Origin of the sequence: Alteromonas sp. CNT1-28, assembly GCF_022348345.1 — a bacterium.
In the GTDB taxonomy this organism is placed as follows: domain Bacteria; phylum Pseudomonadota; class Gammaproteobacteria; order Enterobacterales; family Alteromonadaceae; genus Alteromonas; species Alteromonas macleodii.
In genome coordinates this window covers 1-57,671 of sequence record NZ_JAKREZ010000014.1, presented here as the reverse complement: position 1 = coordinate 57,671, position 57,671 = coordinate 1, and the positions used below count along the sequence as shown (strand labels likewise).

General features: G+C 43.7%; 48 protein-coding genes and 1 pseudogene (1 of these 49 running past the window's edge). 40 read left to right on the top strand and 9 right to left on the bottom strand.

Translation table 11 applies throughout. The features are described from left to right. The 6 genes from MHN02_RS10740 to MHN02_RS10715 form a co-directional block, all read left to right on the top strand. Positions 1-619 carry the final stretch of a hypothetical protein gene (locus MHN02_RS10740; RefSeq protein ID WP_239246010.1) on the top strand. The gene continues 5,225 nt to the left of window position 1, outside the view, so 619 of the gene's 5,844 nt are visible here — the last part of the coding sequence; the start codon falls outside the window, past its left edge; it ends in the stop codon at positions 617-619. A 114-nt stretch (positions 620-733) separates the two neighbouring features. Continuing rightward, positions 734-1,738: a hypothetical protein gene (locus MHN02_RS10735; protein WP_015068614.1), complete on the top strand. Its 1,005-nt coding sequence runs from the start codon at positions 734-736 to the stop codon at positions 1,736-1,738. Positions 1,739-1,740: 2 nt separating this feature from the next. Beyond that, positions 1,741-2,280: a hypothetical protein gene (locus MHN02_RS10730; RefSeq protein WP_101566779.1), complete on the top strand. Its 540-nt coding sequence runs from the start codon at positions 1,741-1,743 to the stop codon at positions 2,278-2,280. Positions 2,281-2,299: 19 nt separating this feature from the next. Next, entirely contained in the window at positions 2,300-2,686 is a 387-nt protein-coding gene (locus tag MHN02_RS10725; protein ID WP_101566781.1) for a hypothetical protein, read from the top strand. A 36-nt stretch (positions 2,687-2,722) separates the two neighbouring features. After that, entirely contained in the window at positions 2,723-3,301 is a 579-nt protein-coding gene (locus MHN02_RS10720) for a hypothetical protein (RefSeq protein ID WP_101566783.1), read from the top strand. A gap of 11 nt (positions 3,302-3,312) precedes the next feature. After that, the gene (locus MHN02_RS10715) at positions 3,313-6,363 is read left to right on the top strand and encodes a hypothetical protein (protein WP_101566785.1); all 3,051 of its coding nucleotides are present in this window, start codon (positions 3,313-3,315) and stop codon (positions 6,361-6,363) included. 20 nt (positions 6,364-6,383) lie between these two features. Here MHN02_RS10715 and MHN02_RS10710 read toward each other — a convergent pair whose 3' ends face one another. Further along, a complete protein-coding gene (locus MHN02_RS10710) occupies positions 6,384-7,277 on the bottom strand; it encodes a DNA replication terminus site-binding protein (protein ID WP_101566787.1) in 894 nt (297 codons plus the stop codon). 219 nt (positions 7,278-7,496) lie between these two features. On the opposite strand from MHN02_RS10710, the pseudogene MHN02_RS10705 reads away from it, so the two are divergent. Both MHN02_RS10705 and MHN02_RS10700 read left to right on the top strand, forming a co-directional pair. Beyond that, positions 7,497-8,243 (top strand): annotated as a pseudogene (locus MHN02_RS10705) (cytochrome-c peroxidase). Positions 8,244-8,314: 71 nt separating this feature from the next. Further along, on the top strand, positions 8,315-8,584 hold the full coding sequence (locus MHN02_RS10700) for a hypothetical protein (protein WP_239246007.1): 270 nt from the start codon (positions 8,315-8,317) through the stop codon (positions 8,582-8,584). Positions 8,585-8,812: 228 nt separating this feature from the next. Here MHN02_RS10700 and MHN02_RS10695 read toward each other — a convergent pair whose 3' ends face one another. From MHN02_RS10695 to MHN02_RS10680, 4 genes are read right to left on the bottom strand one after another with little or no spacing between them, the layout of a single operon-like run. Next, positions 8,813-9,598, bottom strand: a complete 786-nt coding sequence (locus MHN02_RS10695; RefSeq protein ID WP_168476873.1) for an alpha/beta fold hydrolase — start codon at positions 9,596-9,598, stop codon at positions 8,813-8,815. 9 nt (positions 9,599-9,607) lie between these two features. Further along, positions 9,608-10,810, bottom strand: coding sequence for a 3-oxoadipyl-CoA thiolase (gene pcaF / locus MHN02_RS10690; protein WP_168476875.1), 1,203 nt, complete (start codon positions 10,808-10,810; stop codon positions 9,608-9,610). Beyond that, a complete protein-coding gene (locus tag MHN02_RS10685) occupies positions 10,810-11,628 on the bottom strand; it encodes a CoA-transferase subunit beta (protein ID WP_168476877.1) in 819 nt (272 codons plus the stop codon). The genes pcaF and MHN02_RS10685 overlap by 1 nt, the downstream gene beginning before the upstream one ends. 2 nt (positions 11,629-11,630) lie before the next feature. After that, positions 11,631-12,443, bottom strand: coding sequence for a CoA transferase subunit A (locus tag MHN02_RS10680; protein WP_168476879.1), 813 nt, complete (start codon positions 12,441-12,443; stop codon positions 11,631-11,633). 197 nt (positions 12,444-12,640) lie between these two features. Between MHN02_RS10680 and MHN02_RS10675 the strand changes: the two genes are divergently transcribed. Then, positions 12,641-13,420 carry an IclR family transcriptional regulator C-terminal domain-containing protein gene (locus tag MHN02_RS10675; protein ID WP_014977320.1) on the top strand — a complete coding sequence of 260 codons (780 nt, stop codon included), beginning with the start codon at positions 12,641-12,643 and terminating at the stop codon, positions 13,418-13,420. A gap of 6 nt (positions 13,421-13,426) precedes the next feature. Here MHN02_RS10675 and MHN02_RS10670 read toward each other — a convergent pair whose 3' ends face one another. Then, the gene (locus MHN02_RS10670) at positions 13,427-14,335 is read right to left on the bottom strand and encodes a LysR family transcriptional regulator (RefSeq protein WP_220018906.1); all 909 of its coding nucleotides are present in this window, start codon (positions 14,333-14,335) and stop codon (positions 13,427-13,429) included. A 103-nt stretch (positions 14,336-14,438) separates the two neighbouring features. On the opposite strand from MHN02_RS10670, the gene MHN02_RS10665 reads away from it, so the two are divergent. The 30 genes from MHN02_RS10665 (at position 14,439) to MHN02_RS10520 (ending at position 53,060) form a co-directional block, all read left to right on the top strand. Further along, on the top strand, positions 14,439-15,554 hold the full coding sequence (locus MHN02_RS10665; RefSeq protein WP_168476881.1) for a muconate/chloromuconate family cycloisomerase: 1,116 nt from the start codon (positions 14,439-14,441) through the stop codon (positions 15,552-15,554). 9 nt (positions 15,555-15,563) lie between these two features. Beyond that, positions 15,564-15,842, top strand: coding sequence for a muconolactone Delta-isomerase family protein (locus MHN02_RS10660; RefSeq protein WP_014977317.1), 279 nt, complete (start codon positions 15,564-15,566; stop codon positions 15,840-15,842). Positions 15,843-15,891: 49 nt separating this feature from the next. Further along, positions 15,892-16,830 (top strand): catechol 1,2-dioxygenase, encoded by a 939-nt coding sequence (catA, locus tag MHN02_RS10655; RefSeq protein WP_168476883.1) that lies wholly within the window; start codon positions 15,892-15,894, stop codon positions 16,828-16,830. Positions 16,831-16,855: 25 nt separating this feature from the next. Continuing rightward, positions 16,856-18,223: a Rieske 2Fe-2S domain-containing protein gene (locus tag MHN02_RS10650; RefSeq protein WP_168476885.1), complete on the top strand. Its 1,368-nt coding sequence runs from the start codon at positions 16,856-16,858 to the stop codon at positions 18,221-18,223. A gap of 3 nt (positions 18,224-18,226) precedes the next feature. Beyond that, the gene (gene benB / locus MHN02_RS10645; RefSeq protein WP_343212218.1) at positions 18,227-18,718 is read left to right on the top strand and encodes a benzoate 1,2-dioxygenase small subunit; all 492 of its coding nucleotides are present in this window, start codon (positions 18,227-18,229) and stop codon (positions 18,716-18,718) included. A 15-nt stretch (positions 18,719-18,733) separates the two neighbouring features. Further along, positions 18,734-19,756, top strand: a complete 1,023-nt coding sequence (benC, locus tag MHN02_RS10640; protein ID WP_168476887.1) for a benzoate 1,2-dioxygenase electron transfer component BenC — start codon at positions 18,734-18,736, stop codon at positions 19,754-19,756. Next, the gene (locus MHN02_RS10635; RefSeq protein WP_168476889.1) at positions 19,753-20,532 is read left to right on the top strand and encodes a 1,6-dihydroxycyclohexa-2,4-diene-1-carboxylate dehydrogenase; all 780 of its coding nucleotides are present in this window, start codon (positions 19,753-19,755) and stop codon (positions 20,530-20,532) included. Before benC ends, MHN02_RS10635 begins: the two co-directional genes overlap by 4 nt. Before the next feature lie 54 nt (positions 20,533-20,586). Next, positions 20,587-21,942, top strand: a complete 1,356-nt coding sequence (locus MHN02_RS10630; protein ID WP_168476891.1) for an MFS transporter — start codon at positions 20,587-20,589, stop codon at positions 21,940-21,942. A gap of 154 nt (positions 21,943-22,096) precedes the next feature. Continuing rightward, positions 22,097-23,290, top strand: coding sequence for a benzoate/H(+) symporter BenE family transporter (locus tag MHN02_RS10625; protein ID WP_168476893.1), 1,194 nt, complete (start codon positions 22,097-22,099; stop codon positions 23,288-23,290). A 425-nt stretch (positions 23,291-23,715) separates the two neighbouring features. After that, a complete protein-coding gene (locus MHN02_RS10620) occupies positions 23,716-24,885 on the top strand; it encodes a DcaP family trimeric outer membrane transporter (protein WP_168476895.1) in 1,170 nt (389 codons plus the stop codon). A 31-nt stretch (positions 24,886-24,916) separates the two neighbouring features. Then, positions 24,917-26,101 (top strand): ABC transporter substrate-binding protein, encoded by a 1,185-nt coding sequence (locus MHN02_RS10615; protein ID WP_110288150.1) that lies wholly within the window; start codon positions 24,917-24,919, stop codon positions 26,099-26,101. A gap of 48 nt (positions 26,102-26,149) precedes the next feature. Next, complete coding sequence (locus tag MHN02_RS10610) at positions 26,150-27,013, top strand: branched-chain amino acid ABC transporter permease (RefSeq protein ID WP_014977307.1); 864 nt, start codon at positions 26,150-26,152, stop codon at positions 27,011-27,013. A 9-nt stretch (positions 27,014-27,022) separates the two neighbouring features. Then, entirely contained in the window at positions 27,023-27,991 is a 969-nt protein-coding gene (locus tag MHN02_RS10605) for a branched-chain amino acid ABC transporter permease (protein WP_168476897.1), read from the top strand. Continuing rightward, the gene (locus tag MHN02_RS10600; RefSeq protein ID WP_168476899.1) at positions 27,988-28,746 is read left to right on the top strand and encodes an ABC transporter ATP-binding protein; all 759 of its coding nucleotides are present in this window, start codon (positions 27,988-27,990) and stop codon (positions 28,744-28,746) included. The genes MHN02_RS10605 and MHN02_RS10600 overlap by 4 nt, the downstream gene beginning before the upstream one ends. A gap of 1 nt (position 28,747) precedes the next feature. After that, positions 28,748-29,461 (top strand): ABC transporter ATP-binding protein, encoded by a 714-nt coding sequence (locus tag MHN02_RS10595; RefSeq protein ID WP_168476901.1) that lies wholly within the window; start codon positions 28,748-28,750, stop codon positions 29,459-29,461. Between the two features lie 67 nt (positions 29,462-29,528). Next, on the top strand, positions 29,529-30,350 hold the full coding sequence (locus MHN02_RS10590) for a helix-turn-helix domain-containing protein (protein ID WP_168476903.1): 822 nt from the start codon (positions 29,529-29,531) through the stop codon (positions 30,348-30,350). Between the two features lie 1,226 nt (positions 30,351-31,576). Next, entirely contained in the window at positions 31,577-34,474 is a 2,898-nt protein-coding gene (locus tag MHN02_RS10585; RefSeq protein ID WP_168476905.1) for a TonB-dependent receptor, read from the top strand. Between the two features lie 64 nt (positions 34,475-34,538). Then, the gene (locus MHN02_RS10580) at positions 34,539-35,726 is read left to right on the top strand and encodes a hypothetical protein (RefSeq protein WP_239246002.1); all 1,188 of its coding nucleotides are present in this window, start codon (positions 34,539-34,541) and stop codon (positions 35,724-35,726) included. A 124-nt stretch (positions 35,727-35,850) separates the two neighbouring features. Beyond that, positions 35,851-36,561: a transcriptional regulator NanR gene (locus MHN02_RS10575; protein WP_239246000.1), complete on the top strand. Its 711-nt coding sequence runs from the start codon at positions 35,851-35,853 to the stop codon at positions 36,559-36,561. Between the two features lie 169 nt (positions 36,562-36,730). Then, positions 36,731-39,010: a sodium:solute symporter gene (locus MHN02_RS10570; RefSeq protein WP_239245998.1), complete on the top strand. Its 2,280-nt coding sequence runs from the start codon at positions 36,731-36,733 to the stop codon at positions 39,008-39,010. Positions 39,011-39,014: 4 nt separating this feature from the next. Beyond that, a complete protein-coding gene (locus MHN02_RS10565) occupies positions 39,015-39,734 on the top strand; it encodes an N-acetylmannosamine-6-phosphate 2-epimerase (protein ID WP_168476911.1) in 720 nt (239 codons plus the stop codon). After that, on the top strand, positions 39,731-40,615 hold the full coding sequence (locus MHN02_RS10560) for an ROK family protein (protein ID WP_168476913.1): 885 nt from the start codon (positions 39,731-39,733) through the stop codon (positions 40,613-40,615). The genes MHN02_RS10565 and MHN02_RS10560 overlap by 4 nt, the downstream gene beginning before the upstream one ends. A gap of 3 nt (positions 40,616-40,618) precedes the next feature. Then, positions 40,619-41,395 carry a glucosamine-6-phosphate deaminase gene (gene nagB / locus MHN02_RS10555; RefSeq protein WP_168476915.1) on the top strand — a complete coding sequence of 259 codons (777 nt, stop codon included), beginning with the start codon at positions 40,619-40,621 and terminating at the stop codon, positions 41,393-41,395. 241 nt (positions 41,396-41,636) lie between these two features. Next, positions 41,637-44,474: a TonB-dependent receptor gene (locus MHN02_RS10550; protein ID WP_168476917.1), complete on the top strand. Its 2,838-nt coding sequence runs from the start codon at positions 41,637-41,639 to the stop codon at positions 44,472-44,474. A gap of 52 nt (positions 44,475-44,526) precedes the next feature. Beyond that, positions 44,527-45,660: an N-acetylglucosamine-6-phosphate deacetylase gene (gene nagA / locus MHN02_RS10545; protein WP_168479679.1), complete on the top strand. Its 1,134-nt coding sequence runs from the start codon at positions 44,527-44,529 to the stop codon at positions 45,658-45,660. A 10-nt stretch (positions 45,661-45,670) separates the two neighbouring features. After that, on the top strand, positions 45,671-46,591 hold the full coding sequence (locus MHN02_RS10540; protein ID WP_168479677.1) for a dihydrodipicolinate synthase family protein: 921 nt from the start codon (positions 45,671-45,673) through the stop codon (positions 46,589-46,591). Between the two features lie 14 nt (positions 46,592-46,605). Then, the gene (locus MHN02_RS10535) at positions 46,606-47,409 is read left to right on the top strand and encodes an alpha/beta hydrolase (protein ID WP_168479675.1); all 804 of its coding nucleotides are present in this window, start codon (positions 46,606-46,608) and stop codon (positions 47,407-47,409) included. A gap of 268 nt (positions 47,410-47,677) precedes the next feature. Further along, on the top strand, positions 47,678-50,506 hold the full coding sequence (locus MHN02_RS10530; RefSeq protein WP_168531129.1) for an exo-alpha-sialidase: 2,829 nt from the start codon (positions 47,678-47,680) through the stop codon (positions 50,504-50,506). Between the two features lie 111 nt (positions 50,507-50,617). After that, positions 50,618-52,183 carry a sialate O-acetylesterase gene (locus MHN02_RS21805; RefSeq protein WP_168479671.1) on the top strand — a complete coding sequence of 522 codons (1,566 nt, stop codon included), beginning with the start codon at positions 50,618-50,620 and terminating at the stop codon, positions 52,181-52,183. Positions 52,184-52,256: 73 nt separating this feature from the next. Further along, a complete protein-coding gene (locus MHN02_RS10520; RefSeq protein WP_101566789.1) occupies positions 52,257-53,060 on the top strand; it encodes a GIY-YIG nuclease family protein in 804 nt (267 codons plus the stop codon). Positions 53,061-53,271: 211 nt separating this feature from the next. Here the strand turns inward: MHN02_RS10520 and MHN02_RS10515 are convergent, their stop codons facing one another. From MHN02_RS10515 to MHN02_RS10505, 3 genes are all read right to left on the bottom strand, one after another. After that, on the bottom strand, positions 53,272-54,252 hold the full coding sequence (locus tag MHN02_RS10515; RefSeq protein ID WP_049587382.1) for a hypothetical protein: 981 nt from the start codon (positions 54,250-54,252) through the stop codon (positions 53,272-53,274). A 186-nt stretch (positions 54,253-54,438) separates the two neighbouring features. Beyond that, positions 54,439-55,155, bottom strand: a complete 717-nt coding sequence (locus MHN02_RS10510; RefSeq protein ID WP_049587381.1) for a hypothetical protein — start codon at positions 55,153-55,155, stop codon at positions 54,439-54,441. After that, positions 55,145-55,768, bottom strand: coding sequence for a hypothetical protein (locus MHN02_RS10505; protein ID WP_049587380.1), 624 nt, complete (start codon positions 55,766-55,768; stop codon positions 55,145-55,147). Before MHN02_RS10505 ends, MHN02_RS10510 begins: the two co-directional genes overlap by 11 nt. A gap of 161 nt (positions 55,769-55,929) precedes the next feature. On the opposite strand from MHN02_RS10505, the gene MHN02_RS10500 reads away from it, so the two are divergent. Further along, complete coding sequence (locus MHN02_RS10500; protein ID WP_049587378.1) at positions 55,930-56,901, top strand: tyrosine-type recombinase/integrase; 972 nt, start codon at positions 55,930-55,932, stop codon at positions 56,899-56,901. Positions 56,902-57,671: the final 770 nt, after the last annotated feature.

The window sequence follows — 57,671 nt, the reverse complement described above, 5'->3', positions numbered from 1 at the left end:
CAAGGACTCTGCCAATGCTGATGGTGGCAATATTGCAATCAACTCTGGCGATACCGCATATGCTATTGTTCAGCACATGATGGATACCGACTTTAATGATGAGCTTGAAGTGGAACTACATATGGCCGATCCTGATAATCCACTTCACCTCGCTAAAGCTTATGCCCAGGTCGAACTGCGTTACGACAATGCCGTTCTAGCTTTTAAGAGATTTTGCCCTGTGGATATTCCTTGCTTTACGTCAAATGCGATAGGTCTAGATCCAGTGACTGCTTCTGCTGGATTAGGTGTCGAAGTAGATACCCATTTTTGGTATCGCTTTGGAGGAGTTTTTCTCGCTTCCTTTGCCAAAGGAATTGGCGAAGGTGTTGAAAATAGCCAAGACAGAACTGAACAAACAGATATCGTTGCTGGCTCAACCGAGTCGACGACTATCATATCAGGCTTGAGTACAACGGATGTGTTACTACAGGGAGTAGGTGCTGCAGGTGAAGTACTCATCCCAACTTTAGCTCAAAGAGTTAATCGTCCAACTACAGTAAGAATACCAACTAATACTGAGATCTTGGTGAAGTTCTTCGAACATATCCCTGCTTCGAAATTGAATAAAAAACCTTAAAGAAAAGGGGGCAATACGCCCCCTTTTTATCTTTCCCGACTTATCTTACATTTGTGATTGTTACACAAGCGCCTGATAGTTAACTTGTCCTCAATTAAAGTTTGGGGGCTGAACATGAACCACGATTTACAACCTGATTTTGCAAGTGACGAAGACGATTTATTCACAAAAGGAGCGCCGTCAACTTCTTCAGTTGTTCCTATCAAAAATCAACCTGAGGAAACTGACAGCGAAACACCGAAATCAGAGAGTAGTAATGAAAACTCTACGAATAAAAGTCGAGCAAAGAAAAAAGCGCATCCTAAACCTCCTCGCTGGTTAACAAATAAATACACCATTTCACTTGTCGGGTTGATGACTCTACTGACTGCAACAGTCACCTATGTTGGGCCGAATAAATTTGTTCAGCAACTTGACGCAATAACTTTGCCCTCATTGAGTGATGGGGATATCCAAGATGAAATGTGGCAACAAAAAATAAGTGAATTGAGTACGCAATTTGAAGCTTCACAAGAAAAAGTTGCAGAAATACAGAGTAACCTCGGTCGCAATGCTTCATATCAAGAACAAATTTCTGAGCTAAGAACTAATCAGCGGGAGTTGATCAGCAGAATGGAAGGAATTCATCAAAATCTTAATGCTACGCTCAGTAAATTAGACTCGCTAGAGTCTGACATGCTTACGTTTGCAACAACTGATAGGGATTTTGGTAACTTGTTGTCACAAGTACAGTCAGCAAATTCAGCAGTTCAAAAGTTAACTTCGCAGACCGAACGAAATACCAAGAACTTTGGTTGGTTGGCCAACAGAACAGAAGCTCTGGAAGATTGGAAAGAGTCAAACATGGAGCCGAATAGAATCGTAAGCGAGCAATCGTCCTCTCAATCTAAAGAACTTGTTCAATCGCGTATTGTTAAAGGTAGCCCCGTAAAGCGGGTTGTTCAGTGGGAAATTAAGCTAGCTAGCTTTGAACGTTCAATAGCTTTCCTTAAAAACAAATCTTCAAACCAAAAACTAAGAGTGACTATAGGAACCAACGTTCCAAACTGTGGAAAGGTTTCCTCAATGAATGCAGTTGACCGAACTATTACAGCAGGCACATGTGTTATTAGGTCTTAGTAGTGGATTATTCAAATTTTATTAATGTATTTCACTCAATTGCTGAGCAGATACCAGGCTTATACAGAGCGTTGATTGTTATATCCGCGATTACAGGTGTTCTTTTAACTAACAGTGGAATTCAAGCGATTTCGAGTAGCAATAAAGCGCATCAACAACCAAAAGCGGGAAGCTATTTCAAAGTATTCTTCGGGCCGTTGATGTTCTCGCTGGGTGCTTTACTCGAAATGGGTACATATACAATTTTTCGTACCCAGACAAACCCCATTGTGCTGATGAGTTACACGCCACAATCGGGTGACGATACTACAGTCGTCTTATATGCAGTTAGGTTTTATATCACTTTTATTGGTTTTTTACTTATGGCAAGAGCCACATATGTTGGTGCGATAGGAGCCGACACTAAACGGGAGAATTGGCAATTTGAAGCTTTAGCTTTATACGGATTAGCAATCTTGTGTTACGCATTTGACCTCGGCGTGGACATGATTTCAAACAGTGTGGGTCAGGGTGCTTTAGGCACAGAGTATTTTTCTTTTTAATGAAACTACAGGAATAAAGATGAAAAGAAACCTTAAAACAATTCTAGCACTTGCTGTTAGTGGATTAATTTCAACTAGTGCGGTCGCGCAGAGCATTGGCACAGGTGCTGACAACCTAGCAGGTGGTGGAAATAGTGTACTCAACATGTTACTAACCTTCCTCGCTATCGTTGGTGTGTTATTTGTTGCTAGTGGCATTATGGGGCTTATGCAAGGTAGAAATGGCGGTGGCGGGGAAAGCAACGGCACTCACTGGGGGAAAATTGGTGGTGGCGCCGCATTAGCTTCAATTATGGTAGTTATCTTGATGGTCACAAATCAGGTCTTTGGTGACGCAAATGAGTACGAACAAACTCGCACCTTAATTCAAGGCGGGGCTGGTTCGGGTAGCGGTTCCTCAGACTAGTAACCAATGATAAGCAATCTCAAAGAGCGCAATAACATGCCTAGTGACCTGAACTATCAGGTTACTAGGCGAGAATGGTCTGCTTTAAATGAAAGTAATTTTGAATGTAGCTGCTGTGGGTTTCAATCAGCCCCCACACAAGAAGTTCCCTCCGGCTACATGGAAGTATTTGTTAACTCAAAAGACGAGCATTTTGTATTATGTTCAATATGTGCTACTTCGAAGAAATTAGGGAGACAGGTTAGTGGAAGCAATAATCATGGATTAATTCTGCATGTTACCAATCTCGAGCAATCCCATGTAAGCAATGTTGCTCGTATTACCTGTACTAGTTTAATTTCATCACTTCCATATGCTAAAGCTGCACAAAATTTAATTAGCCAATTTCAACACATGCAGGCTACAAAAAAAGACTATCTCTTTTTAACTGATACCGGTTCTGTAATACAAACAGTAACTGCTTTAACAAGCATTAGGGCTAATAAAATGGAAGAGGCTTCTTCCATTTTTAAGCACCTAAAATACTTTCCATCAAAAGCTGAATACCGGCATATTTTTAAATACTGGCATCAGATTAACCCAGACTACTTCACACCACCTCCCTCACTGACTTAGGGTGTAAATAAATGATATATAACCATCCACAAACGTTAGCTGAGCGATTTTTGTCAAACTTTGAATCCTTAGCACAAATTGTCTCTTCTAAGCTGTTAAAACAAAGCCCAAAAGATTTTGTAAGCCTTGATACAGTGCACGGTAATTTTTGTTTAGTGCAAAATGATGGAACCCTTGTTTCGGGTATTCGTATTGATGGAAATCGCAGCACTGTTTCACAAGAAGAATACGACGACTTGATTGAAACTATTGAGGAAGACTATAAAGCCCACCTGCAAGAGGGGACGCATAGGTTTATTCATTATTTTTCTTCAGATAGCGACAAAACAAAAGATGAGCTCAACCGGGTCTTCGGTGACGCAGCAAGAGCGACAGCTAATAAAATTGGCTTTATCGACACAAGTGTAATTGATGAAGAAGTAGAGGCACTTGCAAAGTATTGTCACAGTGAGCGCAATTATCTAGTTGTTTATACCTATGTTAGGAATTTAACCCCGACTGAACGAAAGGAATTGCAACGCCTAAAGGAAAAACAAGCTAAGGGTATGCCATTTATGACGGGTGCTCAGTCACTTTCGAAGGGTGTGTCCTTTTATGTTGACAAACATGTCAGCTTATTGAACTCATTACGCGAGATGTTTAGCAACTCTAATATTTTTTGCAGAACCATGGATATCCATGAATTAACTTACGATATACGGTTGGCTTACGATAGTGCATGGACAGCTCCCGATTGGAAGGCTGTATTATCTGGTGATAAACATAGCCTCCAAATACCCGAAAAGAGAAAGGGTGACTATTCTCATTTGGGTTATCCAAGACTTGCTGATCAGCTAATGACACGAGAACTTAGTCCAGTCGACAGCTCTACTGCGAGGATAGGTGACACCATATATGCTCCACTGTCTGTAGCATTTACCCCACAAAACCCAAAGCCATTTAATGCGTTGTACAAAGAGCTGCAGAAGGCAAATATCCCATTTAGAATTCACTACGATATTACAAATGGTGGTATGGGGTTAATTAGTTTTCAAGACACTTTGGCTACCTTCCTGCGCGTAACGGGAGGCAGCGACAATAAAGATGTACTGTCAGTATCAAAAGCACTGCGAGACTTAAGGGATGGTGGGCACGAAATAGTAAGCCTAAAAATTAATATTTGCACATGGGCTTATAACGATGACATCCAGCTTGCTAAAAAAAGACGAGAGTTAATAGCACGTATTTGCCAGTCTTGGGGAAACACACAAGTTGCTTCTGTAGAAGGAGACGTAGTCGAATCTACTCTATCTAGTATTCCAGGCTTAACTAGTGGTAACTCTGCGAAGCCTTTACCGTTTGATTTACACAGCACTGCCAGACTTCTTCCAATTACGCAGCCAGCGTCAGTTTGGGAGACAGGTTCTAGGGTTTACCGGACAGTAAGAGGGAAAATTATCCCCTGCCAACCCTATTCTCAGAAACAGTCACATTGGACAAAGTTAGTTGTTGGCCCAATGGGCTTCGGTAAGACCGTTGAGCTTGCATCTGATAATTGGTCGCTAGTTTTGCACCCTGACGCACAAGAGCTTCCATACATTAGACAAATTGACATCGGCCCAGGCTCTAAAGGGCTCGTAGACTTGGTCAGATCGTGTCTGCCCGAATCTAAGCAGTATCTAGCTCAATATTATAGAATTCAAAACACGAAAGACTTTTGTGTTAACCCCATGGATACGCAGTTAGGTCTAAGGAATCCCCTTTCAGGGCACATGTCCACTTTGATCAACATAGTAAGTACGCTTTGCCTTCCTGATGACAATACTGCTCCCCCTGAAGGTACACTTGACGTTATTCAGGCTTTACTAAAGTTAGCGTATAGGGTTTGCTCTGAAAGGAAGTCCTCAAAAGATTACCATTCAGGCTACATTGAGCAAGTAGATGCGAAGCTTGCTGAGCTAGATTTCAACCCGCCGACAAAAATCCCAAGGTGGTGGGATGTTGTAGACTTCTTAGCTATCAACAAGGAATATCGACTAGCTTCTCTAGCCCAACGTTATGCTGTGCCAACTTTTTCTGACCTAATAGCATTATGTTCGGACGGTAGGATAGTTGACGATTTCGCCGAGTCTAAAACGCCTACGTTCGAACCAATCGTTAAATATGTTTCTAGGAAACTTCGAGCTGCCATGTCAATGTTTCCGATTTTAAGTGGCGTAACTGTTTTCGACATAGCTCATTCAAGAATAGTGTCTTTAGACCTAGATGATGTTACAAAAGGTAAAGGCCCGGAAGCGGAAAAAAGAACAGCGCTCATGTATACGCTGGCTTACCACATCTTGACCAATGATATTTATAAAGGGCCCGACCAACTGAAGGAAATGGAAGGTCCAGTGGGGATCTTCGAACACGATTACTATTCTTTCCACGAACAGGAAATTGCCAGACTTCAGAGAACTGTTAAACGATTCGTTGGCGACGAAGTTCATCGTGGTAGGAAAGTAACTCAATTTCTTGAGCAGCTTGTGACAATGGTGCTTGAGGGACGGAAGTGGGGGGTTGATGTTGTGCTAGCAAGTCAATTAGGTAACGCGTTCCCTGAGGAAATCAAAGAGCTGGCTACTACAATTATAATACTTGGTGCGGGTGGTAAGAAAAATATCGACTCTTTGGTTAACGAGTTTGGCCTCAATGATTCAATGGCGAATTTGTTGAGAAACTCAATTCGCAAACCTGGCAAAGGTGGTTCAACAATGATTGGTCTTTTCGACACCAAAGATGGTTGGTTAGAGCAATTGTTGATGAGTACGAAAGGGCCAATTTTTCTATGGACTGTAAACTCTACAAGAACTGACACATACATAGTAGAAAGATTAGCGAAACAAATAGGGCTTTGGGAAACGAGAAAGTTATTGGTCCACCGATATCCGCAAGGCTCGTTTGAAGAAGAAATAGAAACAAGAAGAAAGCAGTTGGGCGCTGATGATGAAAAGGCGTCAGGTATCCTAGACTCGATAGTCGAAGACAACATTAAGTATTACAACAACTATTTCTATTCCCAGATCGATAAGTCAGTGGCTTAATTAAACTAGAAATACCGCCATTAGGCGGTATTTCTTTTATACAGGTTCATCCTTTCATTAATCAAAATCCAATCGCTTCCAATTCTGCTTTTGTTTTTTACCTCTGCCGGCGCAATAAAACTGCTAAGGTGGGTATGGTATTTGGGGGGGGAGAAAAGAACATAAGGCAAACTCGCAGCATATCCCTTTGCTTTTTCTGCATCCTCTAATCGAATGGATGATTCAGGCCGCAGCTTTATCCGGCGTTTAACCGCAAATTCAGCGCTTTGATGTGCATCTAGTAACGACTTGTCGTGTTCAAGCTTCTCTAGCCAACTCTGACGAGAATAAGACAAGGGAACGGTATGAACCCCTTTATCTATTTTTTGTTTCAATTCTTCGAGCGTATAAGCTTTATGAAGTGGGCGTGAAACCCAATTGAAATTTACGCGGTGAACATCCTCTTTAAATGCATAGATGGTGCGATAAGCTGACGTTGTGATTAAATAATTGAACCGATCGTGCACGTTCTGCCACTTTTCGTAAGCATCATCACTGCTTTTTACTACTGCCGCTCTAAATGCCTTCTTCTCATTATTGATCTTTTCAATGCAAGCGATAATCTCTCGTTTGTTTTTGGTTGCTACTACGAAGCCAGGGTGTTTTTGTACGAACCGGCGTGACTTTTGTGGCGTTTCATCGAATACGTACATGTCCTTGTAAGCATCAATAATTTTCAAAATCGCTTCTTGGCCAGTAAACATATCAACATTAATGCTTGAGTAGCCGTGCTCAATAAGCTCCTCTTCTTGTTCTTTAAGTACAGGCTCAATGGCGTAGTAATATGTTGAAGCCGGGCAGGCGCTATTGAGGAGCAGTTCTTCTAGCTCTTTCAGAAACGCTTCAATATTACTCATGTGGAATTGTAGAAACATTTATTAACCATAGTGCTGTTTACTTATACAGCAATTTTAAGCCTATTTACCCACCAGCTCAAATCTATTCCGGTTTATGGGGTAGTGGCAGTGTGTTATAAGGATGGCTGAATTGTAGTATTAAATAATAGGTAAATTAGGAACATGGATGTACTCAAGATTTCATCGATGAGCTACCCATTGCCGACGTGGCTTGGATGAAGGATTGATAGCCGAGCTATGGCAATTCGACATATTTTAAAAGTGACGCTGCTGTTATGTACTTCCGTGAGTATAAGTGCGGCAACTGATACGGATTTGCGAAAGATCTATGCTCAGCATCCTGATAAATGGCCTGCCGTTGTGACGTCTGATGGTCGAGATGCTCCGGAGCTTGCACCTTTACCAGCAGCCAAACCGACTCCAAAGCCCACAAAAGTAGCGCTAGGGGAACGGCTGTTTAACGATACACGGCTCTCTCGTGATAGCACGGTGAGCTGTGCATCCTGTTACGAAGCACGATTGGCGTTTACTGATAAACGAAGGATAGCTGTGGGAATAGACGGTCAAGCTTGAAAGCGTAATACACCAGCTATTTTCGGTATAGATTTATGGCAATCTTTCTTTTGGGATGGTCAAGCAGAAACTGCTGAGCAGCAGGAGCTCATGCCAATTGTTGATCACAAAGAGATGGATGCGTCGCTGCCTCAAGTGCTGGAACGTATTAGTGCCGATCCAGACTATCAGAAGCTGTTTAAAGCGGCCTACGATGAGGAGTCGCCAATTTCCTTGTCAAATTTGGCTAGCGCCATAGTAGCTTTTGAAAGAACTTTACGACCACCAGAAGGTAAATTTGAACAATTCATCAATAAAGCATATCAGAACCCCGTTGAAGCAACGTCGTTGCTCAGTGATGATGAATTGCGTGGGTTGCACCTTTTTCGAACCAAAGCTAGGTGCATGACCTGTCATAATGGCCCCTGCTGAGTGATAACAAGTTTCACATTACTGGATTCCATTACTACGGACGAAAATACCATGATATTGGACGTTACAATGTGAGCGGTGATCCTGAAGATTCTGGCGCATTCCGTACCCCTAGCTTGTGGGGTATTAGTAAGACGGCGCCGTTTTTTCATAATGAATTGGGCGGAGACGGGGACTTCACAGGCTTAATTAATCAGTACAATTTCGGCGGGCCGCGACCTAAGCCTAAAGCCCACCAAGTAGATGACCCTCTGTTCCCAGAAACAACGCCACTGTTAGTTAAACTCAACTTAACTGAGTCGGAACGAGAAGCGCTCGCGGCTTTTCTAAAAACACTTTAATAGCTTGTTATCTTAGCTAAATGTTTTTAAGCCATGTTATTTTGTTAGTCATTCGCTTTTAAAGTAAGTAGAAAGTTCAACATGCGAGGGATATAGGCACTGCATCGACCTACAGTGACTATTAGCCAAGTAACATGTTTTCAACTTGAACCTTCACTTATCTTTTTTAGAAGACACGCTCTTATGTTGACTATTACTAGGGTGACTTTCGGTGTAAATAATATGTTATTAATTCGTTCCTAAGTGCTCCTTTATCAAAGAAGTAAACTCGCGACAAGCTTCAACAGAAGGTACATGTCCAGTTTGTTTTAATTCAGTCACAGGTGCACTTAGGGTTTCTCCCAATGCTTGTAATGATGAAGTGGGTGTAGCGACATCATCTTCACCTGCAATAAGCAAAATAGGTGCACCATTAGGTTTAAGCTGTGTATGTGTGTCTCTTTCGCCTAACCACGCACACAATAAACCGTAAGAGTGATCGTCAACGTTCGCGAGTGATCCTTCCCATTGAGACAGTAACGTGGGGAAACGTTTAGTACTAACCGGGCTAAACCATCTTGGAACTAAGCTGGCTGCGAGGGTTTCAAGCCCTTGCTGAGTCACATTTTTCTGGCGCTCCAGCCATGCTTCAGTGGAACCTATTTTCATGCCAGTATTAGTTAACGCTGTGCTTAACAAGCGTTCTGGATGGGAAATTAATAGCTGTTGCCCCAACATTCCGCCAATTGATGTACCCACGAAATGAAACTTATCGATACCTAACGAGTTACATAGGGTTAATAAGTCGTCAACTAACTGTGATTCACCAAGGTTTTTCGTGTTTGCGGGGAACGCTACACTGTCACCGTGTCCAGGTAGGTCATAACGCAAAATGCTGAAGTTCACCATTAAGTCTGGTACCAAGTAGTCCCAAACACGCATATTCATACCCAACGGGTGAGCTAGCAGTACAACAGGTTTGTGCTTAGTCTCAATGAACTGGTAGTGAATACCTTGCTCTGATATTGTCGCCATGTTGAGTTCCTAAATGCGTTTTAGCAGTGTCGCTATACCTTGGCCAACACCAATACACATACTGCATAGTGCATAATTGGCCGAGGTTTGTTCAAATTGTAATGCGGCGGTATGCAGCAGGCGTGCCCCCGACATACCGAGTGGATGGCCAAGTGCAATGGCGCCGCCATTGGGGTTCACTCTTGGATCATCTGCACTAAGTCCAAGTTCCTGCATACAGGCTAATGCTTGCGCTGCAAATGCTTCATTAAGTTCAATTGTGCCAATATCGTCTAGGGTCAACTTTTGTATTGCAAGCAATTTATTAATTGCAGGTACTGGGCCTATACCCATGATAGTGGGTTCAACGCCAGCGGTAGCCATCCCTTTAATTTGAGCAACAGGCGTTAAGTTATAGCGTTCAACGGCTGCTTCACTTGCTACAAGCATGGCAGATGCGCCATCGTTAATGCCCGATGCATTACCTGCGGTAACCGAGCCATTTTCACGAAACGGAGCTTTTAGTTTTGCCAATGCCTCTAATGTAGTTTGAGGGCGTATGTGCTCGTCTTTGTCGATGACGATGGCATCGCCTCTTCTAGGCTGAAAGGTCACAGGAATTATTTCTTTAGCAAAACGGCCAGACGCTTGGGCTGCAGCCGCTTTTTGCTGAGATTGATACGCAAAGTTGTCTTGTGCTTCTCGGCTAATCGAGAATTTCGCTGCTACATTTTCTGCAGTCTCAGGCATGGTTTCAGTGCCGTACTGCTGCTTTAACGCAGGGTTAATGAAGCGCCAACCCATGGTGGTATCTTCAAGTATTTGTGAGCGGTCAAATCTGCTTTGTGCTTTGCCCATCACAAATGGAGCTCGCGACATAGACTCAACGCCGCCAGCAAGAATAAGGTCTGCTTCACCTGCTGCAATTGAACGGTAAGCAAGGCCAATGGCATCCATACCAGAGCCACACAAACGATTAATTGTGGTGGCTGGTACCGAAAATGGCACGCCTGCAAGCAAAGTGGCCATTCTAGCAACGTTGCGATTGTCTTCACCAGCTTGGTTCGCACAGCCGAAAAACGCATCATCAATACTTTCTGCTGGTAACTGAGGGCACTGTGTTAGTACTGCACGAATAACTTGCGCGAGCAAATCATCAGGGCGAATGCTGGCTAGCCCACCTGCATACCGGCCAATGGCAGAGCGGTTAGGGTTACATAAATAAACGTTCATTACGCAGTCTCCGTTTGGCTGTGCGCCGCTTCAGTAACGCGCTTTAGTTCTCTTAATACTTCTATTTCGCTGCTGGTGGGTTCGTCAGTGGTTTGAAGTGTGTCAGCAAAGCGAATGTCCCAGCCAGTGGCATCAATTACCTGGTGCTTTGTAACGCCTGGATGCAAACTCACTACAATAAGTTCGTTGGTTTCTTCTTCTGGCTTTAATATACAAAGGTCAGAAATCACCAAAGTTGGGCCTTTACCCAGCGTAGATTTGCCTTTGCGGCTTTGACCGTCTCGACCAAAACCCAAAGTAGTAATGAAGTCGACATCTTTAACAAAAGTACGCTTTGAATGCCTTACGGTAATGATCACTTCTTTGGCATTGGTTGAAATTTCTGGTGCACCGCCACCGCCAGGAAGACGAACTTTAGGATTGGCATAACTGTGAGCGCCATCGGGGCCACTGTCTTTGTGTGATGCAGCGATGACTGTTGTGTTAATGTTGCCGTATCGGTCTACTTGTGCGGTGCCAAGGAAACCCACATCAATATGACCACCTTGCAGCCAATAACGAAACATTTCGGGAACTGAAACGGTGGTGAGTGCAGACTCGCAAAGTTCGCCATCACCAATAGATAAGGGTAGAACCTGCGGTTTGGTTTCTATAGTACCTGACTCGTAAATAAGTGTTATGTCAGGGGCATGAGTAAGGCGTGCTAAGTTCGCTGCAGCACTTGGTAAGCCAATGCCCACAAAACAAGTCGAATTGTTATTCAAAGCACGGGCCGCGGTAATCGTCATCATTTCATCTGAAGTATATTGTTCGGTCATAATTATTCTCCTGCTTGAAATACTTCTTCATCTAACCACTTTAAAAATGGCTCGCGCTCTCGGCTTATGCTGTCCCACCTCTTGTAGTAACTGTTGTCGCGCGGGTAGTAACCATGTGTATAAGACGGCTTAGCGCCAAACGGCACGGTGGCAATGGCGTTGATAGTCCAAGCGGGAAGCACACAACTATTTGGACCTGCTTCTAAGTCGTCCACAATTTCTTCAACGGTGACAATGCTGTAGCGCGAAGAGAGCACAACTTCCTTTTGAACCCCTAAAATACCTTCAATGAGTACGTTTCCTGCGCGGTCTGCTTTTTGCGCATGGACTATGCCAACATCGGGTTTAATTGATGGCACCGCTGCCAGCGCTTCGCCGGTAAACGGGCAAGTAACGGTTTTGATGTTGGGGTTTACGTGCTGCAGATCACTACCTACATAACCTCTGAATACCGCCATGGGCAGGCCTGATGCGCCCGCTTCATAAGCATTCGCCATTGCTGCGTGACTGTGCTCTTCAATTTCAAGTGGGGCGGGGTAGCCGTGTTCAATGGCATCACGTACGCGGTGTAAAGAACCTACACCTGGGTTTCCTCCCCATGAAAATACAAGTTTTCTTACACATCCTGCACCGACTAGCTGATCGTAAATAAGATCAGGGGTCATTCTTACCAATGTGAGGTTACGGCGTCCTTGGCGAATAATTTCATGCCCTGCGGCGAAAGGAATGAGGTGAGTAAATCCCTCTAATGCAACGATGTCGCCGTCCTTAACGCCATCTTCAATAGCTTTTGAAAGTGTTGTGAATAGTGTCATAATAAAAGTTCGCAATACGAATGTTGATTCATAATGCGAACAAATTAATAACTTTGATTGTTTAGGTCAAGTAATAAATGTTAAAAAATTGCTGGGGCGATCAGTCAAACCAATTTATGTTGCTGAATTCATAAGAGAACTGGCACTTCGTTAAACAATAAGAAATAATTCGCAAGAACCAACAAGAGACATAGTGCATGAGTGAAGAAAAAATACCGTCAACCCATCGCGATTACATAAGCGCGCTTGCTACCGGACTAGAGGTGTTAGGGGCGTTTGATGGTCAAAACAAAGAAATGACCTTATCGCAAGTAGCTGAAAAAATGGGAATTGATAGGGCTAAAGCCCGTCGGTTTTTACTTACATTGCACTCTCTTGGCTATATCCGTCGCGAGGGACGACTCTTCGCCTTGGCACCTAAAGTGCTGTCGTTAGGGCAAGCTTATACTAGCAGCAATGGTTATATAGCAGTGGTCGAGCATTACCTTAAATCAATTACCGCAGAATTAGGGGAGTCGGCGTCTCTTGGGAAGTTAGATGGACAGTCAGTGGTGTACGTGGCGCGTTCTCCGGCATCACATCGTCTTATGTCGATTAACATAACAACGGGCACTCGACTGCCTGCACCGTATACGTCAATGGGGCGAGTACTTGCAGCACATCTTGACGCTTCAGAATTAACAGCATGGGTGAATGAAGCACAGTTACACCCACACACCGAGAAGAGTATTACCACTGCACAGGCGTTAGAACAGGAACTGATTAAGGTTAAGCAACAAGGTTTTAGTATTGTTGATCAAGAGCTTGAAGCGGGGTTGCGCTCGGTTGCTGTACCTGTATTTAGTGGCAAAGGTGAATTGCTGGGGGCGATGAACTTAAGTACCAATGCATTAAGGGTGAGCTTAGAGACCATCACCGAGCATTGTATTCCAGTACTTAAGCATGCTGCTGAACAAATAAAACAAGATCTGCGCTAACCCCTTTTAGGGGTAGCGACCTTCTATTCGGTTTTGCACCAACTCATCTAATATCACCATGGCCGCAGCCATAATGTCATCTTCGGCTTCCTCACGTTTACTGAGAAACACCGGGCTATTTATGCCGTCGTCTTTAAGCCGAACAAACGCTACACCATCTCTATTCATGCGCATCACTTGTTCAGGCACAAGGGTGAAGCCCATATCTGAGGCAACAAGACCCAGTGCAGTACCTATATCATTAACTTGTTGGGCAACTCTGACTCTCAACCCGCGACTGGCAAACAGATCCAAACAGATGTTAGCGAACGTTGGAGGCTTACCACCTGGGTAAGTAATTAATGGCAGTGTTGCGAGCTCTGCCATATCAACATCGTCATTAGCAAGTGGATGATGGATAGGTAGAGCGGCAAGGATAGGCTCGCTGAACAACAACTTCTGAGTCACATCGGCTTCTAGTGATGGCATCACAACCCGACCAAAACCCATATCAATTTTACCTGACTTGAGGGCTTCTATTTGTTCACCAGTTTTCATTTCGTGCAGTTCAACATCCACTTTGTGCTGCTGTCTTAAGCGCCTAACAAGCTGAGGAAGTTGCCCGTAAAAAATGGATGGAACAAAGCCAATTCTGAAAATTCGCTTTTTTCCTGCATCAATTCGCCGACTTTCTTCAACACATGAAGCTAACTTTTCAAGTATGAGTTGAGCCTGTTTCCAGAAGTATTCGCCAGCGGGGGTTAGGGTAATGCCACGGGCTTCTCGCTGAATGAGTTGAACGCCAACTTCTTCCTCTAACTGTTTGATTTGTCTTGTTAAAGGTGGCTGGGCCATGAATATCTTTTCGGCCGCTCTGGTCATGTTCTTTTCTTCTGCTACCGCGCAAAAGTAGCGTAAATGCCTTAACTCCACCATACCTCCTAGGTATCGATACTAACTAAATCAATATTGGTTGTTAACAAATAATATTTGTAGGTTACTCGCAGACATTTACTGGCAACACAAAATTAACATTTACATGATATCACAAATTCAAACTTACATTGTCGATATTCCTACGATACGACCACACAAATTGTCCATGACATCTATGGCGGTTCAGTCGATGGTTATCGTAAGAATTACCGACGACAACGGCCTTGAAGGTATTGGCGAAGGTACAACAATAGGTGGCCTTGCGTACGGCGCTGAGAGCCCAGAAAGTATCAAAACCAACATTGATACTTATTTAGCACCTTATTTGATTGGACAGTCAGTTGCCAGCCCTAAAGCATTAATTAACAAGTTACAACTTGCTTTTAGAGGTAACCCTATTGCCAAGTCTGCGGTGCAAACGGCCCTGCTTGATTTGCTTGGTAAACAACTTGGTGTGCCAGTTTCAACCTTACTCGGTGGTTCTTGCAATAATCATTTGTCTTGTCTTTGGGTATTGGCCTCAGGCAATACCGAAAAAGACATTGAAGAAGCGAAAGGCCTGGTAGCCGAAAAGCGCCATAACATTTTCAAACTGAAAATTGGCTCTCGTTCAGTACGTGATGATGTAGCGCATGTGGGCAAGATCAAAGCAGCGATAGGCGATGACGTAAGTATTCGCGTTGATGTTAATCAAGCGTGGAGCGAGTCTCAAGCTACTTATGGTATGGCTGCACTACAAGAAGCCGGTATTGATTTAGTAGAGCAACCGACTCCTGCAAAAGATTTTGCCAGCCTTGTACGTCTGTCTAAGAAATTTAACATCGGCATTTTGGCTGATGAATCTATTGCTGATAGCACAGATACCCTTTTGTTGGCTCAGCAAGGCTTCACAGGCTCAGTGGCCCTTAAGATAGGCAAAGCAGGCGGACTGTTTGGTGCACTTGATGTGGCTGCTGTGTGCAACGCGGCAGGTATTGGGCTATATGGCGGTACGCTGCTCGAAGGCACTGTGGGTACCACTGCCGCGTTACATGCATGGTCGACTCTACCTGTTATTGAATTTGGCACAGAGATGTTTGGCCCACTTCTGCAGTGCGATGACATCGTTAAATCCCCTCTAAATTATCACAACTTTGGCGTTGAAGTTCCTACGACAGCCGGGCTAGGGCTCGAAATCGATGAGGACAAATTACGTCAATACACCCGCAAGGCGAAGTAAGGAGCAAATATGTTATTCAAAGTTGAAATGACTGTGATACCGCCAGCACATCTGAGCGAAGAAGAATTTAATGCAATTAAGTTGAAAGAAAAAAACTATGCCGAAGGACTGCAGGAAGAAGGCATTTGGGTACACCTTTGGCGAGTGGCTGGTCAATACGCCAATGTGAGCATATTTGAGGTGAAGGATAACCAGCATTTACACGACGTACTAATGGGCTTACCGCTGTACCCCTTTATGACGATGAGTGTGACGCCTTTGTGTCAGCACCCTTCATCAATCAAATAAAAAACTAACAGGCAAAAACTCGCTGCATTGCAGCGCGGAGACTAAGACTATGACTACTATCAATACTTTACAAACTGAACATGTTCAAACGTTACTTAAGCGTGCCGCTGGCCTAGACAACGACAAAGGCAATCCTCGCACTAAAGAAATTATGCACCGCTTGCTAACTGACGTGTTCAAGATGATTGAAGACCTCGACATTACACAAGAAGAGTTTTGGCAAGGCGTTAACTACCTAAATGAATTAGGTGCTAATGGCGAAGCCGTGCTGCTTGCTCCAGGTTTAGGTTTTGATCATTTTCTTGATGTTCGTGAAGACGCCAAAGACGCTGCCATTGGTGAGCTAGGCGGTACACCACGTACTATTGAAGGTCCGTTGTATGTTGAAGGCGCGCCGACAAGTGAAGGCGAAGCAAGAATGGATGATGGTCAGTCACCTGGCCAAGAAATGTGGCTACACGGTCAGGTTGTTGATGAAGAAGGCAACCCAATTGCAGGCGCAGTTGTTGATATCTGGCATGCAGACGTGAAAGGTGCTTACTCGCATTTTGACCCTTCTCAAACTCCGTTTAATTTACGTCGCCGCATCATTGCTGATGAGCAAGGCTGCTATCGCGCACGCAGTATTGTACCTAGCGGCTACGGTTGCCCTCCAGGTGGTTCAACGATGAAAGTGCTACAAAGCCTTGGCCGACATGGTAATCGCCCTGCGCACATTCACTACTTTGTAGCGAAAGACGGCTTTAAGCACCTTACTACGCAAATTAACCTAGCCGGTGATGAATACACCTATGACGATTTCGCTTTCGCAACGCGTGACGAATTGGTTGTTGAAGCAAAAAGTGTATCTGAGCCAGAGCAAATTAAAGCCATGGGCTTCAAAGACAACTACCTTGATGTGGAATTCAACATCACATTAATGGCAACGAAGAACGACGAGAAGCAAGACAAGCATGCTCGTGCCCGCGCAACTGTGGAGCAGGCGTAAGCCTGCTACCTTCGGGAGATAAATTATGTCAGCAACATTGAATCAACTAGAACAGAAGATCCGTGGTGCCGTTGAGGCCGACGAAGAGACGGGGCATTATCGCTGTGACCGTGGGATCTTTACCGACAAAGACTTGTTTGATTTAGAAATTAAACACATCTTTGAAGGCAACTGGGTATTTTTGGCACATGAAAGCCAAATTCCCGAAATCGGTGACTATTACACTACTACAATTGGTCGCCAGCCGGTTGTTATTACGCGTAACAAAGGCGGCGACCTAAATGCCATTTTAAATACGTGCTCGCACCGCGGTGCAACATTATGTCGTCGTAAGCGCGGTAACAAAACGTCTTTTACTTGCCCCTTCCACGGTTGGACATTTAACAACTCGGGCAAACTTTTAAAAGCGCGTGATCAGAAGAAAGGTGGTTACCCTGAGTCGTTTAACACTGATGGCTCTCATGATCTTAAGCACATTGCACGTTTCGAATCGTATCGCGGCTTTTTGTTCGGTAGTTTGAATGCAGATGTATTACCGCTAGAGCAATATTTAGGTGAAACCACGAAGGTTATCGACAACATTGTGGATCAAGATCCGGAAGGTATCGAAGTTATTCGTGGTACTTCAACGTACACCTACGAAGGTAACTGGAAGCTAACTGCTGAAAACGGTGCTGATGGCTATCACGTTGGAACTGTTCACTGGAACTACTTATCAACGATGAGTCACCGCAACTACGAAGAAGGCGGTACAGAAGCGGTTGATGCGAAAAGCTGGTCGGGCGAAGGTGGTTTCTATTCATTTGAAAACGGTCACATGATGTTGTGGACACGTTTAACAAACCCAGCTGCACGTCCTATTTACAGCCAACTAGAACGTCTTCAGCAGGAAGTGGGTGAAGCGCGAGCCGACACCATTGTAAATCAAACGCGTAACTTGTGTTTGTACCCTAACGTTTACGTGATGGACCAATTCTCAACGCAAATTCGTGTACTTCGCCCTATTTCTGTGAATAAGACGGAAGTGTCTATTTACTGCTTTGCACCTAAGAGCGAGTCTGCTGAAAATCGTCAAAAGCGCCTTCGTCAGTACGAAGATTTCTTTAACGTATCTGGCATGGGAACACCAGACGACCTAGAAGAATTCAGAGGTTGTCAGCAAGGCTACGAAGCGCGTGATATGCGTTGGAACGATATGAGCCGAGGTGCAGCGCACTGGATGGAAGGCCCAGACGATTATGCTAAAGGTGTTGGTATGGACACAGTTGCGTCAGGTATCAAACCAGAAGATGAAGGCCTATACGTTCATCACCACAAGCATTGGGTTGACGAAATGCTAAATGCGATTGAGCTAGAAAGAGCCAGTCATATTCCTGTTGTGCAAAAAGATTAAGAGGTGGCAGTGATGACTTATCAGGATATTCAGGCGTTTGTATTTCATGAAGCGCGTTTACTTGACGACCGTCAATGGGATGAGTGGCTTACGTGCTATCACCCAAAATGTGAATACTGGATGCCAGCATGGGATGACGATGATCAGTTAACTAACGATCCTCAAAAAGAAATCTCGCTTATTTATTACCCTAATCGCAATGGCTTGGAAGACAGGGTTTACCGCATCAAGACTGAGCGTTCGGGTGCGAGTATGCCAGAGCCGAGAACCACGCATCAGTGTAGTAATTTAGAAGTACTGAACCAAGACGAGACAACAGCGGAAATCCGCTATAACTTCAATACGCTTAGCCATCGCTATCGCGAGACATCACACTTCTTCGGAACCGTGTTTTGTGCATTGGACATCAGTGGTGAATCGCCAGTTATTACGCGTAAAAAAGTGGTGTTGAATAATGATTACATCAATCAAGTTATTGATGTATATCACCTGTAAAGACGGAGAATTATTATGTCTTTCAAAGTAGCTCTTAATTTCGAAGACGGCGTGACGCGCGTTATCGAATGTAATGATGGTGAAACAGTGCTCGACGCAGCCTATCGCCATCACGTGAAACTGCCAATGGACTGCTCTGATGGTGTTTGTGGAACCTGCAAAGGTAGCTGCAAGCAAGGTACTTACGACTTAGGTGATGAATACATCGATGAAGCGTTAACCGACGATGAAGCTGCTGATGGGTTAATTCTTACCTGTCAGATGCTGCCTCAATCAGACGTGGTGGTTTCTATTCCTGCGGCCTCTTCGCTGTGTGCATCAGGTCCGCAAAGCATTACAAGCACTATTACCAGTGTAAATGCGTTGTCGGACACAACCATTGAATTAAATGTCGCTTTGTCTGAGCCACTTGATTTCTTGCCCGGTCAGTACATTAATTTGGGGCTGCCAAACTCTGATGAGACCCGTGCGTATTCATTTAGCTCTTGCCCGGGAAGCAAAGATGCAAGCTTCCTTATTCGCAATGTGCCTAATGGCTTGATGAGTACTTACTTAAGCAAAAACGCCAATGCAGGTGACGTGCTTCCGGTAACCGGTCCACTCGGTAGTTTTTACTTGCGCGCAGTAGAGCGCCCAGTACTTATGCTAGCAGGCGGAACAGGGCTTGCACCTATTCTTTCTATGCTGGCGTCGCTTGTGCAGAACCCAACCAGTCAACCTGTGTATTTACTCTATGGTGTGACCAATGTAGATGACTTGGTGAAGCTTGAAGCCATACAAGAATATGCCGATGCATTGGACAACTTTAGCTACGCTACAGTCGTCGTTAACCCAGATAGCGCACATGAGAAGTTGGGTTTTGTTACTGATCATATGGAAAGTGTTCCATTTGCACTTGCTGATGCCGATGCATATTTATGTGGACCTCCGCCGATGGTTGATGCCGTGCGTCAATACTTTAAAGATGCGGGTACAAACCCATATTCGTTCCACTACGAAAAATTCAACCCCAGCCAGCCTAAAGAGGAAGCCGCATGAGTTTGCGCTTCGATGGGCAGGTCATTGTAGTTACTGGCGCAGCGCAAGGCATTGGCCTTTGCGTTGCACAACGAGCTGCTGCTGAGGGAGCAAAGTTGGTATTGGTTGACCGCTCAGCACATGTTCAACAGATTGCCCAGTCACTCAATGAAAACGGTGCAGATGTTATTGCTGTAGAGGCTGACTTAGAAACCTATGAAGGTGCGCTTAATGCTATGAATGCGGCATTGGCGCATTTTGGGCGAATCGATAAGCTTATCAACAATGTTGGGGGAACCATTTGGGCTAAACCCTACGAGCATTATCAAGCTGATGAAATTGAAAAAGAAGTTCATCGCTCGTTGTTCCCCACGTTGTGGTGTTGTCGCGCAGTATTACCTGCCATGTTAGACAATGGGAAAGGCGCCATAGTGAACGTATCTTCGGTTGCTACTCGTGGTGTAAACCGCGCGCCTTACGCCGCGGCAAAAGGGGGCGTAAATGCACTGACAGTGTCACTTGCCTTTGAGTATGCACAGCACAATATTCGTGTGAATGCCACGGCACCAGGCGGAACCGACGCGCCTCAGCGCATTATTCCGCGCAACGAGTCTACACAAAGTGAGCAGGAAAAAATTTGGTATCAGCAAATTGTCGATCAGACCATTGATACCAGTTTTATGTCTCGTTACGGCACCCTAGATGAACAAGCATCTGCCATTTTGTATTTAGCTTCAGATGAAGCCAGCTATATTACAGGAACTATTTTACCTGTTGCTGGTGGAGATTGTGGGTAAAAAAACAAGAATAAAAAGCCGCTTTTAAGCGGCTTTCTTTATGAGAAAAGAGTTATGAGTAATGCATTAACCGCATTAATAGACAATGCAAAATTTAATCGCTTTCATTTGCGCACGTTACTGCTGTGCGCACTGATCATTATATTCGACGGCTACGACTTAGTTGTGTACGGCGTAGTGCTACCCGTATTAATGGAACAGTGGTCGTTAACACCTGTACAGGCAGGCGCGTTGGGTAGCTATGCGTTATTTGGAATGATGATTGGGGCAATTGTTTTTGGACAATTGGCAGATCGCATCGGGCGTCGCTTGTCTATTGCTATCTGTATTGCACTGTTTAGTGGTTTTACCTTCATCAATGGTTTTGCGTCCAATGTGACCGAGTTTGGTATATGCCGCTTTATTGCCGGGCTAGGCATTGGTGGAGTTATGCCTAATGTAGTTGCGCTTATGAACGAGTATTCGCCTAAAAAAATGCGCGGAACTCTGGTGGCCATTATGTTCAGTGGCTATTCTGTTGGTGGTATGATGGCTGCTTGGTTAGGCATGCAAATGATTCCACAGTGGGGGTGGCAATCGGTTTTCTATGTGGCTATTTTACCCCTCGTGTTACTTCCTTTAATTCTTGCCTTTTTACCTGAATCACTGGCGTTTCTCATTCGTCAGGGAAAAAGAGACACCGCCAAGAAAATCATCTCGCGAATTGCACCTTCAAATACAGATGTGCCTCTCAAGGGCGAGGAAGACGATAGTGCAGTAGCACCAAGCCATTTTGGCGTTAAGCAACTCTTTAACGGTCAAAATGCGTTGCCTTCTATTTTGTTGTGGTGTGCGTTCTTTTGCTGCTTACTGATGGTATACGCATTAACGTCTTGGTTACCTAAACTGATGAATAATGCAGGGTTCTCGTTGGGGTCTAGTTTACAATTCTTATTAGTGCTTAACGTTGGTGCTATTGCTGGTGCTATTTATGGCGGGTGGCTTGGCGATCGTTCTAATTTGCCTAAAGTACTCACCTTCTTCTTTATTGCTGCTGCGGTATCAATCACCCTTATGGGCTTAGATATACCAAGCTTTGTGCGCTATTTGGCTATTGCTGTGGCGGGTGCTGCAACAATAGGTAGTCAAATACTCTTGTATGCCTGTGCAGCGCAGTATTATCCGTTACACATTCGTTCTACCGGCCTTGGTTGGGCATCGGGGATTGGTAGAAACGGCGCTATCGTCGGGCCTTTACTGGGTGGCTATTTATTGTCAGAACAGCTTGAGCTTCACCTTAATTTCATGGTGTTTGCTATTCCAGGCATTATTTGTGCGCTTGCCATGGGGATATTTTATTTTCACCAACATCGCGCCAGTAGCGCAAAACACACAAGCGATGTTCAGCCTAACGTTGTTGAAAACGCTTAATTTACAAAGCGTGTAACATCACTGTTTATTCGTATTGTTATGTCTACTATACGCATCTTAAACCGAAATATGTAGTATAAGTAAACCGCGTTCCCAAGCTGTGCTATTCGCAGGCAATTTCTTGCGGGTAGCACGGCAACCAATGGAGTGACTTATGCAAAATCAGGCTACTTTCATTTCTTTTCCACCGTTAAAAGACTGGTCGTTGTCTGCTGCAGTAGCGGGGATCCTTGCATCAACAATGGGCTATGCAGGTCCACTGGTTATCTTGTTTCAAGTTGCTGAATCGGCAAATCTAAGTAGTGAGGTACTGACTTCTTGGATTTGGGGGATGTCTATTGCTAGCGGTTTACTATGTGGTTGGTTTAGCTTGCGCTATCGCATGCCCTTGCTTTTTGCATGGAATGCACCGGGTTCTGCCTTGCTCGTCACCTTAGTGCCGGGTATGCCGTGGGGCGATGTGATAGGCGCGTACATTATGTCTGGTGGCATTTTGTTGTTATTGGGAGTAACAGGGGTATTTGAGCGACTAGTGAACCGATTACCTTTGGCCTTAGCTGCGGCACTGTTGGCAGGAATATTGGTTAACTTTTCCCTCAATCTCTTTTCTAAGATGACACAAGCGCCATTGCTTGGGCTGGTGATGTTCGCAGGCTATATTTTATTGCGTCACTTGCTGCCGCGTTACGCCATCATGCTTACCGTTGCTATTGGGGTAGGGGTACTGGCCTTAAACTATGATTTATCATTTCAACAAGTTGACTGGCAAATATCAACACCGCATTGGTACATGCCCAGTTTCTCACTCACTGCATTATTTAGTATTTCAATACCGCTTATGCTAGTTGCTGTGAGCGGCCAATTTATTACTGGTATCGCCATACTAAGGCAAGACAAGTATTCACCACCGTCAAATCAGATTGTTGCAGGTAGTGGGCTTATGAGTATTCTGTTTGCTCCAACGGCGAGTCATGGGGTGAATTTATCTGCAATAACCGCTGCCATTTGCACCGGCCCTGATGCCAACCCCGACCCTAAAAAACGCTATTTTGGCCCTGCTGTCGCCATGCTGTGGTACATCATGTTTGGGCTATTTAGCGCAGCGTTAGTGAGTGTGATTCAAGCGTTTCCCGCTGCATTTATCGCAATGGTGGCCGGTATTGCACTTTTGGGGGCGCTGGAAGGGTCACTTTCTACAGCATTAAGCCAACCTGCAGACCGAGAAGCGGCGTTGTGTATCTTTCTTATTACCGCATCGGATTTGTCGTTATTAGGGCTTTCCTCCGCGTTTTGGGGGCTAGTCATTGGCGGCACTATCATTGTTGTTCAGCGCTATCTTAAAAAGTAACACCAGCAACAAAAGTAACACCGCTCCCAAGCAATTTTGACCCGCCTAATGGCGGGTTTTTTTTCCTTTATATTTGCTTATTTTTAATTATTGGTGAATTATTTTATAAATAATGAACAAATTGTGGCGGGTAATTTCTGTCTATAAGAGCTATCAATGCTCTTCCAAATCTGCTTGTAATTATCAATTAATAACAATGGTTTATATGTTTTTCAATGCATTGTTGTTCAACCTATATACCGCAAAGCCATACCCGTTAAGTATTGCGAGCCACTCATTTGGTATTGGTTTGTGATTTATCTTCACAGTAAGTTCCCTGCTTAGAAACAATTGCATAACACAAAATTTACAAAGGTGGGTTGCCTTAACGTCAGTTGTTTCTGTTTATCACACACATGCTTGGCACATTTACAACGGAGAACTGAATGAATACTTTAAAACAAAAAACACTCATCAAGCCCCTACTTGCCTCGTCACTATCGGTTGGTTTAGCACTTGCTAATGGCGCAGAGGCAGCGAACCTAGCTGAAACCGAGGTGAAATTCTCTGGTTATATCAAAGTTGACGCAATGTATAGCGACTACTCAAACGGTGAAGGTGTTGGCCCTGGGCGTGATATTTACGTACCGTCTTTGGTACAAACGGGCGCCACAGACGATGGGCTAGGTGGCCGATTTGATGCGCACGCGAAACAGTCTCGTTTCAGATTTACTACCAATACGCCAGTAGACGGTGAAGACGTCATTACCGGTGTGTTTGAATTTGACTTTCTATTGACATCTGGTGGTGATGAGCGAGTGAGCAACTCCTATACGCCACGTATGCGACATGCTTACTTGAAATACAACAACTGGCTTATTGGTCAAACTTGGTCAACTATCATGGACCTAGGCGCTTTGGTTGAATCAGTAGATTTTATTGGTACAACAGACGGTGTGGCTTTTACTCGTCAACCACAAATTCGTTATTCAAATAACGGTTTTGAAGTGGCGTTGGAAAACCCTGAGACAACCGTTGGCACTACCACTACCGCGCAAATTACGACAGATGACAACTCTGTACCTGATCTCATTGGTACTTATACGATGAAAGCCAGCTGGGGTCATGTGAAAGTGGGCGGTATCTTGCGTCAGCTTGCTTATGAAACACAAGGCGAAGATTACTCAGACACGGGTATTGCACTATCGCTTTCATCGCGCATTAACTTGAGCAATGGCGATGATATTCGCATTCAAGTAGCTAGTGGTTCGGGCTTAGGTCGTTATGTTGGCGTAAATGCTGCCAATGGTGCCTTCCTAGACGATGAAGGTAACTTTGATGCCATTGATGCAACCGCGGTTACTGTAGCTTATCGCCACTTGTGGAGCGAAAGCGCTCGTACCAATCTTATCTTCTCTTCATTAGATGTAGACACCGTCGAAGGCATGGTGGGCTCGCGCACACATGACGTTTACAGCACGCGCATTAACTACATCTACAACATTACTAAGCCGCTATCGGTTGGCTTGGAATATACCTACGCAAAGCGTGAAACTGTTGACGGTTTCGACGGCGATATGAGCCGCGTTCAAGCAATGGCGAAATACGCTTTTTAACATTCACCTACCACAATACGAGTAACTTACCATGATATTTAAAAATAAAACGCTCAGAAAAGTCGTCTTGGCCAGTAGTGTGATGGCGACAAGTGTGTTGTCAGGTATGTCTGCACATGCCGACGAATCGCCCATAAAAATTGGCGTAATGCTGCCATACAGTGGTGTTTATGCTGGGTTGGGTGAGGCTGCTACTAACGGCCTGAAACAAGCCCTAAAAGAAAAGGGTAATACTATTGCCGGTCGCCCTGTTGAATTCATCATTAGCGACACTGAAGCAAAGCCAGCACGCGCTCCAGAGTTAACCTCTGCAATGACCGATAAAGACGATGCCGATTTCATTATTGGCCCAGTTCACTCAGGGGTAGCAATGGGCATGATCAAATCGGTTAGAAACAAAGACTCTATCATGATCATTCCCAATGCAGGTGCTAACGCTGCAACAGGAGCATTCTGTCAGCCGAATGTGTTCCGCACATCGTTTTCGTCTTGGCAAACTGCTTATCCAATGGGTAACCAAGCCATTGAAATGGGCTATAAAAAGGTGGTGACACTAAGCTGGAACTACGGGTTTGGTAAAGAGTCGCTTGCCGCGTTTTCAGAATCATTTGAAGCAGCTGGTGGCGAAGTGGTTAAGGAAATTTTCGTACCGTTTCCAAAAACAGAGTTTCAGTCTTACCTAACTGAAATTGCCTCAATAAAGCCTGATGCTGTATTTGTGTTCTTTGCCGGTGGTGGCTCGGTTAAGTTTGTTAAAGACTACGATGCCATGGGGCTTAAAGGCAAAATTCCACTTATTGGTTCTGGTTTCCTAACCGAAGGCACCATTGAAGCGCAGGGTGAAGCCGCTGACGGCCTATTCACCACACTACACTATGCCGACACCTTGGATAACCCTAAGAACAAAGCGTTCAGAGCCGAGTATTTGTCATTGTACAACAAGCCTGCTGACTTATACGCCGTTCAAGGGTATGACGCCGGTCAATTGATTATTCAAGCCGTGGAAGCAACCAAGGGTAATACCGCTGACAAAAAAGCTCTGATAAAGGCAATGGAAGGTATTGAAATTGATAGCCCGCGCGGCAGCTTCCATTTCTCTAAGGCGCACAATCCAATTCAAAACATCTATTTAAGAAAGGTTGAGAACGGAGAAAACGTGGTGGTTAAAACCGCTGCAGCGAACCTGAATGACCCAGCACGTGGTTGTCGTTTATAAGTTATTGCAAGTAGGGAAGCCCACGGGCTTCCCCATAGAGGTATAAAAATGGAAATGTCGCTTTTCCTCGTGCAATTACTAAACGGTATTCAGTATGGGCTGTTACTGTTTTTGGTTGCATCAGGTCTCACATTAGTTTTTGGCGTTATGGGTATCTTGAACCTTGCTCATGGCTCTATGTATATGATTGGCGCTTATTTGGTGTATTACTTTGCCGCCATGACAGACAGCTTTTGGTTAGCTGTGGTCATTGCTTGCAGTATTGCTATGGTCATAGGCGTAATTATTGAGCGCTTTCTAATAGTGCATTTATACAAGCGCGACCACCTTGATCAGGTACTGCTAACGGTTGGTTTAATCTTTATTTTTAACGCGGCACAAAGCTTCATTTGGGGTAACGACCCTCTGGGGGTTGATGTACCTGAGCTGCTGTCATCGTCTATTCAAATTACCGATATCGTTGAATATCCGGTTTATCGCTTGTTCCTGTCGGTATTGTGTGTGGGTATTGCCATAGGCATGTATTACGTCATCAACAATACCAAGCTTGGCATGATGATCCGCGCCGGTGAGTCTAACCGTGAAATGGTTGAGAACTTGGGCGTGAATATCGGCACATTATTTACCGTCGTTTTCGCCGTTGGCGTTACCTTATCTGCCTTGGCCGGTATTGTTTCTGCGCCTGTAGTGAGCTTAGTACCTGGTATGGGCGAACGCGTACTCATTTCATGCTTTGTTGTGGTGGTTATAGGGGGAATGGGCTCAATAAAAGGGGCTTTTGTGGCGGCCTTGCTAGTGGGCATTGTTGACACGTTCGCATCTGTGCTGTTGCCCGGCATGTCGAGTATGACAATTTACTTGCTAATGGCACTTATCCTTATTTTTAAACCACAAGGGCTTTTCAAAAGTTAAGGTTGTACGATGTCTGTATTTTCTAGCAAAGCTGAAAAAGTATTTATTTTTGCGTTTTTCTTTATTGCCTTGGGTATCCCCTTATTTTTCAATGAGAACACGTTTTACGTAAACAAAATCTCCACCATGCTGATTTTGTCTATTTTTGTTATGTCTTTGGACTACTTGGTGGGAAGAACTGGCCTTATCACCCTTGGTCACGCCATGTTCTACGGCTTAGGCGGATACTTATTTGCCATTATGATCCCCGAATACGAAGTGGTTAACTTTTGGTTGTATACCTTTTATGTCATGGCCGCTAGTGGTGCTATTGCACTTATTGTTGGCTTAATTGTGCTAAGAACCAGCGGTATTTATATGATCATGATAACGCTGGCATTGGCGCAAATGACATTCTATTTCTTTGCCGACTCAACGGAATACGGCGGCTTAGACGGGTTATTTATTTATCTAAAACCCGAAACCAGCATTTTTGGTTTGAATTTCTTAGATTTAGATAACGAGAACCACTTCTATTACCTGTGCTTGCTATCGCTATTTAACTGCTATGTGTTTTGTAAAGTTAGTTTGCATTCTCGGTTTGGGCGTGTGATTGACGCAATAAAAGAAAACCCTGAGCGTGCCACTGCACTTGGCTACAACATCTTTCACTTCCGTTTAGTGTCGTATGTATTGTCTTCATCACTTGCCGCTTACGCAGGCTACTTGTTCTCGCTTCAATACGGTTTTGTTAATCCAACCATGATGAGTTGGGAAGTCTCTGCTTCTGCATTAGTAATGGCTATTTTAGGTGGTCTAGGCACTATTTTTGGGGCAATTCTAGGTGTATTCGTTTATGAGAGCTTGCACTACGGCATTGAACACATGACCCAGTATTGGATGTTTTGGATGGGCTCGCTCATCATCTTAATGGTACTGCTACTAAAAAGTGGTATTGCCGGGCTAATTGAGCAGTTAGTCGGAGGGAAACGCAAATGAGTGAATGTATCTTACAAGCTGAAAACCTTTCAAAGCACTGGGGCGGATTAAAAGCGCTCAACGAATTTAATATTAAGTTTTACGACAAATCGCTGCATAGCATTGTGGGCCCTAATGGCGCGGGAAAAAGCACCCTGCTGAATATATTGTGCGGTACGTATCCGGCAACTAAGGGTGTGATTTTGTATCGCGGTGAAAATATTACGGGCCTGAAAAGTTATCAGTTCTGCCGCAAAGGAATAGGGCGAAGTTTTCAGAAAACCAATATTTTCAAAGATGCCACATGCTTGGAAAACTGTTGCATTGCCGCCCAGCGACGAGTGGGTAGCAGCTTTAATATGTTTAAGTCGAAGCATTCAAGTAAGCATGTAACTGCGATTGCCCAAGATGCCCTTGAACAGGTAGGGCTATTGAAGCAAGCCAATATCAAAGCCAGCGCCATTAGTTATGGTGAGCAGCGTCAGCTAGAAATTGCCATGGTATTGGCGACCGACCCCCAAGTACTTTTACTTGATGAACCAATGGCGGGTATGGGCCATGAAGAGTCGCTTATCATTATTGACCTGCTTAAGTCGCTGAAAAAGCGCTACTGCATTGTGCTGGTAGAGCACGATATGGATGCCGTTTTTGAGCTATCTGACCTAATGACCGTGATGGTGGACGGGCAGCATTTGATCACCGATGTGGTAGATAACATTCGAGCAAACCCTTTAGTTCAAGAAGCCTATCTAGGCAACGATGACGAGGTATTTTAACGTGACAGACAACATTCTAGAGGTAAAAGGCATTCATACCTTATACGGAGAAAGCCATATTCTGCACGGAATATCTTTTGCCATTAAAAAAGGGCAGACCGTAAGTATTATGGGTCGCAACGGCATGGGTAAGTCCACAACATTGAAATCTATTTTGGGTATCGTAAAGCCGCGTAGTGGCGCTGTGTTGTACAAGGGCAAAGAAATTGATGCTCTTCCCACGTGGAAACGCATGCGCAACGATATTGCCTATGTGCCAGAAGGACGGGGCATGTTTCACAACTTAACTGTGAAAGAGCACTTACAAATGGCCGCGCGAAAAAACTCGCGAGGTGAAGCACATTGGACTTATGCGAAGGTGCTTGAGGTGTTCCCTCGTTTAAAAGAGCGCTTAACTAATAAAGGCATTCAACTCTCTGGCGGTGAGCAGCAAATGCTAGCTATAGGTAGGGCGCTTTTGACCAACCCAGATTTACTGATACTCGATGAAGCCACAGAAGGCTTAGCACCACTTATTCGCAAAGAAATTTGGGATGTTATTCGCAAAATTAAAGAAACCGGTGTGTCGACCATTATTGTGGATAAAAACATTAAGGTATTGCAGACGCTGTGCGATCAGCACATTCTTATTGTGAAAGGGAAAGTGCAATTTTACGGTGACTCGCAAGCCCTTGAGGAAAATCGCGCATTTATTGAAACCAATCTTGCGGTTTAATTACGCTGTAATGCGGTGAGAAGCTGGGGTAGCATGACGCCCACTTGGATGAAGAGGAAGCAACACAATGGATGACGACAAAGCAATTGCAACCCGAAAGGGTATTGGCTCTCTTGAACTAGGGCTTGAGGTTTTAGAGTTAATCTCTGAGCACAGCGGCCCTATCTCGCTAACTAAGTTATCTGAGTTGGCAGAAATGAGCCCCAGTCGACTTCACAAATACTTGGTTAGCTTGACCAAACTTGGTTATGTGTCGCAGTTAGACAATGCCAAATACATGCTTTCAAACAGCAGTATTCGCTTAGGTATGTCGGCACTAAAACATTCAAACCCCGTTCAGGTGGCCTTTGAATATGCAGATAAGCTTCACCAAGAATTAGATAAAACCATTACTGTAACCATTTGGAATGGTGATGTACCGCTAGTGATAAAGTGGTTAGATTCCAGTCACTTTTTGGCGGTGAATATCCGTTTGGGCTCAGAGCTGTCGCCGTTTACCTCTGCCGCTGGGCGTATTTTCTTATCCCACCTACCTAAACTGCGCTGTAAGACGCTAGTTGAACAGTACTACGATTCCCCTGCACCTATGCCACGCTACATGGGTAAGCCTATAAAAAAAGCGATATTCTACGAATTGCTAGAAGATATTAAAAAAAGCAGCTTGTGTTGTTTTAAAGAAGATTTTTTGCCCGACATTAATGTTGTAAGTGCGCCTATTTTTAGTTTAGATGGTTCGGTAAGCACTGTTATTAGCTTGGTGGGCAACAGCAAGGAAACCCCAGTTAATGCAAAAAGTATATATGTACAAGCCGTGAAAAAGGCTAGTAATGAAGCTACCTGTAAGATATCTGGACAGCTTAGAGCAACCTCAGAAAAAGACTCTTTTTAAGTTGAGTCTTAAATGATAAAGAAGCCGGCTTTACCCCCAACTTGGCTTTTTTAAAAATGAAGTTATGCAAGTGTGACTTTGTAGAAGTAGATGGTACCATTGGGCGGACTTGATTGTACCGACACTCGGTCGCTACGCTATCGTTAGCAACGGATTTTTAAAAATTCGCGCTTATTTTTATTTATGAAAATAAGTTGGTTTGAATGTTCATAATGTACTTTATTAATTATTTACATAACTTATTCGTTGCTGCATTGATCAGCCGATAACGTTTCGGGAGAACAAGTCCACCAACAAGCAGATACAACCAGCCTTCGTGAGTTCGGATATGCGTAGTATCTGTTATCCTAGCTTCATCAGGCGCAGCCGGATTAAATTCTCGATTGAGCCGATTTGGAACCACAACGTGACTCTATCCGCCTTGATGGCGGGGGTGGACATAGCAACCTTAGGCACGTAATCTTTTCCGAACCATGAGTGGTGACCGCGGTTAGTGCCGCATTGTTCACCAATATCCCTTAAATCTGAATGGATACTTTCGGTAGCCGTACACGCATTAGATTCCAGCCTGAATTGCTCTATAAACCCTGTTAGACGTCGATTAGCTTTATCGCGTTTTGACAACGGCTTACTATTCCAAGCGTCGTATTCGCTTGAATGAACATCTAGTATCCGACACAGCCAACGAATAGGCCAGCAATCGCTATTATCATTGATAAAGGCGTACCTTAATCGTATTGATTTGCGAAGTACGCACCGGCCTTTTTAATGTATCCGCTCTTCGGTAGCCCGTTTTAATTTCTCTGAAGACGTCTTATTTCGGCTTGCGCGTCAGGTAAATCAGTATGCTTTTTGAAGCCAGGGCTGAACTTCTTAACTCATGCATATAAGTTGTGAGTAGTGATATAGAGTCGCTTTGCAACATCAACGACTTGTTTGACCGATTCAATTTTGAATTCTTAAGGTTAGCGTTTTGCGCCCATATGCACTTCTCTTTTCAGTTGGTTTATCTAACTAAGAGCATCTAGGAAATCAGTGGCGACTCATCTCAATTTAATAAAAATTGCTACTCGTATCAGAAAAAATTTTTATGCCAAACATCTGAAGGCGGATGATTTTTGAACTATTTACTTTTTATTAACCTTTAACTGGTGTATAAGTATACTGGTATAACAGGTACTCCGGGATCTGCTGTTCACTCGATTAGGAAATTAAAAGGATTGATAATGAACAATGGTTATTTTAAGAAGAAGTTAGTAGCAGCCCTTGTTACTTCAACGTTCACAAGTGGAATAGCTGCTCAAGAGAGCTCTGATGAGGCCATGGAGCGGATAAGCGTTACAGGTTCAAATATTCAAAAAGGTAGCACAAATTTTTCATCTTCCTCTCCGGTTATAGAGATCGGCGATGAAATTTTTGAAGGTATAGCGGCTATATCGGTGGGAAATACGCTTAGTCGCGTTCCCTCAATAACATCTGGAACTAATGATGCTTCCAACAATCAAGATGGTGGTGGTAGTTCTGGTATCAGTACTGCGTCCCTTAGAAACCTTGGCGTCTCACGAACTTTGGTGTTGGTCAATGGACGCAGGTACGTATCAGGTGTCTCAGCGGGAGAAGGTTACGGTGTGGACTTAAACTCAATACCAACAGCAATTATCGAAAGGGTGGATGTATTAACCGGAGGGCAATCAGCGATCTACGGGTCTGATGCGATAGCGGGTGTAATTAACATTATAACGAAGAAAAATTTTGAGGGGGCGGAACTGAATGCTTACGGTGCCGATTCTGAAGCAGGTGGGGCCGCACGTCAGAATATCGATTTTACCTATGGCGTAAACTTCGACAAAGGTAATGCGTGGGTTTCGGCTGGTATCGCAAACCAAGATGGACTAAAGGCGAAGGATAGAGATTTCTCTAGAAATAGCATAAATGTACTAGATGATGATGGCGATGGCTTGAGAGAAACTCTTCACGTAAGAAATGGCCCTATGCACGTCGATGAAGGAGCATTTCTATTTAACGATGTGAGTATCTTTGGAAATGGTGATCAATTTAGTCAATTCGCACCGGAGATAACATCTGATGGTCAACTAGCTGGAGAGAGTGATTTCTACAATCAAACCTTCTATCGCCGAGCAATTACACCTTATAAACGTTACTTTATTGCTAGCGGTTTATCTTATGATATCAATGACAGTTTGTTTGCGGGAGTAGAAATTAATTACGCCGAAACAAATTCCTCGACATATATAGAAACAGCACCTCTTAGTGTGGTCAACGACGTTTTCAGAGTTAATAGAGGCGGAACTACAGGAATTGATATTGCTGATAGCCCATTTTTTAATGGGAGCAGTGCACAGAATCAACTTCTACCAGCTCTTCAAGCGGCAGGTAATGGGAGTACTTCTTTAGATCGAGTCAATACTTTTAGGCGCTTATACGAGTTTGACAACTTAGGTGCTGACAATAGAAGAACCACTTTTCGCATTGCAGGTAACCTAGATTATGAGTTTGAAAATAATATGCTTTGGAGTACCTCTGCGGTATACGGTCAGACTACGCAAGTTCAGAAGAATTCTGGGGATGTGAACCTCGTCGCAATGCGTTTCGCACTGGATGTAGAGGCAGATGGTAACGGTGGGTTTCAATGCGCCGACGCAATTGCAAGGATGCAGGGATGTGTGCCGGTAAATCCGTTTGGAACTGTTGATAGCGAGCTAGGTCAGTCTGGCATTACGGGGTTTTCAGAAGATGCGGTTGATTATATTGGTATTGATACTGGGCAAAACGGCGAGATAAAGCAATATGTGCTTAAGACCGTTTTGTCTGGTGAATTACCATTTACTTTAGGAGATGGCTATCCGGGCTTCGCAGCTGGTATTGAGTACAGAAGAGAAGAAGGAGCTGAAACTCCAGATGCTTTCAGGCAAGCTGGTATTTCTCGTAGGTTGCAGGTATTCCCTACAGACGGCAGCTTTTATTCGTATGAGGCTTTTGGGGAAGTTGCCGCACCTGTCGCGGATTGGCTTAGCCTTAGTCTAGCTGCAAGAATTGGAGACTATTCTTCAGTGGGCGGGATCTCGACTTATCGACTTGGAATTGACGCGCCTTTCACTGATACTTTTAGAGTTCGTGCAAGTTTGTCTAGCGCGGTTAGAGCGCCTAATGTTAGTGATCTTTATGCGTCAGGCTCCGCAGTTGCGACAGGTGGGCATGACGTTTGTGATGGTATAGATAACACCAGTACCGGAAACGTCGCGGACAACTGTCGCTCTATAGACGCTATTGCTTCTCGTATTGATACACTCGGATCTTTCACGCTCGTCGGTAGTGAAAGCCAGAATGAAAGATTGTTGTCGATGGGTAACACGGAATTGGAGGAAGAAAAGGCCGATACCTACACCGTTGGTTTTGTATTTACTCCTCTTAATAATTTTTCTGTCTCAATAGATTATTATAGTATCGAAATCGAAGATGCCATTTTAAATGTTGGAGCGGGGGACATTATAAGTCGTTGTTATGAAGTCTCGCCAGACCAGTTTGACCCAACGTGTGGTGGCACTGTCGAGCGAGCTGTAGACGGGCCAATTCTTCAAATCACATCAAAAGCGATAAACGAAAGTGAAGTCAGAACAAGTGGAATCGACCTTGAGATGTATTATGAATATGAGTCTTTCAATATCGGTTTAAGTGGCAACTATTTGTCAGAGTACGAAACTGAGAGTAAAGATGGTGTGATTCGAGATTATGTTGGAGAAGTTCTCTATCCAGAATATCGTGTAGCGTTGAATGCAAACCTCAACGTATCTGAGTCTCTTGACCTATTCGCACAACTGACTTACCGCTCTGAGACAGAGAACGACGTCGACAACAATGTGAATCAGACGCTTTCTGAAGATATTAATACGCTAGATTCGGTTGTATACCTTGATCTTAGCGCAACCTATCAGTTAGCCGATAATTTCCGTATCTATGCGGGTAGCAATAATGTCTTAGATCAAGAGCCTGACATAATACCTCGTTTAACGCGCACAGGCTCAGCGCCGGGTACAAACACCGAGCCCAGAGCTTATGACATCATTGGAAGGCAGTTTTTTGCAGGTCTTACATACAAATTCTAAAACGTGAATCTGGTTTAATTATAAGCGCTACTCAAGTAGCGCTTATTCTTCTTGGGAAAACAACGTGCATAGCAGAACTGTTTTCAGGCTCTTCTGGGCATTAACATTTTTATTATCTGGATGTAGTGTAGACATGGATACTTTACACAGCGAACTTTACTGCGATAGTCAGGTTTCAAATTGGCATAAGATAGGTGAGTTGCCTGCTCACACCGGAAAAGATTCTTTCCCTGGAATCGCAGCAGCGTTCTATGGCTCGCTTGGTGACTATTTGATCATTGCAGGGGGGACAAATTTTCCTGATGGACATCCCTTTTTTAATGGCTCTAAAAAAAACTATGAAAGTAGGGGACTTATATACTCTGTAGCGGACGGTGATCTGGCGTTAGTGAAAACGTTTGAATTACCTGAGCCTTCAGGATATGGAGCCACGGTAAAACACGAAAATAGTTTGTATTTTGTGGGGGGAGCTAATGAAAAGGGATTTCTCAACTCAGTAATAAAGGTGGCTCTCGAAAAAGACGGTACTCCCAACATTCAAAAATTGCCTCCGCTACCATTAGCCTGGTCCGACGGTGGTGCCGCAGTTTACGACGATAGACTTTACCTCTTCGGGGGAAAAGTTAATGGAGAAGCTATAAATGACGTTATCTCAGTGCCACTTCACGGTGCAAATTCAAATGACGTAATAAAGCACAGAGGAATTCCAGGTACTCTTACTCGAACAAGCTTCCCCTCCATCAAACTCGGAAAAGGTATGTATATTTTTGGCGGCCTCTACTCTGATCCGAGCGACGGAAAGTATGTGCTTGCTGACTCTTATAGATTTGACTTTATAACAGGGGAGTGGAAAGCATTATCCGACATAACCTTAGATGGACTTCCTTACTCAGTGCTGGGAGCCTCTGCAGTTCAGTTAGGTCCGCAATCCGTGTTGTTGTTAGGTGGAGTGAATTACGAAATTTTCAATGATACCTTAGCTAAACTTTCTAATCTCAAAGGTGAAGCCCTATCTGATTTTAAGAAGCACTATTTTAGCCAGCCACCTGATTATTACCAATTCAGTCGAGTACAAATGGAATATCGCACCGACATTGATCGTTGGTTACCTTTAAACAGTAAGCTTCCGTTCAATGGAGGCGCTGGGCCTGTCCAGGTTATTCGAAGCGGAGAATATATTTATCATTTCGGTGGAGAAATTAAACCAGTGGTCAGAACCCCTGATATCTATCGTGGTGAAATTGGAAGATGAGTTGATTTTATCTGAGCTCGATAATGACTATCAGTAGAAAGTGAAAAATCATTGTCAAAAAGTGCTTTAGGATAAGCTATATACTGGTATGATAGGGTGATAGCGGCACTAAATGGAGAAAATAATGCTTTCAATAAAGCAACCAGTTGAAAGAAAAAAGCTTTCAGAAACGATAGAGGAAGAGCTTGAAAGAGCGATTCGGCAGGGTGAGCTGCAGGAAGGAGACGCGCTCCCGTCTGAAAGAGAATTGATGAAGGCATTTGGTGTGGGTCGACCGTCAGTTCGAGACGCGTTGTCAGGACTCGCCCGTAAAGGATTAGTCAAGATCAGCAGTGGAGAAAGAACCCGAGTGACAAGGCCTTCACCCGAGACAATCATTTCAGAGCTGTCTGTTTTGTCTAAGGACTTTTTGGCGCAGCCTGGAGGATTAAAATACTTCGAACAACTGAGAAAATTTTTTGAGTCGAGTCTTGTCAGGTATGCTGCAGAGCACGCAACTAAAGAAGATATTGAAGAGCTGCGAGAAGCTCTGGAACTGAATCGAAAGGCTATAAAAAACAATGCTCAGTTCAAAAAAACGGACGCTTATTTTCACAGAGTGATAGCTTCGATACCGCAAAACCCTATCTTCCTGGCAATTCACCAAGCTTTGACGGATTGGGTTATCGATTCAAGAAGAGACAACAGTAATTTTGAAGAGCTAAATGAAAAGAGTTACTTAGCTCACGAAGAGATATTTAAATGTATCGAAAACAAAGATCCTATCGGAGCTGATCGGGTACTCGGAGAGCACATAGAGTATGTGTTTGAAAATATCTACGACATGAACGATTAAGCAACAATTCCACGCCACAACTAGCCTTACACCTTCCAACGAGGGCTATCGTAATACCCAGCCCTCACTTTTTACGCTCAAACGATTCAAATTATATTTATTGTCTACAGGGTGTAAATTATTTAGCAGTGTGGTATAACAGGTATACAGTATAACTTTAGGTTGGGTCATGATAAAACTAATAGTTGCGGCGTTGTCCGCCATGCTTCTGGTGTCTTCAGCACATGCCAATGACGGAATCTTTGACTTAACGGTGTCTCGAACAGAGGCAATAGATATCAGTAATATTTCACAGATATTGTCACATAACGAAGACATGGTTTTGTTCAGCGATGCTGCCATCATGGAAGAGGGGACTGGAACAAGTATTAACCTAAAATCTCAATGGGCCGCATTAACTTTAAAAAGCGCTCGTTTGAGAAAAGCTTCAGCTACGTTTTTTAGTAAAGGAGAAAACCTGGGTGCAGTGATTCTCTCTGATGGTTTACTTAGGTTTGAGCTCGACAATGACAAAAAATTTCTTCCGTCTCTCAAGTTACCGATAGGTTACACAAGTGCTCATCTTTCCCGCCAGCATAACGGAAAAGTATTAAGTTGGTACGTCATTGCATCAGGAGCTGAAGGGGAAAAAAAAGCCCTCGTCTGGAGTTATGATGAAACAACCGAGGCATGGACTAGTAAACAAAGCCACTACTCTAAATCAACAGGAATTTTCCACTCTATAGCTCCGATCAATCAGTCTTATCTACTCGGTGTCACAAATAAGGGACAACTAGCACTCTACAATACCATCACAAATGAGTGGTCAGTGGAGGAATTAAATGCGGTAAACCTGGAGCAATTTGAAGTCTTTGCCGTTAGCTCCGAAGCTAAAAATCAGTTTACTCTGGCTGCGTTAGATAGTGATACCAAAACACTCACTTACTATGGCGGCAGCATAAAAGACCGCTCTTTAGAGTTCGGAAGCATAAATATGATGGTGCTTGTGGTCTATTTGCTTACTGTACTGGGTGTAGGCCTATTTTTCACTTTCAAAAATAAAAACACGGAAGACTACTTCCTTGGTGGAAAATCTATTCCATGGTGGGCGGCCGCTTGCTCTATCTATGCAACCATGTTGAGTTCACTTACTTATGTCGCCTTACCCGCTATCGTTTATCAGACCAACTGGGTTTTGTTGTTGGGTATTTGGATGATAGCGGTAGTTGCGCCCCTGGGCATTTACGTAGCGATGCCATTTTTCAGGCAACTAAATATTTATAGTGCCTACGAATACTTATCCTATCGATTTAACTTTTTCGTAAGAACGCTTGCCAGTGGCTTGTTCGCTCTATTTCACGTAGGACGGATGGGCATAGTAATGGCTCTTACAGCCTTAGCGCTTTCCGCTGTCACTCCCCTATCATCTGCTGAATGTGTGCTGATCATGGGTGTTTTCTGTTTACTCTATTGCACTCTCGGGGGAATTGAAGCGGTTATCTGGACGGACACGATCCAGACTATTGTACTGTTGATGGGGGCTGTGCTTTGTTTCGGGGTAATCATAGCAAATATTGAAGGTGGGCTTTCTACGTATATTTCTGTTGGTATGGCCGATGAAAAATTCACGATGGCAAACATGAGCTTCAGCCTTTCAGGCATCACTGAGCTAACGATTTGGGTCATTGTTTTAGGAGGGATAGGGCAAAATATTTCAAGCTATGTAGCAGATCAGGCAGTAGTTCAGCGCTATTTAGTTACTCCAGACCAGAAGTCTGCAGCTAAATCAATTTGGGCTAATGCAATTATAGGAATTCCTGGCTCGCTGCTCTTTTGCTTAATTGGTAGCGGCCTCTATGTCTTTTACAAGACACAGCCAGAAAAGCTTAACCCTACAATTCAAATCGATCAGGTCTTTCCAAGCTTTATTAGTACAGAGCTACCAATAGGTATCGCGGGTCTCATAATCGCCGGTGTATTTGCCGCCGCACAATCCACGGTCTCAACCAGTATGAACTCCGTAGCGACTACTGTGTTAACCGACATCGTTAAACCTCTTGGAATATTGGGTAATGAAAAGTCAGAAATGCGATGGGCGAGACTTATTACCTTCATCGTTGGCGTGATGGGCACTCTTGTAGGACTTATTTTTATTGACCCGGCAATAAGGTCCCTGATGGAGGAATACTTCAAGGTCATCGGCATGTTTATGGGAGCACTCGGAGGATTATTTATTTTGGGAGCCATCAGCACCAGAGCAAATGGAGCAGGTGCTTTGATGGGGCTGGTCGCGGGTGTCGGAGTTATGTTATCAGCCTGGCAAACAGGATGGGCTAATGGATATATGTATGCCACGTTGGGCATCCTAACCTGTGTTGTTGTTGGTTACATCGCCAGCTTCTTTTTCTCAAGTGACAAAGATCTTTACAAGCTAACCATCCACACAGCCCATATAAGTCATAAGAGGTAGAGAAGTGAATACAGTAAACAAAGAAAAGGCATCAAACTACATAGCGCAATTCAAAGGTTCGGTGATCGTATCCTGCCAACCAGTGGATGATGGACCTATGGACAAAACCGAGCATATCGTCGCTATGGCCCTGGCGGCAATAGATGGCGGAGCTAAAGGTCTTCGTATTGAAGGGGTTGAAAATGTAAGCGCAGTTGCGTCAGCAATTAAAGGCGCTGTACCCATTATTGGTATTGTTAAAAGAGATTTGGAAGAAACCGATGTAAGAATCACTCCCTTCACCAGTGATATTAGAGAGCTGGCTGCTGCGGGAGCTGAAATTATCGCTTTTGATGCAACCAAAAGAGAGCGCCCGGAAAGTGTGTCCACTTTGATAAATGAGATCCACGGTCTTGATTGTATCGCAATGGCTGACTGTGACGATCTTATTAGCGGTATCGAAGCGGCCCAGCTGAACTGTACATTCATAGGAACCACCTTATCAGGATATACAGGCAATTCGCCAATACCAGAGGAGCCGGATTTTGAGTTGGTAGAGCTACTCGCTTATCGTGGATTTAATGTTATTGCAGAAGGGCGCTTTAACTCGCCGACGCTTGCCAGTAGAGCCATAGAGGTTGGAGCGCTTACTGTTACTGTAGGTTCAGCGGTAACGCGAATTGAACATATCACCCAGTGGTTCCATAAAGCGATAGATGCGGTAGCCAGGGAAATGCCAAGATGATATTTACGATAGATATTGGTGGCACCAAAATCGCAGCTGCGCTTTTTTCGAATGATGGAGAAATTGTTGAAAAAAAAGAAGTCGGCTCGTGTATACATGAAAACTTACAGTATTTACCTTACTTGATTTACGACTCTTTTTGGCAACTTGCTTCGAAAGCCAGTGCTATTGGAGTTGCTACTACAGGTATAGTTCTAGCTGATACTGTTAATTATCTTTCTGTGCGGCAATCGCTCCCGTTACAATCTTTATTAGAACAACAATTTAGTAAGCCTGTTTTTATTCTTAATGATGCTTCTGCAGCAGCACTTGCAGAGTACAAAGCTATCTCACAAAAGAAAACTATCGAATCCAACACGCTTGTTTACATAACAGTATCCACCGGAATTGGTGGCGGTGTTGTACAAAACGGGACACTGATAACATCTGAGAATGGCTTCTGTGCCCATTTAGGGCATGTAACAGTTCCAACCCTGAACGGTGACAACGTCTACTGCCACTGCGGAAGAGTTAATTGTGCAGAATCTGTCGGCTCAGGAAATGCTATCGGCAAATTAGCTACAGAAAAATTTGGATTTCCAGTTAGTGCAAAGCAGCTATTTACCCAGTACTTGGATACTCAGATAGGTCGTTCAATTGTTGATGAAGCCGTCCATGCTGTTGCGCAACTCATAGCGAGTGTAAGAGCTATTACAGGAACTCAAATAGTTACTCTAGGTGGAAGTGTCGGCGTGTCCAAAATATTCTCTGAGAAGGTTACAAAAGCAGTAGAGAACTTGCCTGAGATTTTTCACGTTGACGTTCTCTCTCCCGAATACTCGCGGGACGCTGACCTTTATGGCGCTTACTTTTTTACAAAAGATAGACTAAAGGAGCTCTAGTAGATGCGCGTAATTATTAATGAAGATGCCACAAGGGTAGCAATAGAAGCTGCTAACTTAATTATAAATTTGATTAAGCGAAAACCTAATTGTGTACTGGGTCTTGCAACAGGATCTACCCCAATAGAACTCTATAGGTTATTAGTCGATGCATTTAGCAATGGTGAAATTTCGTTCTCGTCTGTCAGTACTTTCAACCTAGATGAGTACTATGACATGACTCCAGGGCATCACCAGAGCTATCGTTACTTTATGGACCAGCATCTTTTTTCAAAAGTGGATATTAAGCCAGAAAATACCTTTCTCCCAGAGTGTTCAGGTAAACAGTCAGCCGAGGAAGTTGCGAAGCAGTATGAGATGGAAATAAAGAGGCGTGGTGGAATTGATCTTCAACTTTTGGGTATTGGAGAAAATGGCCACATTGGCTTCAACGAGCCTGGATCGAGTCTGGCATCCAGAACCAGGTTAAAAACGCTTACCCCCAACACGCTTGAAGCGAATAGCAGGCTATTTGAAGACGGTGAGTTTCAGCCCACTCTTGCGATGACGATGGGAGTTGGGACCATTATGGACGCTAAACAGGTCCTTATCCTAGCCACTGGCACCAATAAGTCCGAGGCAATAGGAAACATGTTGTTAGGAAGTATTACTTCAGCTTGTCCAGCCTCAATACTGCAAATGCATCCGCATGTAACTGCTGTTATTGATAGAGACGCATCTATTGATATCGAAAACAGTGACTACTTCGAACTTTCGGAAAGTAACCGCCGAAAACTTTGATGATTACCCCAAGGGTGTGTTCTTGCCGAGCTCTTTGCACCTAATTTTCTCTGTTGTTACTGCATAACTTTCTCGGCATAGCGGCAACTTCCATCAGTGAATTGCCGCTCTTTTTTTCTTCTTCACTTAATTTTTTTAAAAAATTCTTTACACAGATTTAATTGCCGGTATGCTGGTATAACAGGTATACAGCATACCGGCATAATTATAACTTCAAGTGTGGAAAATCCGGAGAAACAACATGAAAACAACTTCGTTAAATTCGTTGTTCGGTAAGTCGCTACTAGCCGCAACAATTGCTTTAGCAGCACAGCCTCTTTCGGCACAGGAAACATCTGATGCCAGTGAAGAAAAGGTTGAAAAGATCCTTGTCACGGGTTCACTTATCAGGAAGGGAAGCTTTGACACTACAACTCCAGTAAAGACAGTGGATGCATCCGACATTGAAGGGGTTGGTGCGGTAAATCTTGGCGATTTGCTGGGAAGACTGCCATCTATTGTTGGAGATACAACGTCTGCCAGCTCAAACATCAGTGAGCAGGATTCAGGATTAAATACGGTAGCACTCAGAAATCTCGGGTCATCACGCACGTTGGTTCTTGTGAACGGTCAGCGTTATGTGTCGGGTATGTCAGTAGGGTCTGGTTACGGCGTTGATTTAAATTCAATTCCTACTGCAATGATTCAGCGAATTGATGTGCTCACTGGTGGGCAATCTGCGGCGTACGGCTCTGATGCTGTAGCCGGTGTAGTAAACATCATTCTTAAGAAAAACTTTGATGGCGCAATATTTGACGTACAGACAGGCGTTAGCGGGGAAGGGGATAAAGAAACCGTAGATATTGAATTTTCAATCGGACGTAACTTTGACTCAGGCAATGTATGGGCATCACTTGGGTATTCTGACGATGAAGGCTTAATGGCAACTGATCGAGACTTTTCTCGTGTACACAAAAATGCCGTTGATACGGACGAAGATGGCATTCTTGATACACCTCAGTATGTTGGCTCATCTCACGTTCGTGGAGGTCGAATTGATAAATACAATGGGGACGGTTCACTCTTTACCCGTACTCCCGATGTAGAAACCTCTGACGCTTTCAATTTTCAAGAATACCGCTCGATGCTGACACCGCTTAAGCGAATGTTTGCTGCTTCCGGTGCTTCTATGGATTTGAGTGACGCGTCACGGTTTGACGTTACCATGAACTATTCAAGGGTGGACTCACGTGCCCGATTCGAGCCAATTCCTCTGGATACCCGCAACAACATATTCAAGTTGTCCCGTGGTGGCACAACCGGAATAGATATTGCGACACACCCATGGTTCGCAGGAACCACATTAGGTGAAAACCTATTGGCAGATGGCATTACCTCTCTTGACGATGCGAGCTTAACTTTCCGTCGCTTATATGAGTTCGGTGATCGTGGAGCTGAAAATACACGAAGCACATTCCGAGTCGCCGCTAACTTTGAGCATGACTTTGACAATTATATGTACCTGCGCGTCTCAGCTACTCATGGCGTCACTGACCAGGTACAGACAGATTACGGCGACATTAACCTAGAGAGAGCAAGATATGCGCTTGATGTTGTTGATGACGGGCAGGGCGGCTATATGTGTGCCGATCAAATCGCCAGAATTTCAGGATGTGTCCCGTTTAATCCATTTGCGCTAAATGGTATTTCTAATGACGCTGTCGACTATTTGTCTGCAGATACGGGCTTGAAAGGAGAGGTTCAACAAACGGTCTTGAATGCAACTCTTTCTGGTGAGCTGGACTTTAGTGTGACAGACAATGTGATGAATATCGGATTTGCATCAGGTATTGAATACCGTGAAGAGAAGGGGCAGGAAACGCCTGATCCTTTAAGACAGGCAGGTATCGCCAGGGGGAATCAGATAGCAAAAACCAAAGGTTCATTTGATGTTGTTGATATTTTTGGTGAGTTAAATATTCCAATTGTTGAGCAGCTTAACATTAACCTTGCTGCTCGTTATGGTGATTACTCGTCCGTCGGAGAAACGTTCAACTGGACCGTAAATATTGATGCGCCGATTAGTGATTCTTTCAGATTACGTGGTGCTGTTGCTACTGCTGTGCGGGCTCCAAACGTAAGTGATTTGTTTGCGGGCGGTGCTGCTACCTCTGCCATCGTAACTGACCCTTGTAACGGAATCGATGCTGCATCTACTGGCAATATCGCAGAAAACTGCCGCTCTATTGATGCAATTCAACGACGTATTGATAACCAAGGTGCCTTCGTTCTAACTCAGGTAGAAAGTCAGAACACTTCCGGTTTATTGAGTGGCTCCGAAGATGTAGGCGAAGAAAAAGCAGATACGCTAACAGCTGGATTCGTCTTTATTCCTGAACAAATTGATGGATTACAGCTATCTGTCGACTATTACAACATCGAAATTGACGATGCCATCGCCAAAACTGACAGAACGGTAATTCTCAACCGCTGCTATTCTCAATCCCCGTCTAACTTTGACCCCGACTGTGGAGGTCTTGTACGTCGTGATGGCAGAACGGGAGCAGCCCTTGATGTCAATGCCGCGTCAGGTAACGAGAACAAAATTGAAACCGCAGGTGTAGATATTGATATCTCTTATGAAACTGAGCTGGGAAGCGGAGATTTGTATGTAGCCTTCAGTGGAAACTATCTGGACAAGTACAATATTACGGGTATTGAAACGGGTGATACACAGTATCTTGCTGGTGAAATTCTGTTCCCCGAGATTCGTTACAACCTAAACGTGTCATATACCATCGATAAGTTCAATGTTTACTGGCAAATGCGTTATTGGGACGAAACGAAAGACCGTAATGACAACTCACTCATTACAGAGTCGCTGAATACCATAGATGCGCAGTATTACAACGATGTTCGGTTTAGTTATCAGTTTAACGAAAATGCGAATACCTATCTTGGCGTTAAAAACGTCTTTGATGAACAGCCTCCCTTGCTAACTGCTGATCACAAATATCAGCAAGCCGGGACCCTGTCTAATGGTACAGCCTACGATTTAGTAGGTCGTTATTTCTACGCTGGGTTAACCCTATCCTTCTAAGATATACGAGGAGCTCGTTGTCCACGAGCTCCTCTTTTTCAGGTGATTGTTAATGAAAGTTTCGTACATACCGGACTTCCTGTTTGATGGAGATACCTTTCATACAGATGTACCAATTACTGTAAGCGACGGCGTTATTTCTTCATTGGATATCGAGAATGGAGCTAAAGAAGTAAAAATATCCGGAACGCTGGCACCAGGCTTTGTTGATTTGCAGGTCAATGGTGGTGGTGGCTTGCTGTTTAATCATTTTCCGACCTTATCTACGCTGGAAAAGATGATATCGGCCCACAGTCGTTACGGTACAACTTCTATGTTACCCACGGTTATTACATCAGATATCAGCACTATCCGTAGAGCTGCCGATGCGGTTAGCGAGGCAATTTCGAAGAAACTTCCGGGAGTAATAGGCATTCACTTTGAGGGGCCTCATATCAGTGCAGCTAAAAAAGGAATTCACGACGCTTCACAAATAAGAGAGTTAAGTGATGAAGAGATGGCAATATACTCACGGCAGGATCTTGGCTACAGGCTCCTGACAGTCGCACCAGAAAACGTTTCAAGTCGTCAGATTCATCAATTGAAAGAATGCGGCGTTAAAGTTTGTATTGGACACTCCGGCTCCACGTATCAAAGAGCGATGTCTGCTATTTCAGCTGGTGCTACAGGGTTTACTCATCTTTTCAACGCCATGTCACCCCTGACTTCCAGAGAGCCCGGCGTCGTGGGTGCGGCTCTCACTGCTGACTCATGCTGGTGCGGCATTATTATGGACGGTCTTCACGTTCACGAGGCCACCGCAAACATTGCACTGAAGTGCAAGCCTAAAGGAAAGCTTTTCCTCGTGACAGATGCAATGTCCACTATTGGCTCTAACCAGAGTTGCTTTGAGCTTGATGGCAGAGAGATCACCTTATCAGATGGTGCTCTCACTGATGCCAGTGGCACGCTGGCAGGCTCTGCGCTAGACATGGTTACTGCGGTAAACAATTCAATATCTGCGCTTGGTATGGATGTTGGTGAAGCGTTACGGATGGCTTCGCGATATCCAGGAAACTTTCTGGACGAAAATAATGAGTTTGGAACGCTCATGCCAGGCAAGCAGGCTAATTTCACGCAATTAATAACACATCAAGGGCGTTTACAAGTTCAGCATAGCTGGATCAACGGCCAGCCCTATTATTGAGAGATTCTTAATGAAACAAATTACAGGTTTGATTACCGCCCCTTTCACTGCGTTTGACGAAACCGGTGCACTTAATACTAAGCCAATCCCTAAGTATCTGGAAATGTTGCAGGCTCAGGGAATAAGTGGAGTTTACGTGAATGGTTCTTCAGGTGAGGGCTACTTAATGACGGATGAAGAGCGCATGGAAAATGCATCAGCGTGGATAGATGCTTCTCCGAAGGATTTCAAAGTGATAGTCCACGTCGGTAGTCCGAGTTTAAAAAGCTGTCAGAAACTTTCTTCTCATGCAGAAGAGAAAGGCGCTTATGCAACCAGCGTCATGGGGCCGACTTTCCCCAAAATTGGAAGACTGGAAGAGCTGGTGGTTTACTGTGAAGAAGTCGCCAACTTTTCTCCTTCGCTTCCATTTTACTACTATCACATCCCCGCTTTTAATGGCCTTAACTTTTCTATGGTTAAGCTGCTCGAAATGGTGGACGGGCGTATCAGCAACTTTGCTGGTATTAAGTACACTTCTGAAAGTCTATATGAATATAACCAGTGCCGAAGATATAAAGATAATAAGTTCGATATCCTTCACGGACAGGATGAAACATTGTTGCCTTCTTTAAGTATGGGAGGTGCCCAAGGCTGTATTGGGGGGACTTTTAACTATGCAGCCAGTTTATATACCGGCATCGTAGATGCCTTCCAGCAGGGTGATATGGCATCTGCAGTTAAATTACAAAATAAGTCTCAGGACATGATCGATATCATCGCTGCGTTTAGGGGGAACATCGTTGCCGGTAAGCAGGTTATGAAATTGATCGGATTAAATTTAGGCCGAAACAGAGCACCATTTCAGAACCTGACAGACTCTGAACTCAGTGATATGAAATCAAGATTGGAAGCGATTAATTTCTTCAGCTTTGCAAATACGATAAATTAGGATTTAGGCCGTATATGAAACGTTGTGAGCGGTATTTTTATGGCGAGGACAATAGCCAATTTGGTGACTTGTACCTGCCTCAGCGAAACCAAGAGCTGTTATCTGTGATTGTTCTTATTCATGGAGGATATTGGAAACAGACACATACTTTAGACAGTTACTTAACATCTTCGTTGATACCGCCGCTTTTGCAAAAAGGGTTCGCGGTTTGGAATATTGAATACAGAAGGATGGAAGCTGAGGATGAAAATACACGCGCAGCCTGGCCCGCTGTTTTTACTGATGTCGCATCCGCGGTGGATTCCCTCAGAGACTTAAGCTCGAAGTATCCCATCAACCTAGACCGAATATATAGTATCGGGCACTCTGCAGGAGGATGCCTTGCTTTATGGGCAGCTTACCGCCGCAACATTCATCATTGCAGTGCACTCTACACAACTTCACCGGTCCGCATCTATAAAGCAATGTCTGTTGCTGGAGTCATCAGTCTTACGCATGGAGATGACTTGTGTCAGCCCCAGCAGGTGAAGCGGCTTATAGGAGGAACTTACTCGGAGGTGTTCCACCGTTACTGCAACAGCGATCCCGCAGCTGTTTATGATTCAGAGATTCCAACGTTTATCTACCATGGCGGTGCCGATGAGACTGTAAACCCCTCGCAAGTTGATCATTTCAGAGCAACCAGTGGGGCACAGCAATTGTGCATAATGATGGAAAGAGAAGCCGATCACTTTTCCATGCTACCCGAATCAGAATCCTTTCAAGTTGATCATTACCATTCTCTTCTACATTTTATCGATCAAATGATTGATTCCTAAAAATTTATGTACGTTCGGCAAAGTTCCTGTATCCCCCCTGAAAAGCAGCTTTCTCTCACACATCCACAAATGAACAAAATTTTAACATTTTGTGGTGTAATGGCGTGCTGGTATGATAGGTTGGTTCGGCACTGTTCGATATTCATGCAGTGCAATAATTGCAAGGATGTCGCTAGCCACTTACTCAGGAATGAGGGGGAGACCGTGTTTTACTGGCTGTGTCTCTTGGTCAAATAGCACTTACCGGAAGATTAAAAGAGGATTTAGTATGCTTAAACTTTGTAGGATATTTTGTCTGGCATGGATACTCCATTTGGGAGTCGTTTCTGATGTAAAGGCGCAAACAATAATCGTAGATTTTGATTCTAAAGGCTCCGTGCTCCCTAGTTCGCAAGGGTGGAGTGATTTTACTTCTAATCAGGCTTTTGGGCAGTTTGTCGAGGAGCAGGGCATAACATACTGGGAGGCTGACGGCTCTGCGGGCCGTGCGCAATGGCGGTATATTCCATCGGCTTTAGAAAACGATATGGCATCAAAAAATGGCTGGCGGATGTCATGGACTAGCAAGATCGTCTCTGGTCAGTACATTACAGATTATTATTCAAACGGTACAAAGCGATTTCTGCCTGTACTCAGTAAAAACAGCAGCGGTGAATTGATCGTAACACTTAGCGGTGCGGGGACCTTCACTCTTGCTTCAGACGCCGTTGCTTCTGCGTATAACGACTATGAGGTTATCTATAATCCTGACACTGGCCTAGCTACTTTCACGTTCAATGATGAAGTAATTACCTCAACCTGGGAAGGTGAAGCGTCGTCGCAGAATATGGTTGTCTGGGGAAATGGGTCTTCGACTAACGCAGGGATCGCAAGATACGAGTTAGTAAACCTGACCATATTCGCAAACAGACAGCCGAATTCAGTTTTGCAATGGGACACCTCTTCACTTGAGTTTGATGGCAGTACAGAGTTCTTAGCAATAGATGATGATATCTCGACTGTCAGCCAATTATCAGCAGGAGCTATTTATACAGAATTCAGAGCCACAGGAACCACTGCGACTATATTCAGTCTCTCTAACTCATCGGAACCTTCCAGCGAGTTCGCACTAGTCATTAACTCTGATGGCACATTACGCGTTCATGCGAGAGAAAACGGGACGTTTATCAATGATTCTAAAACACCTGATTCTTATAACGACAACCAAGAACATAAAGCTGTAATTCTGGTAAACGATTCAGGCACAAAAATAGCAGTCGACGGATCACTCGTTTATAGCGGGAGCTCCACGCAATTTCTAAGTGCTATCGGTAATCCCGACTCAATGAATATCGGTCGAAACTTTGATAACAGTGGTGGCCAGTGGTACTTCTCCGGTGGGATTGGTGAAACACGTGTTTACGCTCAACCTCCTAGTGTTTATGACGCTTTGGTAATGACCTCTTCTGAAAAGGCTGTTGCTAGCTATGACGCGAGGCTTGCGCTCCCTCCGACAGATCTTGGCTGGCAAGACGATACTACTAACTCCGCATTCGGCGAGTTAGTGGGAAGTGTGAGCGGTGCGTATTGGGTTACCAATGGAGCCGGAGGCAGAGCTGAGTGGGAGGTGGTGCCTACGGCACAACTAAATGAAGCTGCCTTGCAGAAAGGATGGAAAATTCAGAGTGAATTACAGCTAGTCTCTGGAAGCTCAATATCAACTTACTATGCAAACGGTATAAAAAGATTCCTCGTTCAACTGAGTATTAATGCAAACGGTGACCTCATCGCTGATGTTGAAAATGGTTCGTCGCATACATTAATTACCCAGACTGGAGATGTTGATTTTCATTCTTATGAGGTGAGGTACAACCCGTCTTCAGATATGGCTACATTCAGGTTCAATGGGAATGAAATTGAGACATGGTCTGGTTCTGCTTCTACTCAGAATGTGGTGGTATGGGGAAATGGCTCTTCAAGTCAGAGCGGTACAGCCAATTACAAAAATGTTCGCTTCTCAATCCCAACTAACACGTCTGATTTCTTCGAAACAACAGTATTTGAAGGAGGTGCCGAAGGAGCGAGTGGAATGAGTAACTACAGAATACCTTCAATTATTCAGGCTATTGACGATTCACTATTAGCATTTATTGAAGGTCGCCCTAACGGTGCCGATCCCGGTGCTCCAGGTTTAATAAACGTTTCTTTTAAGCGATCAACCGACAATGGACGCTCATGGAGTCCAGTAGAGGTCCTGGCTGCAAACCCATCGTATGACTATTCCGATCCAAGACCCTTAGTAGATAGCCAAACAGGTTCTGTGTTCGTTTTTTATACGCAGTGGCTGGATCTCTGTGCACAAAATTTTGACTGTATTGAGCCAGACGATCCTAACTATTTAATATACAGAAAGAGTGACGACAACGGCGTGACGTGGGGAGCGCCTGTGAATATTAGCGCCCAGGTGAAAGATCCAACTTGGAGATCTATTAACGCGGGTCCCGGACATGGTATTCAATTAGAGTGGCAAACATCCAGTCAGGGTGGAAATTCCGGACGTTTAATTTTTCCCGCAATCGTTCGAGCTTCCAACAGTCTCTTTTATGTTGCTTCGATCTATAGCGATGACAATGGTGTGACGTGGAATAAAGGATCACTTACACCAATATCCGGGCCAACGGAGGCAGATATCGTTGAACTGACTAATGGCGAACTGCTTTTGTCAGCAAGAAATGATGGAGGAGCACCAGAAAGCCGCTATCACTTTGTTAGCAGTGATGGCGGAGAAACATGGGTGCAAACCAGTCATAATATTCAAGTGTCTCGGGTTGATACTGGCATCACTCGCTATAAAGCACAGCGGTCAGGCGATAACGAAAACCGAATCATTGTATCAGCGCCTATTGGAAACCCACCTGGTGCAAATCGCAATGACCTTGGTATCTGGTCAAGTTTCGACGAAGGAGCCACCTTTCAGCCTCCTCTTCAGGTAGTTTACGGGTACAGCGCCTACTCTGACATCATTACCATGAATGACGGTAGTGTGGGAATTATCTACGAAGCAACAGGCAATACGTTGGTGAAATTTATAAACCTGGATCTGGAAGAAATCGAATAGGCAGTATTTTTCTCTGATAAGCAACTTATTATCGATAAACGGGACACGGCGGGATATTCCGGTCGCTGTCCCTATTTCCGTTAACCCACATAAGCAAAGGATTACAGTTACGTGATAAACGTTTTTCGAATAGTAGCGTTTAGCTTCTTGTATGCTCTAAGTTTTAGTTCGAGCGCATCAGAGCTTAGCCTGGCAAGCGTGTTTACCGATCACATGGTAATCCAGCAACATCAGAATATATCCGTTTGGGGTAAGGCTGAACCCGGAAGCAACGTTGAAGTGTCATTCGCAGATCAGAAGAACGCGGTAAAGGCCGATGATGCAGGGGAATGGTTAGTTCAAATCAAGGTCGGAAGTGGCAGTTTCGACGCAACGCAATTGACGGTTACCTCAAAAAAAGAACAAATCACTATTGATGACATCTTGATTGGTGACGTATGGCTTGTCAGCGGGCAGTCAAACATGAGGATGAGCTTGAAAGAGACTGACTCGGCCAGCTTACCTGAATTTGCCCGAGAAAGAACTCACGTAAGGCTACTTGATTATACTTTGGATAAGTATTACCCATCAGGAAGAACTTTTTCTATAGATTCTCTGCGTACTCTAGATTCTGAGAATCTGTTTAATACGGAAGGTTGGCAGATCAGTAATTCTAGAACAAACGCGACCTTTTCTGCTGTAGGCCTGCATTTTATGAACAGGCTGGATAGTGAGCTCAGTGTTCCAATTGGCATAATTAACGTTTCTGTAGGTGGGGCATTAACTGAAAATTTCATAAGTTCTGAGTTGTTGGGAGATATTCATAAGAGATTGAATTTGAAAGATTACAATCAGGAAAAATGGATTGACTTTATTCCCCCATGGTGTGCCGAGCGCGCAAAAGAAAACTTAAAAGGTTGGCTGCAACATAATTCACAGGAACCGTTGCCACATCATCCTTACGAACCCGGGTTTATTTACGAAGCAGGGATTGAGCCCCTCACAACCCTGCCGATAAAGGGCGTTGTTTGGTACCAGGGGGAGTCCAATGCGCCATTAAGCGGAAAAGAAACAGATTATAAGGGCCCGTTTGATATTGAGCTTAGCGCTGCCAAACTTGAAACCTTAATTTTTAGTTGGAGGGAAGCGTGGGGTGAAAGAGACATGCCATTTTATATTGTCCAGTTACCCGGTTTAAACAGGCCTTGGGCTCCATATCGAAATATGCAACAAAATGTTGCTAATGAAACCCACGAGGTCTCGTACATCGTTACTTATGATTTAGGCGATTCTAAAGACGTTCACCCTAAAAACAAGAGTCAGGTTGGCGAGAGGTTAGCTGATATGGCCTTAAATAGGACTTATGGTTTTGAGCAGATTTCCATAGGGCCGGTGATACCGCCAGTCGAAAGAGTCGGTAGCGTTGTGAGGGTATTTATTGATAAATTTGAATTAAGATTTGGAAGTCAGCCTGAAGGGTTTGAACTAGCAGAAGATGACGGTGTTTTTCATCCTGCTAAAGCCGTGGTAGAAAACGATTGGTTATCAGTTTCCAGCAGTGAGATCTCAGAGCCCAAACTCATTAGATATGCATGGTTCGATGATCCTAAGCTGAAGGCTAATATTGTTGACGAAAGTGCCTGGCCTCTTCCGCCGTTTAAAACGAAAATTGAGCCTATGAGTTTGACTAATAATTGATAGGGAAGCTTGGTATGAAGTGTGTTATAAGATTTGCAGAATTGTAGTATTAAATAATAGGTAAATTAGAAACATGGATGTACTCAAGCTTTTGGAGCTAGACCCAGTAGATGTGAAGGGCCACTTAGCCGTATGGAACGGAATTGAAAACCCATTAGAAACATTTTTCGACGGGCGATTTGAGCAATGGCAGCAAGCTCAAACAAAGCGCAATTTCGGTCGTAACTATATCGTTTCGCTTATCAAGTTGCCCGGGGTTTGTCAGTGGTTATTTGTCGGTGTTTATCTATCAAAAGGTATTTCATCGTCTAGCAGTGACGGAAAATGTCATTACTACGACACTGAGCTTACTACCATAGGCGAGAGCCTTATTGGGCGGCTGGTAGTTCACTTTAAACGTACAGGGCGTAATTCTTATCCCACCGGTGAAACCCTTTCTGGTAGAGCAACGATTCACTCTATTCTACCAGAGCCAATGGCATTCCAAGATTTCTCCGACTTCAAGCATGTGTGCCTATCCCGAAGTGAACTAGAAATGCTATATCGACACCAATACCCCTCATGGAAGACTGCGCTTTCATCTGTGTCCGGCGTCTATCTAATTAGTGATAGATTAACAGGGAAGCAATATGTGGGTAGTGCGTATGGGTCTGGTGGTTTTTGGAATCGCTGGTCAGCCTATGCCAATGGCCACCATGGAGGCAATAAGCTCTTGCGGTTACTATTCAATGAAGCCGGAGAAGGGGGCTTTAGCCAGTTTCAATACTCTATCCTTGAAGTCTGCGACATTGATTTATCAAAAGAGTCTGTCATTGAAATAGAGAATAGATGGAAAAGAAAATTACTTTCTAAAGAGTTTGGTTGGAACGATAATTAAACTATTCAACATAATTTATTTTGTATTAATTTAATAGTTCACGCATGATAAGTTTAATTATCATGCGTGAATGAAAGGCGCTGGTATTTAACTGAAGTAGCTCATATATAATCTGATTGTCAGCAAAAGACAAGGAGCGGAAGTCGAACGCATAGAACATTCGAAAAATTCGTGACAGTTATTTTGTCAACTGGTTTGTCTTGTCATGAAGCTATATTTCGTAACCCACAAACTTGGATTCAACGTGAATACCTTTCCAGCCATTACGCATTAAGTTCTGCAAGGTACTAATAATAAGCGATATTCCAAAATTGATAATGTCGTAGATGCCATCATTGGAGTCACAATCAATGATGTGAGAGACATTGTACCCTCCATGGACAAAAGAGCTTCTTAAATCATTTAACTCTCGAAGTTTCCTTTTTAGACGCTTCTGTTGGCGCTCTTCTATGTTTAGTAAAAAGTTAACTTTCTCACTGATATCAGTAAAACCTCGACCTGCGTTTGTACCGTAAATAGCCTCTAGCGCATGGAAAATCCAAGTTACTGTACTTATGTCATAGTCACTCATACGTGCAATATGCAAAAGTGAAAATATCGCTTTTTCGATAGAGTTTGACGCAACGATCTTAGTTTCAATTCCTAACGAGCGATACCAGTCAAAGCTAGTTTTAATACTTACGTAATCAACAAAAGGTACTTGCCTAGTAAATACGTTTTCCAATGCGCACTCAAATGTAAAGCTTGAAAGTTTCATTGGCCTGTAATCATCGTCCCTTTCAAGCTTCGCATTAAAAAAATTAATTATCCCAGGTGCTGCCAAATTACAAAATATAAATAGGTCTAATAAATATCGGCGGAGGTATGCTTGAATCTTACCAGCATCAACATCAGAACTAAGAGATAAATTTATTGGGATAGTTATCTCTTTAAGGGGGGTAATTTTTTTATATAACGTATCACCTACTACAATATGATAAGGACCATTGGTGTCCTCACTTTGGATAAATATTTCTTCAAGTTGAGTCCAGTCCATTGATATGTTGAAGGTGATACCTTCCCAGACGAATTGATCATTTCGGTAAACTTCACAAAGCTCTCTGATAGCTGCGAGATGTTTAGAATAAGTGTCACCTTCGACTTCATTGTGCCTTGGAGACCAATCTATCAATAAACTACTACTATATTCCACTATACTTCCTTTACTTCATAACAGCTTATTATTGATATTTTATAGTAACACTCATTTCTATCGAAAAACCAGATTCTGTTTTTAAGATAAAATATATATGATGTTTTCTTTACGTACATAACGGTCTACCAAAGTTAGTTCCGTTCTGTTATCTAAAATCTCAGATTAAGTCGGGATTAACCCAATTTAGCTTTTGAAAACTTCCTTTAAAATAAAAACATGACCAATAGACATTAGCTTTCTATCCTCAACTTTTACATCAATGTCACCATTATAACGAATAAAGTGCGGCTTATATCTGACCTGTACTATCATTGAATTTCGGAAACCATCACGAATTGATTCTACTTTTTTCATAAATAGACGGTCTCGATCTTCTACCCTATTCTTATCGCTTGTCACATTGATTGCGACCATTGGTATAAGCTTGTTATTCGCACGAATATTACTAATTGTTTCTTTTGGTGAATTGAATAGCAGTGTCACCATATCTATATCGAGAAGCTGATCTGTTGCTTTGTTTAACGCCTTTTCAATTCTATTATTGTTGTTGTTGGTTGCGCTGGTTCTTACAGCTTTGCATTCAATAAAAGTGGCGTGTCTCTTACTGAATAAACCTATATCAATGCGTCCCTTTGATTCATTTTTATTTCGTGTAGCGGTCAGCTCCGATACTGGCCAGAAGACCACCTTGCCATTTCTCTGTAGATTGTAGGCAGCTTGCATAATGAGCGGTGTCAGCGATATTTCCTTAGCGGCTGTAGGCAGGCACAGTTCTGGCACAATGGGCACGCTGTTTCTATATTCGACAATCTGGCTACAGACTTCGTCCATTAGCCCTCTAAGCGACACCAATATGTTGTAGGGCGCAAAAATTTTCCATGTGTTATCTTCAATCAGCATTATTACTCCCTGCTATTAATTTCACTACGCTGTTATATAAGTCTGACTGGTTGAGCGCTTCTTTTCGAGGGTTGCCGGTACGCTTTTTTGTTTGCTTTGCAGCTCTCCAGCCTTCATTGAAGGCCAGTTCGATAATTAACGATAAGCGCTCTCTGTCGTAGTTCTTCAGTCTTTTGGTAAAGCTGTCGAGCATCAATTCGGTGCTATCAAAGTTTCCTTCGCCTAACCGCTGCTTAGCCAGGTCCACATCGTGTTCATATTCGCGATAGTCCGGTGACAATAAAAAGTCTATCGCCTCTTCCAATGTATCGGCGCCCACCTGCGCTTTAAACTTATCAAGCATATTAAGAGAATGTGATTTTAATTGAAGATTTTTTATTCCTCTGTTTTCTCTGTGTTTGTGCGCTCTAAATCTATTTTGAAACTTTTTAATGGCATCTTGAGTAATTATTTTTCTAAGACAATCATAAGTCTTTTTAGGCTCTAAAAAATCAATATCTTTCTCGTTTATAATTTCTTTTTTGCCACTTATAAAATCGTCGCTTTTTAAAGATGAAATGAATTTATCAAAATTCTTTTCTATGTATTCCTGCCAAATTTTATCGTTGCTCACTACCCTGCCCTGCGTTTGCGTTACTTATAACGCTTTTATATCACGGCTATGACCACCCTACTATTGTTAATTTATGTAAGCGTTATATGTAACGCTTTATTTGTTCTTTCTGCTGTGCTATTTTATTATTATAGATAATTACAGTTATATCGATTAATAGCATGGCAAATGAAATCGCGTTAGCGCAAACCGACTTTTCGCTGAATGAAGAACATCGAACGCTGGTGGTTCAAAATTTAACTGAACTAAGAGACTCGGTGTGGGAAACAATGTCGCTGAATACGCGTAAGGCTTATCAGTCTGATTTCAACCAATACCTTAAGTTTTGTCGTGCACATGCATTGCCGGCACTGGCAAGTGATTGGGAAATTACTAAGATTGCATGCCAGGCGTTCTTCGATGAACTTATGGCGTCTGAGCTTAAACATCACACCATCAAACGAAAGCTCGCGTCGGTGCGCTTTTTCATTGGCGTAAGCGAATTACCTGACCCATGGAAACACTCCAAGCTTTTCAGTCGTTATGTGAATGGCAAGCTCAAGGAAAAACCAGCGGCGCAAAAGCAAGCAAAGCCATTAAAGTTAAATGATGTGCGTGTAGCAAATCGTGTGTTAAATGTAGACTCGTTATTGGGTTTACGCGATGCGGTGCTGGTCAATGTCGCACTCGATACACTATTTCGTGCATCCAACATTCTGGCCATCGAGGTTAAGCATATCGATTGGCAAGCGAAGACAGTTTTTGCCCCGCGCTCCAAAACGGATCAATCGGGTGAAGGCCACTACGGGTATTTGTCTGACGAAACTGCAGAGTTACTGACAAGGTGGCTCGATAACGCAAAAATTACTGATGGTTATATATTTCGCAAGCTCTCCCCTAAACAAACTGTTCAGAAAGAGCCTATGCAATACCAGGCACTACTGAAGAGGTATGAGGCTATAGGTATGGCCATCAACACCGATGGTAAATTTACCTGCCACAGCACGCGCACCGGTGGTGTTCTCACGCTCATGGAGGCTGATGTACCAATGTCAGAAATTGTGCTTTCAGGAAACTGGAAAAGCGAAGCCATGGCTATACGCTACGCTAAACAATATCAAGCTGGTAGAACGGGCATGGCTAAAGTTAGATAAGCAAAGTCGGTGAATTTTTGAATGAGGTCGCACTAATGACTGCACGCTGTAGTCTGTGCACATCAGACGGATTGTGGTTATCTAATTTGTTTCGCTATGACAAATCTAAATTTAATTATTATAGCCGTTGTTATTGGTTTGGTATCAAGATAAAAAGTAAAACTCACTTATCGAAGCACTAAAAATTTCATTTATTTACATAATTATCAAAGACTGTGTAACTTTTGGAGCTATTTGAATAGTCGGTGTTCACCAGTCATGTAGTTGAGTATTTTGCGTTCACTTAACACTCATTTGATTGTTGTACCCGTCATTTTGCACGCTCTACATTAGTATAGTAGCTATGTCCCGCTGTGTTCTTTAAGAGTTTATCTTACTTAAATGCCTAAACGCTGACATTTTAACGGCTGATTTTCACCAAACTAGTAGGGGTTTTGCGCCCATCCCCTCGAAATCGGCATCAGAATGATGACGGCCAAATGAACGCGCTTTTTGTGAATTCTTCGAAAAACTGCCAAATAATTAAAAATAGGCATAGATAACTAAAATGATAAAAGCTTCTGCTGTGAGAATGACCCTCATGCTTGTTCAAGCAATAACTGCGCGTACAGTGAAATAGTCTTTTGACTAATGGTAGACATCGCCAAGACTATTACTACTAGTAGACAAAGTTGTGAGGTGTCCACATGTCTAAAGATGTAAATAAGCTACTCGCAGGTCAACTTCTGATTGTTGAAGATGACGCCATTACTTCTGAACTTATATCAAAC

Bases quoted from the DNA above. Each gene is read 5' to 3' on its own strand.
- MHN02_RS10735 (WP_015068614.1), top strand. From the start codon at position 734: ATGAACCACGATTTACAACCTGATTTTGCAAGTGACGAAGACGATTTA.
- MHN02_RS10725 (WP_101566781.1), top strand. From the start codon at position 2,300: ATGAAAAGAAACCTTAAAACAATTCTAGCACTTGCTGTTAGTGGATTA.
- MHN02_RS10720 (WP_101566783.1), top strand. From the start codon at position 2,723: ATGCCTAGTGACCTGAACTATCAGGTTACTAGGCGAGAATGGTCTGCT.
- MHN02_RS10715 (WP_101566785.1), top strand. From the start codon at position 3,313: ATGATATATAACCATCCACAAACGTTAGCTGAGCGATTTTTGTCAAAC.
- MHN02_RS10710 (WP_101566787.1), bottom strand. From the start codon at position 7,277: ATGTTTCTACAATTCCACATGAGTAATATTGAAGCGTTTCTGAAAGAG.
- MHN02_RS10695 (WP_168476873.1), bottom strand. From the start codon at position 9,598: ATGGCGACAATATCAGAGCAAGGTATTCACTACCAGTTCATTGAGACT.
- pcaF (WP_168476875.1), bottom strand. From the start codon at position 10,810: ATGAACGTTTATTTATGTAACCCTAACCGCTCTGCCATTGGCCGGTAT.
- MHN02_RS10685 (WP_168476877.1), bottom strand. From the start codon at position 11,628: ATGACCGAACAATATACTTCAGATGAAATGATGACGATTACCGCGGCC.
- MHN02_RS10680 (WP_168476879.1), bottom strand. From the start codon at position 12,443: ATGACACTATTCACAACACTTTCAAAAGCTATTGAAGATGGCGTTAAG.
- MHN02_RS10675 (WP_014977320.1), top strand. From the start codon at position 12,641: ATGAGTGAAGAAAAAATACCGTCAACCCATCGCGATTACATAAGCGCG.
- MHN02_RS10670 (WP_220018906.1), bottom strand. From the start codon at position 14,335: ATGGTGGAGTTAAGGCATTTACGCTACTTTTGCGCGGTAGCAGAAGAA.
- MHN02_RS10665 (WP_168476881.1), top strand. From the start codon at position 14,439: ATGATATCACAAATTCAAACTTACATTGTCGATATTCCTACGATACGA.
- MHN02_RS10660 (WP_014977317.1), top strand. From the start codon at position 15,564: ATGTTATTCAAAGTTGAAATGACTGTGATACCGCCAGCACATCTGAGC.
- catA (WP_168476883.1), top strand. From the start codon at position 15,892: ATGACTACTATCAATACTTTACAAACTGAACATGTTCAAACGTTACTT.
- MHN02_RS10650 (WP_168476885.1), top strand. From the start codon at position 16,856: ATGTCAGCAACATTGAATCAACTAGAACAGAAGATCCGTGGTGCCGTT.
- benC (WP_168476887.1), top strand. From the start codon at position 18,734: ATGTCTTTCAAAGTAGCTCTTAATTTCGAAGACGGCGTGACGCGCGTT.
- MHN02_RS10635 (WP_168476889.1), top strand. From the start codon at position 19,753: ATGAGTTTGCGCTTCGATGGGCAGGTCATTGTAGTTACTGGCGCAGCG.
- MHN02_RS10630 (WP_168476891.1), top strand. From the start codon at position 20,587: ATGAGTAATGCATTAACCGCATTAATAGACAATGCAAAATTTAATCGC.
- MHN02_RS10625 (WP_168476893.1), top strand. From the start codon at position 22,097: ATGCAAAATCAGGCTACTTTCATTTCTTTTCCACCGTTAAAAGACTGG.
- MHN02_RS10620 (WP_168476895.1), top strand. From the start codon at position 23,716: ATGAATACTTTAAAACAAAAAACACTCATCAAGCCCCTACTTGCCTCG.
- MHN02_RS10615 (WP_110288150.1), top strand. From the start codon at position 24,917: ATGATATTTAAAAATAAAACGCTCAGAAAAGTCGTCTTGGCCAGTAGT.
- MHN02_RS10610 (WP_014977307.1), top strand. From the start codon at position 26,150: ATGGAAATGTCGCTTTTCCTCGTGCAATTACTAAACGGTATTCAGTAT.
- MHN02_RS10605 (WP_168476897.1), top strand. From the start codon at position 27,023: ATGTCTGTATTTTCTAGCAAAGCTGAAAAAGTATTTATTTTTGCGTTT.
- MHN02_RS10600 (WP_168476899.1), top strand. From the start codon at position 27,988: ATGAGTGAATGTATCTTACAAGCTGAAAACCTTTCAAAGCACTGGGGC.
- MHN02_RS10590 (WP_168476903.1), top strand. From the start codon at position 29,529: ATGGATGACGACAAAGCAATTGCAACCCGAAAGGGTATTGGCTCTCTT.
- MHN02_RS10585 (WP_168476905.1), top strand. From the start codon at position 31,577: ATGAACAATGGTTATTTTAAGAAGAAGTTAGTAGCAGCCCTTGTTACT.
- MHN02_RS10575 (WP_239246000.1), top strand. From the start codon at position 35,851: ATGCTTTCAATAAAGCAACCAGTTGAAAGAAAAAAGCTTTCAGAAACG.
- MHN02_RS10570 (WP_239245998.1), top strand. From the start codon at position 36,731: ATGATAAAACTAATAGTTGCGGCGTTGTCCGCCATGCTTCTGGTGTCT.
- MHN02_RS10560 (WP_168476913.1), top strand. From the start codon at position 39,731: ATGATATTTACGATAGATATTGGTGGCACCAAAATCGCAGCTGCGCTT.
- nagB (WP_168476915.1), top strand. From the start codon at position 40,619: ATGCGCGTAATTATTAATGAAGATGCCACAAGGGTAGCAATAGAAGCT.
- MHN02_RS10550 (WP_168476917.1), top strand. From the start codon at position 41,637: ATGAAAACAACTTCGTTAAATTCGTTGTTCGGTAAGTCGCTACTAGCC.
- nagA (WP_168479679.1), top strand. From the start codon at position 44,527: ATGAAAGTTTCGTACATACCGGACTTCCTGTTTGATGGAGATACCTTT.
- MHN02_RS10540 (WP_168479677.1), top strand. From the start codon at position 45,671: ATGAAACAAATTACAGGTTTGATTACCGCCCCTTTCACTGCGTTTGAC.
- MHN02_RS10535 (WP_168479675.1), top strand. From the start codon at position 46,606: ATGAAACGTTGTGAGCGGTATTTTTATGGCGAGGACAATAGCCAATTT.
- MHN02_RS10530 (WP_168531129.1), top strand. From the start codon at position 47,678: ATGCTTAAACTTTGTAGGATATTTTGTCTGGCATGGATACTCCATTTG.
- MHN02_RS10520 (WP_101566789.1), top strand. From the start codon at position 52,257: ATGGATGTACTCAAGCTTTTGGAGCTAGACCCAGTAGATGTGAAGGGC.
- MHN02_RS10510 (WP_049587381.1), bottom strand. From the start codon at position 55,155: ATGCTGATTGAAGATAACACATGGAAAATTTTTGCGCCCTACAACATA.
- MHN02_RS10500 (WP_049587378.1), top strand. From the start codon at position 55,930: ATGGCAAATGAAATCGCGTTAGCGCAAACCGACTTTTCGCTGAATGAA.